This is a genomic window from Ruminococcus flavefaciens 007c, assembly GCF_000571935.1.
Classification (GTDB): Bacteria; Bacillota; Clostridia; order Oscillospirales; family Ruminococcaceae; genus Ruminococcus; species Ruminococcus flavefaciens_F.
In genome coordinates this window covers 1-57,671 of sequence record NZ_ATAX01000015.1, presented here as the reverse complement: position 1 = coordinate 57,671, position 57,671 = coordinate 1, and the positions used below count along the sequence as shown (strand labels likewise).

Genomic DNA, 57,671 nt, shown 5'->3' with positions numbered 1-57,671 from the left:
CGATTTCAAGCTTTACGATGTCGATGATGATACAGACATGGACTTCGGTTTTTCATGGAAAGAGGGAGAGAGCAGCCTTACCAAGAGCCTTTTATCTGCCCCTGTAAAAGCAGATGCTAATTCAATTCTGATCTTTAAAAAGGATTATGAATATGCTTTTTGCGGTGACAAGGACGATATTGCAAATGCTTTTGATAATATCCTCGAGCTTGACATAGAAAATGAACAGACAGTATATTTTGCTTCTGTAAAGAATAACTCGGGTTCTTATGTTCGGTATTTGACAGATAAGTACCTTGAAAAGGGCATTGATGCAAGGATAATCGCAGGAGATGTCAACAATGAGATAGCCCTTGACAATGACAAGGAGCGTATCAGGATGTATGTGTATCCCGTGGAATATACTGTCACGAGTAATGAAAATGAAGAAAAAAAGCATACCGATTACTGGCTTATGAAAGACGAAAACTATTACATAACGGATAATTCCGTTCACCATACAGGAGCGCTGGCAGACCTGTCAAAGGCTTTGAAGGAGCTTAAAGCATACGGACTGGACGCGGAAACTGTATACTCGGCTTCATATACCTTCGGTACTGAAAAGCTTGCGGGCAGTCTGAATGTGAAGGAGCTGTCTATCGAAAGTACAGATTTTCCGAACGGACCGTTTTACTATGATTATCATTACTTCAATAAGCATGATTTTTCGCTTGAATCTTCAGATCAGGCTTTCTTCGGCTTGAAATGGAGAGACGATATACAGGGATACTGTTCAGCCGAAGCAGGCATGAGCTTTGAAGAGGACGGCCTTGATCTGTCAGATGTTGAAAGGATTGCCGTTGATTACAGCGGAAGTCTGGAATACAGTAAGAACGACGACAATGCCGATGCTCTCACAGGTATTTGCATATACGGAAGTTTACCTGTATCAGAGAATGAGGCGGACGAGATGTGTATAGTGCTTGAAGGAATGTATGATTACGGTGAAAGTACGGATAGTCCCAGGACGGTGCTTTCTATTAATGATAACGGAAAATGGTATGATATTTCCCGAGATACTGCCTACAGCGGCGATGGTGGAGATGAATCTGCTGATATCGACTCTGCTGAAATCGTTTATCAGTTCAGCAGCAGGGAGCACGACCACAGAACTGAGAGTGGTGAGCCTTTGAAGTTCAGCGGGACCATAGATCTCACAAAGCATATCGAAGCTTATAGGGAGACAAATCCGAAATTGAATACTGCTGTACATCTCTGCAAGCTTGACAATATTGCAATTCGTGCAGATGCTTCAGGCTCTGAGGGACGTGCCGTTATCGATAAATTTGAAGTAACAATAGAGTACAGAGACGGAACTGTCGAGAACTACAATCCTTACAGAGTAAAAATGTTTATGCCCTGGGAGGTTACCGGAGATCTTAACGGTGATAAGATAATAGATTCCCTTGATGTTGCGCTATGCCGCAGAGAACTGCTAAGATCGGAGAACGGTGAGGAGTTCAATAAATTTGCGGATATGGATAAAAACGGAAAGCTACAGGTGAATGATCTGGTACTGCTGACACGTTTTGTGCTGGGCCTGAAAACATAATGTATAAAGTATAAATACCAAAAGTCAGTCCATATGGGCTGACTTTTTTGTATACAAAATGTGCTGAGTCCGAATGTGTATATGAAATATCGGACAGATTATAAAAAGGGCTTATCACTTACGGCTATTTGAGCTTTACAGCGCTTAATACTGCCTTTTCAGAGGACGAACTATATAAACGATATATAATTTCTATATATCTAATTGTGCAATATTATATAAAGCAATTTTTGGGTATAAATACACGGCGTTAATTGCGACCAATTTACAGCAGGCGGTCGTTTTCCTCTATTTTTAGGGGGAAATACGAACATACAAATCCGCAACATATGGTCAGAATGAAAAACGAGCGCAATATTTGGCTTGTATTACGTTTTGTTGATATAATATAATAATATACAGATTGATAAAGCCCGAATAATCAGAGTGGTATAGTCAAGAGCAATAGAGGTATGAATTGCAAGCTTGATGGGTTTTATCATCTTGACTTTTTATCATTTTCAAAAGGAGTGATTTTATTGAAGCTTTCTAAAATCAAGAAGATTCTCAGTGGAACAGTGTCTGCACTGATGATCGCATCAGCTGCACCTGTTGTTGCTTCGGCTGCTGATCAGCAGACCAGAGGTAACGTCGGCGGTTACGATTACGAGATGTGGAACCAGAACGGTCAGGGCCAGGCATCAATGAATCCCGGTGCAGGTTCTTTCACTTGTTCATGGAGTAACATCGAGAACTTCCTCGCTCGTATGGGTAAGAACTACGACAGCCAGAAGAAGAATTACAAGGCTTTCGGAAACATCGTTCTTACTTATGATGTAGAGTACTCACCAAGAGGAAATTCATATATGTGCGTATATGGATGGACAAGAAATCCTCTCATGGAGTATTACATCGTTGAAGGTTGGGGCGACTGGAGACCACCCGGAAACGATGGCGAGGTAAAGGGTACTGTTACAGCTAACGGAAATACTTACGACATTCGCAAGACAATGCGTTACAACCAGCCTTCACTGGATGGTACAGCAACATTCCCTCAGTACTGGAGCGTTCGTCAGACCAGCGGTTCTGCAAACAACCAGACAAACTACATGAAGGGAACGATCGATGTAACTAAGCACTTTGACGCATGGAGTGCAGCAGGTCTCGATATGTCCGGTACACTTTATGAGGTATCACTCAACATCGAGGGTTACCGTTCAAACGGTTCTGCTAACGTTAAGAGCGTAAGCGTTACACAGGGAGGCTCTTCCGATAACGGTGCTCAGCAGCAGAACAACGACTGGAACCAGCAGAACAACAACCAGCAGCAGAACAATGACTGGAATAACTGGGGACAGCAGAATAACGACTGGAACCAGTGGAACAATCAGGGTCAGCAGAACAATGACTGGAACAACTGGGGTCAGCAGAATAATGACTGGAACCAGTGGAACAATCAGGGCCAGCAGCAGAACAACGACTGGAACAACTGGGGTCAGCAGAATAATGACTGGAACCAGTGGAACAATCAGGGCCAGCAGAACAACGACTGGAACAACTGGGGTCAGCAGAATAATGACTGGAACCAGTGGAACAATCAGAGTCAGCAGCAGAACAACGACTGGAACAACTGGGGTCAGCAGAATAATGACTGGAATCAGTGGAATAACCAGAACAACAACCAGCAGAACGCTTGGAATGGCTGGGATAATAATAACAACTGGAACCAGAACAACAATCAGCAGAACAACTGGGACTGGAACAACCAGAATAACTGGAACAATAACCAGCAGCAGAACAATGACTGGAACCAGTGGAACAACCAGGGGCAGCAGAATAACGACTGGAACCAGTGGAACAACCAGGGGCAGCAGAATAACGACTGGAACCAGTGGAATAACCAGAATAACTGGAATCAGAACAACAATCAGCAGAATGCTTGGAACGGCTGGGATAACAACAATAACTGGAACCAGTGGGATCAGAACAATCAGTGGAACAACCAGCAGCAGAACAACACCTGGGACTGGAATAATCAGAACAACTGGAACAACAACCAGCAGAACAATGACTGGAACCAGTGGAACAACCAGCAGCAGAATAACGGCTGGAACCAGTGGAACAACCAGCAGCAGAATAACGGCTGGAACCAGTGGAATAACCAGAATAACAACCAGAACAACGGCTGGGACTGGAATAACCAGAATAACTGGAATCAGAACAACAACCAGCAGAATGCCTGGAACGGCTGGGATAACAACAATAACTGGAACCAGTGGGGCGGTCAGAACAACGACTGGAACAACCAGCAGCAGAATAACGACTGGAATCAGTGGAATAACCAGGGACAGCAGCAGAACAATGACTGGAATAACCAGAATAACTGGAATCAGGGTCAACAGAATAACAATAATTCAGCAGGATCAAGCGACAGCCTGAAGGGGGCTTTCTCCAAGTACTTCAAGATCGGTACTTCTGTAAGTCCTCACGAGCTTAACAGCGGTGCAGACTTCCTTAAGAAGCACTACAACTCCATAACTCCCGAGAACGAGCTCAAGCCTGAAAGCATTCTCGATCAGGGGGCTTGCCAGCAGAAGGGCAACAATGTAAATACTCAGATCAGCCTTTCAAGAGCAGCTCAGACTCTGAAGTTCTGTGAGCAGAACGGCATTGCTCTCCGTGGTCATACATTCGTTTGGTACAGCCAGACTCCTGACTGGTTCTTCCGTGAGAACTTCTCTCAGAACGGCGCTTATGTATCAAAGGATATAATGAACCAGCGTCTCGAGAGCATGATAAAGAATACATTTGCTGCTCTCAAGTCACAGTATCCGAACCTCGATGTATATTCCTACGACGTATGTAACGAGCTTTTCCTCAACAACGGCGGCGGAATGAGAGGTGCTGACAATTCCAACTGGGTAAAGATCTACGGTGATGACAGCTTTGTTATCAACGCATTCAAGTACGCAAGACAGTACGCTCCTGCAGGATGCAAGCTCTATCTCAATGATTACAACGAGTACATCCCTGCTAAGACAAACGACATCTATAATATGGCTATGAAGCTCAAGCAGCTCGGTTATATTGACGGTATCGGTATGCAGTCACATCTGGCTACAAACTATCCCGATGCTAATACTTATGAGACAGCTCTCAAGAAGTTCCTCAGCACAGGTCTTGAGGTTCAGATCACAGAGCTCGACATCACTTGCACCAATTCTGCTGAGCAGGCTGATCTTTATGAGAAGATCTTCAAGCTCGCTATGCAGAACTCAGCTCAGATCCCTGCTGTAACCATCTGGGGTACACAGGACAGCGTAAGCTGGAGATCATCACAGAATCCTCTTCTGTTCTCGGCTGGTTATCAGCCCAAGCCGGCTTATGACAGAGTAATGGCTCTTGCAAAGTGAGACTAATGTACTGATACAACTCCACAGTTATATATTTGTAATGATGTATAACATGATCTGATATTTAATATGATTTTATTTAAAAGCTCCCTGTGTTGTTATAGGGAGCATTTTTTTATCGTTTTATATGTATTCATGTATTTTGTGACAAAAAAGGACGGATGCTCATCCGTCCTTTGCTTTTATTCACTTTATTACCAGTTTTCGGAACATCTCTTTAGTATCATGCTCAGCTCCGTTGAAATGCGGCCATGCGTCAATATTGTCGCCTTTTTTTCGGGGGACAATATGTATATGGAAATGACCGACGGACTGTCCTGCGCTTTCTCCGCTGGCATTGAGCAGATTGACGCCCTCGTAGCCGCAGCTGTTCACAAGATGCCGTGATATCTTTTTTACGGTACTCATAAGATGAGAAAGGGTCTCTTCATCACAGTCAAGGATGTTTTTGGCGTGAACTCTGGGGATGACCAGAATATGTCCGTCAACGTCCATGGCAGTGTCCATGAAGACAAGAGTATTTTTGTCCTCGTAAACAGTCATTGAGGGGATTGTCTTATCTGCGATCTTACAGAATATACAGTCGTTCATAGATTTTCCTTTCATTAAGGGGAGTGCTCATACTCCGTATTTGATCTTTATACGTGAAAGCTTCTCTCCGAAGGGCTTTGCAAGCAGGAACAGGAACAGCACATTTGATACTGCGTAGGATACAGTATAGGGGACAGCGGAAACAAGGGCCGCCAGATAGAGCTTTATGTCAAAGCCCTGATTATACCACAGAACTGTCCATATATCCATGATGAATGAGTAGGCTATGCCTGTGAGTGCCCCGTACAACAGCAGCAGGGGACGGCTTCCGAGAAGCTTTTCCGAGAGTATCCCGGCGAAAAGACCGATCAGTCCCCATGCCAGCATCTGGAAGGCAGTCCACGGTCCCTGTCCGAAGTAGAAATTTGAAAGTACAGCGGAAAGAGCTCCCACAAGGAAGCCTGCCTCACCGCCGAGATAAAGGGCAGTTATAATGGTCAGTGCAGCAATGGGCTTTAAGAATGGAATGAATCTTCCTGCAAAGCTGAGAGCCACCATTACAGCGACTATCACCATGCGTCTTGTGCCTGTGGACTTCTTCTCAAAGCCTGCCGCAAAGAGCAGAAGAGCCGATACAGCCACTGCAAGGGCGATGATTATATGCTTTTTCTCGTCAAAGGCGAGAGCTCCCGCAACGGTTATCACGGGTATAAGTATAAAAGGAACGAATATCCTTATGAAGCTTCTCAGGCATTTATTCTTTATAAGGAGCATAGTCTCACTCCCTTCTGCCATTGATACGGCAAAGCTCCGCAGCGTCTTCAAGGGTGACTGCACCGTCGTAGAAGCCTCTTGTCATGCGGCTGACAGCTGTGGTGTAGAAGCTGTTCTGCGGAAAGAACTCATGCGGTGTACCAACGGAGGCTATTCTTCCGCCGAAGAACATAGCGCATCTGTCAGCACAGGCAGCCGCAAATTCCACATCGTGGGTGACAATAACAACAGTCACGCCTTTTTCCTTCAGACCGCGCAGTACTGTCATCATAGTCTGTTTCGCCGCAGCGTCAAGTCCTTTTGTTGGTTCGTCCAGAAGAAGAAGCTTAGGCTTTGCAGCGAGTACCTTTGCAAGAGCTGCAAGCTGCTGTTCTCCTCCCGAAAGATCGTATGGATGCTTGTCAAGAAGATGTGATATATCGTAGGGGAGCACGGATAAATCTGCCCCGCATTCCTTCAGATCCTCACGGACAGTACTCTTCAGGAATACAGTCTGAACATCCTGTGGGAGCATTGCAAGACACTCCTTATAGAGGGAGCGGTTCCTGTAGTCCTTCAGCTTTTTCCCGAACACCTTTATTCTGCCGCTGTAAGCTCTGAGAAGTCCTGCTGCCGCGGAAAGAGCGGTGGTCTTGCCCGAGCCGTTTCCGCCGAGTATACAGAAAAGCTCGTTTTCATATATCCTGAGACTCAGACCGCAGAGTATATCCCTGCCGCTGCGCTCGTATCGGAAGTATACGTCGCCGAACTCCAGTGCAGCATTGCTTTTATGCGTGTATTCGTCCTGCTGAAGCTGAGGAGATCTGTTGCTGTAATTATTTTCAATGAAGGCTCTTCCTTCACGGACAGTCAGCGGACAGGCCCCGCCTATGCCAAGCCTTGCATATAAGCGTGAGGCTGCAGGCATTCCGCAGAGGATATCCTCCCTGCTTTTGAGAGCTGCAATGACCTCCGCTGGAGGAGCCGAAGCTATAAGCTGTCCCTGCTCCATTACAAGAAGCCTGTCGCATATGGGGACAACTTCTTCCAGGCGGTGTTCTGCCATTATGACTGTGATGGAGAAATCGTCTGCCAGCCGTCTGACAGTTGATATGAAGTCCGCAGCTGCTATGGGATCAAGCTGAGCTGTAGGCTCGTCGAGAATAAGAAGCTTTGGCTGCATTACCAGTACGGAAGCAAGATTGAGAAGCTGCTTCTGACCGCCCGAGAGCTGTGCCGTATCCTTGTCGTACCAGTCTCCGATGCCGAAATAGCTTGCCATTTCCGCAATACGTCTGCTGATCTCGTCAGGGGGTGTTCCCATATTCTCAAGACCGAAAGCAAGCTCATGCCACACCTTATCGGTGACTATCTGCTGTTCCGGATTCTGCATGACGAAGCCAACTTCCGAGGCAGCCTTCCTGTCACTGAGCTGAGACAGTTCCGTGCCGCAGAATATAATACTGCCTTTTTTTTCTCCAAGGGGTGTCAACTCACGTTTGAGCATACGCAGAAAGGTAGATTTGCCGCTTCCCGTAGCACCGCAGAGCACGGCGAAGTCGCCGCGCTCAAGAGTGAATGATACATTTTTCACGGCAGCTGAGCTGCACTGAGGATAAGTGAAGCTCAGATCCCTGACCGCAAGTATTTCCATCTGAGGTTCACCTCCGTTTCTATTATCATGGGAAGGATTATGAGCAGACCATAGGAAATTATACCGAGTATTCCGAGAGTATCGGGAGCGCCTGCGTTTAACGCGGGATAAAACTCAAAGCTGAGCGAATCCGTTCCCACTGCGGCAGCAGTAATGCCGAAAAGTAACAGTGAAGCGATCAGGAGAGCAATATCCGCTCCTCTGAAACCGAATCTTCTCATCTGACTGCGTCTGCCTGTGCCGTAGCCTCTTGCTTCCATGCTGTCAGCGGTGATTATCCCGTTTTCCAGAGCCCAGGTGACCATTATGGAAAATATCCTTGATTTTCCTTTTAAATCATCGATTATATTGTCATCGGAGAAGAGCCCCATGGCTTTCTGCGCGGAGCTTATCTTTGCGGACTGTCTGCTGAAAAGCGGCACATACCTCAGTGCCATCGAAAGAATCAGAGACAGCTTTGGAGAAAGTGCTCCCGTGATGTACAGTAGCTTCTCGCTTGTCATTATCTGCGTGAAGGAGCGGAACCAGTAGAGCACGCCGATTATCATAACTGCCGAATTGAGGCCGTAGAGCGTAGCTTCAAGAGTAACGGGATTGTGGTTCATCACAAACAGTACGGTCTTGCCGTTATGTGATACAAGTGGATTTGCCAGAGCAAGTACGGCAAAGAGTATCCAGAAAAAAAGGTGGGTCTTGCCGTGGGACAGACCATTGCGCATTATAAAGAAAACAATGGCTCCTGCAAGGGATATGAGCATGAGCACGGGATAATTGCAGAACATGGCTATACCTGTTACACAGAAAAACCATATCGCAGTGACTATGGGATTGTATTCGGAAAAGCTTCTCATTCTTCATATACCTCGTTAAGATCGTGACCTATTTCACAGGTGTAGAGCCATTCTATCCTGTCACCGTCCGAAAGCTCATACTCGCCGCAGCTCTTTGAGGGAGTAATGCCGTTCACATGGTATACCCAGCCCGAAAGGTCGCCGAAATCGAATTCGTAGATGTAGTTTATTCCAGAAATGTAGACCATTCCGTGAGCACTGCCTGCACTGCCTTTGTTTTCAATCTGTATGCCGTAGGTCTGGGCAGCTTCCGTAAGTATGTCAAATACAGTATCTCCGACCTCGATATCAAAAGCAACAGGCGGAAGAATAACGCCGTCGGCAGGGATATGCTCCGAGTCGGACTTGCCTGCGATAGTATCGCAGCGTATTTCCATAGTGACGGAGCCTATGGCATTCTCCTTGCGCTTTTTTTCACCGCTGTAATACTCTTCGGTGGACTTTATATCCGTCAGAAGTACAACAGCTATTACAGCTCCCGCAGCAATTCCAAGGAATATGAAATTCTTATAGCTGCGCTTGCCAAGTATAAACAGTATTAGAGCTAAAACGGCCGCAGAACCGATTATTATGAGTACAGCAGCGGGCTTGTAGCCGCCGCGGGAGGTTTCCGACGTATCATTTTCGCCGTCTGTTTTATAAAGAACTGTGGCCGTTGCCGATGTAGCTATAGTCAATGAAGTGACCGTGGCGGCAGATGTACCTTGAGAGCGCTTTGAAACAGTGGTCAGAGCGGTTGTCCTTGAGGTGGTGCTCTTTCCCGTGACAGCAGAAGAAGCGGCAGTTGTCACCAGGCTTGCAGCAGAAGTGACAGTGTTCCCGCTGTTATTGGAGCCGCCCTGATTAACGGCTTCATGGCCCTGCTGAGGTGTTTCCAGAGGCTGCCTGTTATCGAGGATAAGCAGGGGAGACCTGCCCTCGGTCATGCGCCTGAATGCTACAAGTGAGTAATAAGCCTGTATCGTGGCAGTTGGGTTTGAACTTCCTCCGCGGATATGTGAGAAGCTTCCGTCATCAAGTCTGTATAATGTGATACCGTCTATAAGGTTATTGCCGTCCTTTATGAACCTGTCATCGTAACGGCAGTCTATACCTAGTGCAGAGACTGCGACAAGTACCTGAGATGCACTTTCGGGATTGGGATTGCCGAAGCTTTCATAGCCGCCGTCCTCCTTTTGTCTCTCGGAAAGAAAGTTGAGAGCTCTGTCCACGGAGTTTTCCACATCGCCTCTCTGGCTGTAATACGGAGCCAGAGCCTGAACTGTCATTGCCGTTACGTCTATGTCGCCGTAGTCACCGAAAAGAGCCCATCCACCGTCGTCGTACTGCATTGAAAGCAAGGTATCAACTACACCGTCCGCGGTATACTTCGAGCAGGTATATCCGTTGTTGAGGATATGCAGGCCGTATATCCAGCTCATCATGCCCTGCTGACCTATTGAGCCGTCCAGTATATCTGAGATATAGCTGTTTCTGCTGCCTGCGGCACAGAGAGCAAGAGCATATTTTTCTCTTGTGGATGCATTGAGTACATTGTTGCTGCCGAGATAGTTCAGCAGGGAGTGCTCATAGGCAGACATATCAGTATATCCGCACTGACTGAGAGTGATAGCGTACCAGTCGGTTGTGGAACCTGCACCTGCAGCAATTTCGCCGCTGAGCCATTCTTCTACGCTTCCTGCACCTGCCTGACTTAGCTTATAATCAACTATACCGCCGATAAGGTCATTGACCTCATCGACGGTATAGTCTCGGCACGCCGCCTTAAAAGGGACAAGGCACGGCGTAAGTAAAAATGTCAGCAGTACGCACAGAAGTCCTGAGAGTACCTTATTCCTCATTTCTGCGTCTGAGAGCGAAGGAAACTGCAACAGCAGCACCCAGTGCGAATACGGCTACAGTTGCGCCTGAATCGCCTGTCTTGGGAGAATTGCCCTTAGAAGCTGTTGTGGTAGCCTTTACATTGCTCTTTGCCGAAGCAGTGGTTGAAGCTGCGGCAGTAGTGGAAGTAGTTGATACAGCAGATGTGGTGGTAGTTGTTGTGGTTGTTGTCTCAATCTCGCCGTTTACGTTGATAACGTATGTAGGAGGAACTATATTTACATTGTCTGATACAGCGCTGATAACGTTCTTTCCGGGCTCGGTGAGAGTAAGTGTTGCCTTGCCCTCAGCGTCGGTAACAGCGTCGGTCTCCTTGCCGTTTACTGTGAGCTTTGCGCCTTCAAGGAGATTTGTTTTCAGTGAGTAATCGGGATTGAAGGTGTAATAGGAGAGCGTAAGAGTAACTTCCTTATTTGGTTCGGTGTCCTCGCCTTTCTTTGCATCGAAGAAGCTGTAGAAATAGTTGTAATCCTTTGGATCGGGGTATACAAAAGCTTCAAGAACGTCTCCGTCCTTGATCTCATCTAAGAGACCGCCAGAGTACTTGTCGTTTACGTAATAGCCGTAGCTGCCGCCGTTTTCGATGCCCCAGAGCTTATCGATCATAGGACCGAATTCTTTCTCGATGGTCTTATAGCCTGCTGCGGCGCCGCCCTCGAATTTATTCTCATGGGTAGTATAAAGAGCGTCATTGATGGTGAGCTTGCCGTCGTTGTCAATATCGGTAACACTTATGGGTTCCTGAGCAAGCACAAGCTTCTTTGCATCATCGGATATTGTAACATAGACCTGAGTATCCTCTGCGGATGCGTTCATACAGACTGCTGAGAAGGAAATGAGCATAGCAGCTGCCATAGCGATTGATTTTTTCATATAACCTACTCCTTTTTGTTAGATTGCAGGCAACAAAAAAGCTTTTCCGCAGTGCAGAAAAGCGCAGCAAAACGGCTTCGGAAAATACGAAGCTATCGTCGGCATACGTTCTCCACTGCCCGAAAACGTTTATCACCTGCATTGTCTGACGAGCGATCCGACTTTACGGTAGTGACTGCTGTGACGGATTTTCACCGTGCTTCCCTCAGTTTCAGACTGCAATTTTACAAGTACATTATAGCACAGGGCATATACAGTGTCAAGTTAAAAAAAGGTTACAGAAAAGAAGATATGAAGAAGTATCCCTCACTTCCGAGCAGGGCTGCGGGATGTTAAAATCTATGAAAAAATATGCGTATGAACCTTACGGTATTATGTAAAATAATAAAATTATATTTCAAGTCTTGCAATGAGGAGAAATATGTGGTAAAATATATTTTGTAATGTGTCCCAATAGCTCAGTAGGATAGAGCGACTGCCTCCTAAGCAGTAGGCCGGAGGTTCGACTCCTCTTTGGGACGCCAGGCGGGAAGTACCCGCTGTATTTTTGCGCCTCACTTAAAGTGGGGCGTTAGTTTTTATCAGCATATTTATATTTATGCCGGGGAGTGATTGATAGTTGATCCTGCTTACAGCTCAGAATATATCCAAGACTTACATGGAAAGAAAGGTTCTCGACAATGTGTCCTTCTATCTCAATGAAGGGGACAAGGTCGGTATAATCGGAATAAACGGAACGGGCAAGTCAACTCTGCTGAGGATACTTGCAGGTGCGGAGCGTCCCGACAGCGGCGAGATCATCAGAACAGGAGGCATAAGAATATCCTATCTTCCGCAGATACCCGAATTTGACGAAAGAGGCAGTATACTTTCACAGGTGCTCGCACATCTTCCGGACGATCTGAAGGAAGCAAAGGAATACGAGGCAAAGTCCATTCTTGCAAAGCTCGGAGTAACAGACTATGAAAGAGATATAAGCACTCTTTCGGGAGGCGAGAAGCGCCGTGCGGGAATTGCCGCAGCACTGGTTCAGCCCAGTGATGTACTTCTTCTTGACGAGCCTACGAACCATATCGACAATGAGACAGCACAGCTTCTTGAAGATCTGCTTATGAAGTACCGCGGCGCCATTGTAATGGTAACTCATGACAGATACTTCCTCAATAAGATATGCGGAAGGATAGCAGAGGTGGACATGGGCAGCCTGTATGTCAATGAGGGCAATTACAGCGATTATCTTGCCGTTAAGGCTCAGCGTGAGATAGACGAGGCTGCCGCCGAGCGCAGAAACAGGTCTGTTTATCGCCGTGAACTTGAGTGGATCAGCAGGGGAGCCCGTGCAAGAGGTACCAAGTCAAAGGACAGAATAGAGCGATTTGAAGCTCTCAGGGACAGAGAGATACCCGTTGAAGCAGAAAAGCTTAAATTACAGTCTGTGTCTTCGCGTCTCGGCAAAAAGACTATAGAGATAGAGGATATCAGCAAATCCATAGACGGAAAGCAGCTCATCAGCGGCTTTTCGTATGTCGTGTCCCGTGATGCAAGGATAGGCATAGTCGGACATAACGGCGCAGGAAAGAGCACCTTCCTTGAAATGATAATGGGAGAAACGTCTCCCGATTCGGGCAGGATAGTGCTTGGAGATACGGTAAATATAAGCTATTTCTCGCAGGAATGTGAGTCGATGGATCCTGGACAGAGAGTTATCGACTACATAAAGGAGACTGCCGAAAGGGTGCAGACTCCCGACGGTACGGTTTCAGCGGCACAGATGCTGGAGAGGTTCCTTTTTACTCCCGAGCTTCAGTGGAACAGGATAGAGAAGCTCTCGGGCGGTGAGAGAAAGAGGCTGTATCTGCTGAAAATACTTATGACGGCACCGAATATACTGCTTCTGGACGAGCCTACCAACGACCTGGACATTGCTACTCTTACCATACTTGAGGATTACCTTGAGGACTTCCGCGGTGCAGTTATTGCAGTTTCCCATGACAGGTACTTCCTTGACAAGATGGCAGATGAGATATTCGAGTTCAGGGACGGACAGTGCATAAGATATATGGGAAATTATTCCGATTATGCGGAAAAGTCCGCGCAGAACAGGACAGAGCCCGAAAAGGCAGCGAAGAAGGCTGTCAAGAAGGAGAGAGTATATACAGGCAAGACGAAGCTGCGTTTTTCATTCAAGGAGCAGCGAGAGTATGAAACTATAGACGATGATATTGCTCAGCTCGAGCAGTCCATTGCTGATATCGAGAAGGAGATAGCCGCCAATTCATCAGATTATGTTAAGTTACAAGAACTTTCGGATAAAAAGGATAGCCTTGAACAGCAGCTGTCCGAAAAAATGGAGCGTTGGGTCTACCTTAACGATCTTGCAGAACGCATAGAAAAAGGCGAAACAGTATAAAATATGCCCGCAGATGGTTTATCCTCTGCGGGCTTTCGTTATATGCAATTGATCCTTTATTTTATCTTTTCACCGTTTTTATCTGATAATGTATATTCGGGATCGGGGAGTACATTTATAACATCAGATATTTTTTCACCTTTAGGGAAATCATTTCCGGGAGTCGGTTCGGGAAGGACACGGATAAGACCAATGAGGTATTTCTGGATAGCCAGAGCGTCCTCGGGAGTCATGCCGTCGTTGCCTGTAACATCTGAGTTCTTTGCGCCAACCTTGGTTATATGGCCGGGATCGGTTCCGTTTATGCCATACTTGTTGGGATTTGCAAGAGCCTGCATGATGAGTATAGCATCTGAAAGATCCTTCACGTTATCGCAGTTTGCATCGCCGTAGTTGGTAGTATAGCCGTTACGTACCATTTCAATGGTTATATGCTTGGTCTTCTCCGAGCCGCTGAAGCTGAATATCTCAGGAGCGGGACAATTATAAGCTATACTGTAACTGTCCACAACGGCAGCATACCTTGCATAGGGCTCAAGATCAAGGAATACTCCTACGGTATCTTCCGAAGGTCTGAACGACTTGACGAGCGTACCTTTTTCAAATATCTCTGCTCTGTCAGGGGAAAGTCCCATATCCTCTGACAACCTGTAAAGGCGTATCTCCAGATTTGTAACACGTTCCTTCTTGAATATATCAACTGCGTCTATACTTGCAGAGCAATCATTGTAATTGAATGGATAGAGCTTGATAGTAACGTCCTTTGTCTGTTCTGCCTCATCAAAGCTGACGATAACAGGCTTTACACCGTTGAACATCCTGGAAAAGTTAGTCAGGAATACCGCATATTTTGCATCGGCTTCAAGATTTTTTATCTCAACGCTGCTGTTCTCATCGGATATTTCTCCGAGACCGCAGATAACGCCCATGGAGGCCAGTGTTATAATATCCAGTTCATCAGCCTTGGCTGCAAGCTCATCGGGTATGCGAATAACTTTGAATTCCGCAAATGCAGGCTTCTCAGTTACAGCGTCCATGATCTGAACGTTCAGTGAACAGGGCTTATCTGAAGCAGCGGGATAGAGCTTCAGTACAACGTTCTCGGTATCTCCGTTGTCGCCAAAGACAACGAGAACTGCTCTCGGCATGCCGTAGCGGTTGCTGCCCGATTCTGCGATAACAGCGTACCACGAATTGCATTTGAGGCCTGAAACCGTAACTGAATCAGCGTCCTTGGGCATCTTGCCCTTCTCGATGACTGTCCCCTTTTCCAGTATATCCTTTGCGGTGACAGTTCCGAGCATATCCCTGGGAAATGACGACAGATAAACCACCTTGTATTCCGCACCATCTGCTGTTTTTCCTGTTTCCGCATCGGGTATGGATATCGTCATGGAGCATCCTTCGGTATAGTCATAGGGATATAGCTTTACTGTTATCTCATCTTTTTCGCCGTCTTCAGCGAAGGTCTTGAAGACAGGCTTTCCGCCACTGTATTTCTTATTACCGGAAGCTCCGAGTATTGCATACTTTACGCCGGGTTCAAGTCCTGTGAAGGTGAATGTTCCGTCTTTTTCTTCGGGAATATAGAACAGGCCGTCTTTGATAAGTTCATCGTATGAGAGATTCTCAGCGTTGTCTTCAAGTGCTTCGGCAACGCGCAGCAATTCACATTCAGGTGCGCTTACGGGTTTTCCTGTCTGACCATCCACTATATTTACAGTGAGTTCGCAGTTGATCTTCTTCTTTGAATCCCTTTCAAAGAACAGGCAGGGCTGTCCGACTGTGTAGCCGTCCTTGATCTCTATTTCCATAGCGATACCGTCGGGAATAACGAAATCCTGACCGAAAAGCTTATGTATAGCTCGTGCTTTGCCGCCTTCATTGTCAACGGGAGAATAATCACCTGTTTTGTCAATGGCCTGAACATAGTATTTTCCGTCGGGGAGATAGATATCCTGTCGGGTTATGTTTATAGGTCCGAATTTACCTGCATAAATTATAAGGTCGTAGTCATCGGGCTCCATGATCTTATAGCCTTCATAGAGATGAGTTGCGGGATCTACTTCAAGGTCAGTCCAGTCATAAACAGCGATATTGACATTGGGCTTTTTGTCCTTGGGGACAGCTCTTATATAAAGCTCCATTTGATCGCCATTCTTATTGAAGTTGAAGTAGTTGTTCCTGTCGATGGTATAATCGTCAGGGATATTATTGAGCTGAACATTGTAATAAATCTTCGGATAAAGGTTATCAAAGGCCTTTACTGGCTCATCGGCAGTATCCCACTCTGCAACTTTTTTGCCTGTTGCATTGGGGTTCTGTATAAGTTTAGCCTTTATACCCTTGACAGGCTCGCCTGTATCTACATCCACAACAGAGACCTTAAGCTTGCAGTTGTTATCGGGTATAGAAGATACAGCCTCATCAAGACGGAAGAAAAGCTCTACTTTTGTTTCGGTATTGATGTTCTTGACATCAAGCTCCAACCTCTTATCCTTATCGGGGAAGACGATATCACTGAATATCTCCGAGGCAGTCCCTGCGATATCAAAGTCAGTGGTTATGATCTCATAATCCTTCTTTTCAGATTTCACTTCTAAAGTGTATTTTCCTTCTGGAAGATGCATACTGCTGTTGCCGCAAAAAGAATCTCTTGTAAAATATTTTCCGTTCTCGTCGTATACAAATACGGAATACATACCATCGTAAGGTGTGATGCCCTCAAGGAAGCTATTATTCTCTGAAGGAACGGCTTTTGACCAGTCCTCTGTAACAAATTGAACGTTCAGAGCGGCATCTTTTTTTACTGCTCTCAGGACAACATCCTCTGTTTCTCCGTCATTACCAACAGAGAAAAAGTTCCACTCGGGAATGTAATAATCTGAGGGAATATTCTTTAGAGTAATACCATAGTCAGATTTTGCATAAAGACCTGTGAATTCCTTTACGGGTTCATCGTCTGTGTTCCATTCACCGAGAATTTTACCCGAACCGTTAGGATTGTACTCAAGAGTGACATTGATACCTTCAATGCTTTTGCCTGTATCCATGTCCACAACGGAGATTTTTGCCGTGCAGTTTCCTTTTGCTTCTTCAGCAGCTGCTGCGGTGCTTTCGCCTGCTGCTGTAGCAGATAGGAATGGTTGAAAAGTTGCTGTGTTTGCTGCGGCGAGCACGACAGAAGTCAGTGCTGCCATGAATTTACTTGTTTTCATAGTAAACCCCTCCTTATCATGTTTTTATACTTATAATATAGCACTTTATTTTCACAAAGTCAATCATTAATTTGTTAATAAAGAACAAATCTCTTTATTTAGAAAAAATGACTTGACTTTTCGCGGCGGTAGGTATATAATGTAAGGCGCTGAATTCTGAAGATGAAGGCGGATAAGGGAAAAACGAGATCTATGGAGAGTGCTATGGAAGATATTGAAATTTACCTGAGCAGGCTTTCTTCTGAAAAGCTGCTTTACGAAGAGGTTTCGAAGAAAATGGGAGTTCCTGGGATAAGCGACAGATTCACCCTTGCAGGTGCTATTGCGGATAAAGGAGGATCAGCTTCCTACAGGATATATATTTCCGATGAGGATACAGAGAACTGCACTATTGATGATATAAAGGCTGTATTTACTGAGGCAGCGGAGGAAAACAGCGATATGACCGTTGAGTTCATAGTGGATGAGTTCCTCAATCTTATTGATGACAAGACGAGGATAACAGCTGAAAGCAAGCCGCGTACCCTCGTGCACAGGGACGGCGAGCTTCACCCAACGGTACATATATGGATGATCAAGCGCCGCGATATGGGAGTTTTTGTGCTCCTTCAGAAGCGTGCTCATGAAAAGGACATAAATCCCGACTGCTATGATGTATCGGCAGCCGGTCATGTGACACAGGGAGAGGAGTTCAGGCATACCGCTCTTAAGGAGGTACGCGAAGAGCTCGGCCTGAAGATAGACCGCAGCCAGCTAGAGTTTATAGGACTGAAAAAGGCCTGCTATACCAAGGATGATATTGAAGATAACGAGCTTGTGGCGGTGTATATATGTCGTGAAAACATAAATATAGAAGATCTTACCCTTCAGTCCTCGGAGGTTTCCGAGGTGTGCTGGGCAGAGATAGACGAGCTTCTTTCGGTGATGAAGTACGAGGATATACCGAACTGTATATCTCTTGATGAGCTCGACATGATAAAAAAAGCGGTCTTCTGATAAAAAAGGCTTCCGGATCTCTCCGGAAGCCTTGATCTTTATTATTCTGCCGGTGCAGCAGCTGCGCCGCCGCCTTCAACAGGAGCAGAAGCGTCTCCGCCTGAACCTGCGCCGCCTTCAACAGGAGCAGGAGTATCACTGCCTGTACCTGCGCCGCCCTCAGGAGGAACAACAGGAGTTTCAGTGCCTGTGCCTGTACCGCCCTCGGGAGGAACAACACCGCCGCCGGGATTGGTAACTGCTTCGCCGGTTCCGGTGTAGCCGCCCTCAGCTACAGTTGTAGTAGTGGGGGAGTAGTAAAACTCGTTGGGATAGTCGCCTGAAGGTATCTTCTGGCCTGTATAGAAGCCCGCACCTGATGTGAGCTTGTGGGTTGTGTATTTCTTGCTTGTCGTTCTGACAGCAGTTGTGGTTGTATGCTTACCCTTTGCGACAACAATATCATCATTGACAGTTGTGGTGACCTGAACAGTAGTGGTAACGCTGTCGGACTGCTTGTATATGCTTTCGCGTCCGATACTTGAGATCACCTTTTCAGAGGGAGTTATCGGGAAGAATACGAAGAATAACAGAATAAGTGCCGTAAGTGCAATGAAACAGCCGCAAGACACGAGGGTAATCTTTGTGGATTTTTTCAGATTACTGAAAAAGCCGTTTCCTTTACTCATGTAATAACACGCTCCTAAAAAATAGATATAAAACATTATACTACGAAAGTCGTAAAAAGTCAAGTCATAGACTGCCTGTCAATGTGATAATATAATGAAAATTGATGCATGAAAGGCGGGTATAACAGCATAAGAATATTGACTTTAGGAAAAAAAGGTGATATAATTCCTGCAAAAGCAATTGTTTATGAAAGGAAAAATTATGATAACAGAGATATTTGATAAAAATGAGAAAAAAGTCATCTCACGTAAAATACTTGAAGCTCTGACAGAATGGTTCGAGGTGGAGGAGTCAAGGGAGCAATATATTGACGGCAGTGCTGATATGCCGCTTTTTGCTGCTGAGGAAAACGGAGAATATATCGGATTTCTATGCCTTAAAGAGACAGGCAGGGATACGGTGGAGCTTGCTGTCATGGGCGTATTGAAGGAATATCACCGCGAGGGCATAGGACGTCAGCTTGTGGAAAAAGCTGTGGAAGCCGCGAAGTCGGCAGGCTATTCCTTTATGCAGGTCAAAACTGTTCAGATGGGAAAATACGAAGAATACGACAGGACAAATCTGTTCTATATCAGCTGCGGTTTCAAGGAGTTTGAGGTCTTTCCGACCTTCTGGGACGAGGCTAATCCGTGTCAGATATATGTTATGGTACTCTGAGATATTAAAAAAGGACGCATTGAAGCGTCCTTTTTATTTTATTTGTTATTCTTTCTCAGCTTTGCCATTTTGTATATAAAGAGTTCAAGTGAGATAAGACCTATAACTGCTGCACCGCATATGACCGCAAGCCTGCCCAGTCCGTCGGAGCGTTTCTCCTCTGTTTCCTTGTCATTCTTCGGCTTCTCTGCCTTTGATGTTGTTTTGTCGCTCTTGTCCTTTTGGGGCTTTGAAGCGGATGTCTTTTCAGTGTCGTCGGACTTTTTGCTGCTGCTGTGGTGAGTTATGCTTATACCCTCGTCACTTGCTTCCTGAGCAACAAAGCCCGAGAGCCATGCCAGCGAGCCGTTCCAGTTGATGGTACACTCGTTTACTGACCAGGCCTCGATATTGTCAAGGTAGCATTTCTGAGGCGGTATCTCTCCCTTTTTCCAGCCCGAACCTTGTACCCATGGATCCTGCATACCCGAGTTAGGACCTCCGCACATAACTCCGCTGGGAGCCATAGGGAAGCTCTCATCTATCTGGAAAGCCCAGAAGCGGTGATGGGGATACTGTATGGGATGTGTTCCGTAGCCTGTGACATAGGAGTAATCCATGGCGTTTCTTCCGAGTATGTAGTCCATACCGCCGATAGCGCCGTCAAGATACTGATCTTCGCCTGTGAGGAGGTAAGCATAGGCAAGTATTATGGAATTGTCTGTAACAAAGGAGTTGGAGCCCCAGAGGTAGCCCTTGTCGCTGTCATTATAGCTGAGAGTGCTCTGACCGTATGGGAGACCGTAGCCCTGGTTCTTTTCCATGGAGATGTAGTGATCCGAAGCTGATACTACAGACTCTTTTATTATCTCGACGTCATCCTTGTCGAACCTGTCAGGATTGAGGGCAGCGCTGAGCGTAGCCAGTGCGCCTGTATTTCCCCAGTCGAAGCTTCCTGCGCTGTCAACGCTTTCACCGCCGCCGAGAGACTTGGGTATGTCGAGGAAAAACTTGCTTTCGGCAGCCTCATCGAAATAATTCCCGTTGTCTGTGGTTATGTAAAGCTCGAGAGCTGCCCAGCAGAACTCGTCCTCAACGTTATTGTCGCCGTAGGCTCCGCCGCCGATTGACTCATCGAGAGGAGCGAACATATCGGGGTGCGCCTTTGCGGCTGCATAGGCATTTTCAGCAGCTTCAAGGCACTGATCTGCGAAGGCCTTGTCATAGTCCTTCCAGAGTCTTGCTGCCTGAGCGCCGCAGGCTGCCAGATTGAGCGTAGCCGCAGTAGTAGGCGGTTTAACAATACGCTTCATAACGTCGTCGGCAGGAGCAATGCCGAGAGCTGTCCATTTTTCGTCGTGAGCCTTGTGATAAGCCATGCCCTTGTATTCGCCCTTATCGACGATCATTTTCAGCATCCATTCCATTTCCCAGCGGGCTTCGTCGAGAAGATCGGGGCAGCCGTTGGAATTTTCGGGAATGAGCATTGTACCGTCGGCATAGGCTTTTTCAAAGCCGTATTTCACAGCGGTCTCGTACTGGTTCTGCATCAGCCAGAGGGAAAGACCTCCGTTTACTACGTATTTTCCATGATCGCCTGCGTCATACCAGCCGCCTGTGACGTCTATGGAGCCGCTGCTGCCGCTGTACCCCCAGGTCTGTTCGATCTCGGCTGTGTCCTTGGTATGGCCTGACGCACGGGCAAGGGACTTGGCGTCTCCTGAGGATATGAGGCCTTCCTCTATCTCAATACCGCTTCTGTTCTGGTAGAAGTAGTTCAGTGAGTCATAAAGCAGGGAAGAGTATACAGACGAACCGCCGATAGTGAATTCACGGCTCTCTGCTCCGCCGTCGGCTTCGAGAGTATATGAGCCCTCTTTGTCAAAGTCCGAGAAGTCGATTATATGTACATCGTCGTCAGAGTCGGAATCATGTCCGAAGGGGACTGTCTTGCCGTCAAAAACGGTCTTGCCTGACTGATCCCTGAGTCTGAATTCAACTGGTTTTGATGAGTCGGAGAGGAGAGTGGCTCTTTTCGCTCTGTTTGTGAAATAGCCTACCTGATTGGTGAGAATCTCGGCTCTCTGCCATTTTTCCTGCTCGGGATAATCGTTCTCGTCGCTGGTAAGATCGATGAGAGACATATTATCGAAGGTTATGACCGTACCGGCGGGGAAGCACTTGTCGGGAGTGTACTGACCGTCGCCTCCGAGGTGGAAAGCCCATTCCGCAACGTCTACTGTCTTGTCGGCAGTGAAGGTGTGCTCCTCCTTCTTGGTCTCGTTCTTGTTTATCTGAAGGCGCTCCCATGTGGAATCGAGGTTGGAACCGTTGTCCTCCATATTATTATGCCATACCTCGACCTTTCCGTCCAGATTTCCTATCTTTGTGTAGTATTTTCCGCTTTCGGAAGCAGTTATCTCGTAGGATACCTTGTATTTGTGACCTGCAACTATTTTCAGACCTCTGTGTCTGAACTGACAGTCCCAGCGATCCTGACCGCCCTCGGAAGCACCGCCAGTATTGACGATAGTTACCGAATAAACTCCGCCGCTGATGTCGAAATCCATCTCGCCCGGAGCGGATTCAACGATATGCCACGGCAGTCCGACACCTTCATTGAAGTCTGTCTGTCCCAGCTGCTGTCCCGCATAAGCCGTTACAGAAGGCGATACACTGACCAATGGCAGAAAAGCACCGGCAGCGACTGCGGCTGCGGCAACTGCAGACAGGAGCCTGTGTGAGAGTATGTCTTTCTTCCTCATACAAAAGACCTCCGTATTCATGTAATTTTTTCACTTAATACTTTAATACTTTTTTCATGCAGTGTAAAGTGATGAGAAAGAAAGTTTACAAATTCGACGTTTAAAACAGCATTTTTGCCCATAAAAGCAAGATGCTGACGTGATATTTCGTTTAATTAGACTATTTCGCAATAAATGGGCGAAATAGCTTCAAAATGTCATATTGTGTACTTGATTTATTCTTTTTGATGTGATATAATTGTATTAAAGTGGAGTAATCTGCTTTAATCTACTTTTTTAGCAGGAGCTTCTCAATGAATCATATTTTTTACCTCATGGGAAAAAGCTCTTCGGGAAAGGATACCATATACAAGCGAATTCTTTCTGAAATGGAACTTTCACCCATAGTTTTGTATACTACCCGTCCTGCCAGAGAAGACGAGGAAGACGGAAGAGAGTATTTTTTTGTCAGCAGAGAACGATTCAAAGGTATGCAGTCAGAGGGGAAGATAATAGAATACCGTATTTACAATACGGTTTTCGGCGAATGGATCTACTTTACCTCTGAGGACAGTATTCCTTCAGACAGCAGGGATTGCGTCGGCATCGGTACTCTTGAATCATATATCAAAATTAGAGATCATTTCGGCAGCGGAGTCGTTGTGCCCGTCTACATCGAGGTGGATGACGACATCCGTTTTTTGCGCGCCGTCGAGCGTGAGAAAAAACAGAAAAAGCCGAAATATCTTGAACTGTGCCGCCGCTTTGTGGCTGACAGCGCGGATTTTTCCGAGGAAAAGCTGTCAGAAGCAGGCATCGTCCTGAGATTTGATAACAGCGGCAGTGCCGATGAATGTCTTCTGAGTATAAAAAAATACATTAATGACATAAAATCAGGCTTGGATTAATTCGCTTGAGGAAGCGGAGTTTGGGAGGTTTATTGTGGAATCGGAAGTTAAATACTGCATAAGTGCAAAGAGGACAATGGTAATAGGCGGAGGTGCTGCCTGCAAGATGCTTCTCAGGGAGATCTTCAATGCTCAGAAATCGCCTTATACCGATGACAAGTACTCTGCACAGTTCAATCCTGTCTGCATCATTGACAACGATCCCGAAAAGCTCGGGACAGAGATATTGGGTGTAAAGATAATAGGCAGATCTGCCGAGATACCCAAGTATGCAAAGGAACTGGAGATAGAGCAGCTCATACTTGCTATACCGTCGCTTACGTCGGATGAGCGTAAGTCGATAATAGATATATGCAACGAGACAAAGCTCCCTTTGAAGATAGTTCCCTTTATCGGAACGCTGATACTTGATGATTCGGCGACCCTGCTCGGACAGGTACGTGACATCAAGGTCGAAGAGCTTCTCGGCCGCGATCCGATAAAATTCGACAATAAGGATATACGTCAGTTCATAACCGGCAAGGTATGTATGGTAACAGGCGGCGGCGGAAGCATAGGCTCCGAGCTGGTCCGTCAGATAGCAAGATACAATCCCGAGAGGGTTATCATAGTTGATATATACGAGAATAACGCATATGAGATCCAGCAGGAGCTGGTAATGGAGTACGGCAACAGTCTTGATCTTGTTACGCTTATTGCGTCAGTGCGCGATTATTACCGCATGAATCAGATATTTGAAAAGTACAAGCCCCAGATAGTGTTCCATGCGGCTGCACATAAGCACGTTCCTCTTATGGAGGGCTCTCCCATGGAGGCTATCAAGAACAATGTGGTAGGTACATTCAATGTGGCTACTCTTTCTCAGTTCCATGACTGTGAGAAGTTTATAATGATCTCTACGGATAAGGCTGTAAACCCCACAAATGCTATGGGAGCTTCCAAGAGATGCTGCGAGATGATAGTTCAGTATCTTTCACAGCAGAATGAGGGCAGGACCGAATTCGTTACCACACGTTTCGGCAATGTTCTCGGCTCCAACGGCTCTGTTATACCTCTTTTCAAGAAGCAGATAGAGCAGGGAAAGCCCGTTACCGTAACTCATGAGGATATTATCAGATACTTTATGACTATACCCGAGGCTGTAAGCCTTGTTATGGAGGCAGCTGCCATCGCACACGGCGGCGAGATATTCGTTCTTGATATGGGTCAGCCTGTAAAGATCGTTACTCTTGCCGAGAACCTCATCAGAATGTACGGCAAGGTGCCCTATAAAGACGTACCTATCGTATTTACGGGACTCCGCCCGGGCGAGAAGATCAAGGAAGAACTTCTTATGAATGAGGAAGGCCTGAAAAAGACCTCAAACAAGCTCATATTCATCGGCAGACAGATAGAGATAAACGAGGAGCATTTTGCGCAGAAGCTCAAGGATCTCCGCGATGCAGCTCTTCTGAACAATGAAGCTGTTGCTATCCAGGCTCTCCATGATATGGTGCCTACCTTCATAACTCCCAAGGAGTTCAACACCAAGGAGCTCCAGGCTATCGGCGGACATAAAGAATAAAACATCAACTGCACTGCGGCTATTGCTGCGGTGCAGATTTTTTTACGATAATTGATTTATATATTGACCTTTTTCAGAAAATCTGCTATAATTAATTATGATTATGCATTGATGCCGGTTGTCTGCTCAACCGCAAGAATTTACCAATATACGGAGATGATTTTTTGACATTCCTTCATTATATCGCCGAAGGTACTGCTAATGCAGGGAACGCTGAAATGCTGGACAGCATACAGGATTCCGCACAGAAGGCTTCGGGCGTTTTAGAGGGCGGACTGCACTACATGAAAAAGGCGCTGCCGCTCATTGCCGTAGCTCTTGTAATACTTGTCGTGGGAATACTTATTTCAAGACTCATTGCAAAAGTAGTCGGAAAAGCAGTATCCAGATCCAACGTTAACGGAGCTGCAAAGAGCTTTCTTGTGTCTCTCATAAAGATAATACTTTATGTAGTTGTGGTAATAATGGCGCTGTCGGTGCTGAATGTGCCGATGTCCTCAATAATAACCATACTCGGTGCGGCGGGACTTGCCATAAGCCTTGCCCTTCAGAACTGTCTTTCAAACCTCAGCGGCGGATTTATAATACTCTTTACCAAACCCTTTACCACAGGCGACATCATAGAGCTTGACGGTTCAGTGGGAACTGTGCGTGATATAGGCATATTTTACACGAAGATAATGACCTTTGACAATAAGACGGTCTTTATGCCAAACGGAAAGGTAACGGAGGCAAAGATCATAAACTATACCGAGACTCCTACACGAAGGATAGATATGAGTTTTTGTATAAGCTACAGTTCCGATTTCAATAAGGCAAAAGAGGTCATACTCGGCATAATTGCCGAAGAAAAGCTCATACTGAAAGATCCTGCCCCTATAGTACGCATGAGCTCTCATAACAGCAGCTCGGTATCCGTAGATGTGCTGGTATGGGTGAACAACGGTGATTTCCTTACAGAGAAATATAATATGACAGAGGCAGTAAAGGCAGCCTTTGATGCCAACGGAATAGAGATACCGTTCACCCAGCTTGATATACACGTAAAGGATAAGATCTGATGGCACAAAAGAAACAGAGAAAAAAGAAGGCACAGAAGAATACAGCTCCTGAGAAAGAAAACGGAAAAAAGAAAAGCCGTTTCTGGCTGTGGGCGATACTTATATTTCTGTTGTGGTGGTTCAATAACTATACTCTCAGGACAAATGACATTGCCATAACCAGCAGAAAGGTCGGCTCGGAGGTAAAGCTTGCCATAATCAGTGACCTTCATGCAACAAGGCACGGTATAAAGAACAGCAGAATATTTGAATCGGTAAATGCCGAGCATCCGGATGTTGTGTTCTTCCTTGGTGATATGTTCACCAACAGCAGCAACTGGGAGCTGATACAGAAGCCCATAGATCTTGCAGAGATGTTCACAGATGCCGGGTATCCTCTTTACTGCGTCACAGGAGAGCATGACAACGATGACAGATATATATCGGAGCTCGGTAAAAAGGGCGCAAAGGTGCTGAATTACGGTGAGGACACCATAGAGATAAGAGGCAGCAGGCTTCATATAATGGGCATAGACAATGTCTATTACAGTCCCACCTTTGACCTTAGAAACGAGTTCAGCCTCGATGAGAGCAGCTTCAATATTCTTCTTGCGCATATCCCTAATTATGAGAAGTTTTCGGATTTCGGCGCAGATCTCACTCTCTGCGGAGATACTCACGGAGAAATGGCACGGCTCCCGTTCGGTATGGGACCTGTTTACAGCTCCGAAACACAGCAATGGTTTCCGAAGCTTCGCAATAAGGAGCTTGATATATACGACAAAGGCTTTTTCAGCTACGATGGCGGAAGTATGTTCATAACCTCGGGTATAGGTGTATATCCTGCGCCTGTACGCATGAACAACCGCCCAGAAGTAGTAATAATGGAAGTAAAACCAAAGGGGTGAAAATATGAATAAGGACAATATCACGGATATTGCCGTTATAGGCGGCGGCGCTTCCGGATTTGCTGCGGCTATCGAGGCAAAGACGATCCTTCCCACGGCAAAGGTGGTCATTCTTGAAAAGCTTGACCGTGTGGGAAGGAAGATACTTGCCACAGGCAACGGCAGATGCAATCTCAGCAACATCAATCTCAGCGGAGATCACTATCATGGCAGCGTAAGGAATATCATGCGTGTGATCGGCGCAACACCATCGGCTACCGAATTCTTCGGAAGCCTCGGCGTAATATGTACAGCGGATTCAAAGGGAAGGATCTATCCAAAGAGCAACAGTGCATCAACGGTCCTTTCAGCACTCAGGCTTCGGGCCGAGGATCTGGGAGTTATCGAGCGCTGCGGCTTCGAGGCCAATTTCATCGAGAGCACTCCGCAGTATTTCAGGATCTCATCGGCATCTGGAGAAAAGTACCCGTGCAGACGTATAATCGTTGCAGCGGGAGGATATGCGGCTCCGCAGTTTGGCACTGACGGAAGCGTTATAAGGCTGCTTCGCAGCAAGGGCTGCCATACTACAAAGATATGTCCCGCCGTTGCAGCACTGAGAGTTCGTCCGGAGCTTCTCAAGGGACTCAAGGGCGTAAGAGCCAAGGGTAGAGTAATGGCATATTCCGCAGGCAAGCTCCTGAAGGAGGAGGTAGGTGAGATACAGTTCACGGATACGGCTCTCTCGGGTATATGTGTATTCAATATGGCTCATCTCTTTTCACAGTATGAAGGAAAGCTTACGCTCAGACTGGATCTTGCCGCTGATATGGAGCTTGAGCAGCTTGTGGGCTATCTTCGTGTGATACAGTATCAGCGCGGAAAACATACCACGGAGGAGTTGCTTACAGGAATATTCCCGAGAAGTCTTTCATCGTATATTACAAAGCGCGCTCTCGGAAGGCCGCTTACACTGCTTATTTCCGAACTGCGCGAAAATGACCTCAGACAGATAGCTCAGCTTATAAAATGCCTTGATTTCGACGTTACCGGAACAGCCGCATGGAAGGATGCTCAGGTAACATCAGGCGGCGTAAGCGGAGACTGTATCGACGAGCGCCTTCAGCTAAGAAGCGAGAAGGGCATATTCCTCTGCGGCGAGATCCTTGACGTTGACGGCGACTGCGGCGGCTACAACCTTCAGTGGGCATGGTCATCGGGTATATTCGCAGGCAGGAGCTGCGCGGATTCGCTGAGAGGAGGACGTACATGATAAGAGTCGGAGGGATAAGAGTGTCCCTTGATACTGATTTTTCCGACCTTGTGACTCTATGCGTGAAAAAAATCAGGATAAGCCGTGAGAGGATAAAAACTGTTAGACTTGCAAAAAAATCCGTGGACGCGCGTAAAAAAAACGACGTCCATTTCATAATATCACTGGATATAGAGGCAAAAGGTGAGGAAAGCCTGCTGAAAAGCCTTAAAAATGCCGAAAAGTACGAGCCGGTCAGATATAAGGTGCCCGTTATTGAAAATGCGCCGTACAGGCCTGTTATCGCAGGCTTCGGACCTGCGGGAATGTTTGCGGCTCTTGTTCTTGCAATGGCAGGAGCAAAGCCGATAGTGCTTGAAAGAGGCGGCGATGTTGACTCCAGATGCAGGGCTGTTGAGGAGTTTCAGAATGGCGGAAGGCTCGATACCGAGTGTAATATACAGTTCGGCGAGGGCGGCGCAGGTACATTTTCCGACGGCAAGCTCACCACAGGAATAAAGGACAGGCGCATAGGCTGGGTATTTGAAAGACTTGTAGAGTTTGGAGCTCCCGATGAGATACTTTATCTTGCAAAGCCCCATATTGGTACGGATAAGCTCCGCGGAGCTGTAAAAGCCCTGAGAGAGAGAGTCAAAGCCCTCGGCGGCGAGGTGTGCTTCAATTCCAGATTCTGTGGATTTGAAACAGAAAACGGCAGACTTTCCGCAGTAAGCTATATCCGGAACGGTGAGAAACACACCATAAATACAGGCAGTCTTATACTTGCATCGGGTCACAGTGCCAGAGACGTATTTGAACTTCTGTACGATGAGAATATAGATCTTTCACAGAAGAGCTTCTCCGTCGGAGTGAGGGCAGAGCATCTCAGGAAGGATATAGACAGGGCAATGTACGGAGATTTTGCGGGACATCCCGCTCTGAAAGCAGCGGATTACAAGCTCGCTGTGCATCTGCCCAACGGACGTACTCTTTATACCTTCTGTATGTGTCCGGGAGGCTATGTGGTGGCAGCCTCTTCGGAGGAGGGCAGGCTCGCTGTCAACGGTATGAGCTGTTTTGCCCGTGACGCCGAAAACTCCAACAGTGCCCTGTTGGTGAATGTTGATCCTGCGGACTACGGCAGTGATCATCCTCTTGCAGGTATGTATTTCCAGCGCGAGCTTGAGGAAAAGGCATTTATTGCAGGGGGACGGGATTATCACGCTCCTGCGGCAGTTCTCGGTGATTTTCTTGAAGGACGCATAAGCAGGAAGCTTGGCAGAGTAAAGCCCTCCTATCGTCCTGCGGTAAGATTTGCGCCTCCCGAGGAATATCTCCCCGATTTCGTCTGCGAATCCCTTAGGCTCGGCATAAAGGAAATGGGAAAGAAGATCAGGGGCTTTGATGACAAAGATACTCTGCTTACGGGTATAGAGAGCAGAAGCAGCTCCCCTGTACGCATAAACAGGGGAGAGGATCTGCAGTCCCTGTCGCTGAAGGGACTGTATCCCTGCGGCGAGGGAGCAGGCTATGCAGGCGGCATAGTTTCTGCGGCAGTTGACGGCATGAAATGTGCCGAGGCTGTATGTGAAAGAATGGAAGGGCAGCTGAATAGTATATGAAGATTGCATATATTTCTGAAAACAGGATGTACCTGTGCAGTGACGGAAAGGTCACGGAGCTTCCCTGTGAAAGGGCAGCGAAGTACAGCGATACTGTCAATGAGATAAACAGGAACAAGGAATGGAAGCACAGCGGACGGGGTGCTGAGTTCATGGGAGCCGTGGAGCACTATGAGGACGCCTCCAAGCAGGTGCATATCTACGGACTTACTTCAGAGGGTGATGAGGTCATATATTCTGCCCGTTTCGGTGAAATGGGTGCGATATACAGGAAAAGCACAGAGACGCCGAAGGCTCCCGAGGGGCATATTTATACAGGCATGGACAGGCACATCGGAGCTGTTTCCTTCAGAGACGGAAAGATAGCAGCCGCAGTCAACGGACATATATCCGTGTTTGACGAAAGAGGTGACTATGACGAGCTTACGGATGGTCCCTCTGAGGAGGACAGCCCGTTCTGGTCGGTGACTGACGGCAGGCTGCTCTGTTCTACGGTAGGTCATGCCATCAGCGGAGGTACAGGAGTGTCCCCAAGCTCTATACTTGCTCTGGATACAGGAGCAGGCACTATTGAGGAGCTCTTTTCAGATGAAAAGAATGATCTCCTGAAACCTCAGAACGACAGTGACGGAAATTATTATTATATAAGCCGTCCCTATTCGCCCCCAAAGGAAAAGAAAGAACCCATATGGAAGTCGGTGCTGCTTTTCCCTGTGAGACTGATAAAGGCTGTAATCGGCTTTATCAATGCCTTCAGCATTATTTTCGGAGGAGAACCTCTGAGAAAAAATCAGCAGAAGGGCGATGTCAAGACAAAGAGCAAGTCTGCACGGGAGCTCTACTTCGAGGGAAGGCTCCTTGAGGCTGAGAAGAACGAAAAGGAAAATGCAGAGGCAGGCGAGAAGAACCCGGGAATATTCCCCAAAAGCAGAGTGCTTGTAAGGGTATCTCCGGGCGGAGAGCATAAGGTTATAAAGAAGGGCGTACTGGATTATGCGGTCTGCGATGAGGGCATAGTATGTTCCAACGGAAAGGAACTGCTGCTCATCGGTAAGGACGGCGAGGAAAGCGTTATTGCCAAGGCGGGCTTTGCGCAGGCGCTCAGCATTATAAAATAAATACTGAACGGAGGCTTGGATATGAAGATCAATGTTATCGGCGGAGAAATGGACAGACGGGAAATAGACGAATATATTAAATATGCGGGACAGAAGTATGTCGGCAGACAGATAGGCGGCATAGATATAATTATTGACGGAGAGTATGTAGACCTGAAGGTCCACTTCAAGGATATGGATTTTCAGAGAGCCTACCGCTCGGCGGATTATCTGGTAAACAGCATGGAAAAGCTCAATGATGCAAAGCAGAAGGAGTTTTCCGAAAAAGAAAGGCATAAGGTTTAAGGAGTACTTAATGATATTAACTAACATCGGCACCGTCAAGGAGATACTTTCACGTCACGGCTTCAGCTTTTCAAAGGGACTAGGACAGAACTTTATTGTCAATCCCGATATATGCCCGAGGATAGCCGAGAACGGCAATGCCTGCAAGGGATTCGGTGTAATTGAGATCGGAACGGGCATAGGAGTGCTCACCTCGGAGCTTGCAAAGCGTGCGGAAAAGGTTGTAGCAGTTGAGATAGACTCAAGACTGCTTCCGATACTCGATGAGACTCTTGCGGATTTTGACAATGTGAAGATAATCAACGAGGATGTAATGAAATGCGACCTCAGAAGGGTAATTACCGATGAGTTTGACGGGCTCAGGGTGGCTGTATGCGCAAATCTGCCTTATTACATCACATCTCCGATAATAATGATGCTGCTTGAAAGCAGGCTTCCCATAGAGTCCATAACGGTTATGGTGCAGAAGGAGGCGGCGCAGAGGCTCTGCGCAAAAGTCGGTACAAGAGACTCGGGTGCAATAACTGTTGGAGTGAACTACTATGGCACCGTAAAGAAGCTCTTTGATGTATCCAGAGGAAGCTTCATGCCTGCGCCCAACGTGGATTCTGCTGTCATCAGGATCGACCTTGGCAGCGGTTGCAGACTGGACGAAAAGAGTGAGAAGTTCTTCTTCAGCGTGGTAAAGGCAGGCTTTTCACAGCGCAGAAAGACTCTGGCAAATTCCCTTGCTTCCGTAATGGGGATACCGAAGGAAAAGGTGTATTCCGCCCTTTCTTCACTGGGACTTCCCGAGGCTGCAAGGATAGAACAGCTGGATATGGAGCAGCTCATAGCTTTTTCGGCTGCTCTTTCGGATAAGTAATGGGAAAGCTCTATGGTGTCAGTGTTGGAGCAGGTGATCCGCAGCTCCTTACGCTGAAAGCTGTCCGTATACTTGAAGAATGCGGAGTGATAGCAGTCCCTCGTACAAAGGGTGAAAGAACGCTTGCACTTTCCATTGCGGAGCAGGCAGCAGACCTTTCGGGAAAGAGGATAGTATATCTTGATATACCCATGAGCCGTGACAGGGAGCTGCTTGACAGGTGCTACGGCGAGATCGCAGAGCTTCTATGCGGGATCCTTGTGAGCAGTGATGCGGCTGTACCTGTACTCGGTGATGTTTCGGTATATTCCACCTTCAGCCATATAGCTGAGAGAGTGAAAAAAAGAGGTTTTGCTGTGGAGATATGTCCCGGAGTCACAAGCTTCAGTGCAGCGGCAGCAGTTTTGAAAGAGCCCCTTTGTATCGGCGGTGAGCCGCTGCATATAATCCCCTTCGGCTGTGACGGCTTTGAGGAGCTTCTTGATTTAAGGGGCACAAAGGTGATAATGAAAGTAGGCAGTCACAGCGGCAGATTAACTGAGATGCTGCGGGAAAAACATTCTTCGGAGCATATTGCCGCAGTCGAGAACTGCGGACTTCCTGATGAGAGGATATATGCCGACTGCAATGAGATATGCGGAGAGACAGGCTATTTTACAGTATTTATCATGAGGGAGAGTTCTGATGAAACTTGAGGAATATGTATACAGAGGCGCAAAAAAGCTGCGCTGCGGATATACAACGGGCTCCTGTGCAGCGGCAGCGGCAAAGGCGGCTGCGGAGATGATATTCACAGGCCATATAGCAGAGACTGTCAGACTGATGACTCCCAAGGGCATAATGCTTGATCTTGATACCGTTGACGTCGGGATCGGCGATGAGGTTGCTTCATGTGCCATAGTCAAGGACAGCGGTGATGATCCCGATGTGACCAACGGTGTCAAGGTTTACACGTCGGTAAGGCTCATATCCTCGGGAGTAAGGATTCTTGGCGGCACAGGCATAGGTGTAGTCACAAAAGCAGGCCTTGACCAGCCTGTGGGAGAAGCTGCCATAAATTCGGTGCCCCGCAGAATGATAGCCGGTGCTGTCATGGAGATCGCCGAAAAGTACGGCTATTCCGGCGGCTTTGAAGTCACGGTATCTATACCTGCCGGGACAGAGCTGGCACAAAAGACCTTCAATCCGAGAATGGGCATAGAAGGCGGTATCTCCGTAATTGGCACCAGCGGCATCGTTGAGCCCATGAGCAATACAGCTGTTGTGGAGACTATCCGTGCTGAGGCAAATATACGCCGTGCCGCAGGTCAGAGGAATATGCTGCTGACCATCGGCAATTACAGCGAGGACTACGTACAGAAGCAGCTGCCTTTCTCACTGGAGCACAGTGTCACTTGCAGCAACTTCATAGGCGAGGCCATAGATATAGGCATGGAGCTCGGTTTTGAGTCCATACTCATAGTCGGACATATAGGCAAGCTGGTAAAGCTTGGAGCTGGTATCATGAATACTCATTCCTCATGGGCGGACGGAAGAATGGAGGTCCTTATCATCTGCGGACTTCTGGCGGGAGCGGATACAGGAACGCTGAAAAAGCTCCCCGACTGCGCAACTGCCGACGCAGCTATGGACATACTTGACGGTGCAGGCTACCTTGAAAGGACTGCGGAGATACTCAGCCGCCGTATGGACAGCTATCTTCGCGGAAGAGTACATGATGAGATACCCGTGGGAGCGCTTGCTTTTTCATATAAAAGGGAGCTTCTTGTGAAAACATCACTGGCAGATGAACTTATCAGGGCGATAACGGAGGAAGAAAATGGTTGATTTTGTGGGAGCAGGCTGCGGAGCTGCCGATCTTATCACATTGAGAGGGAAACGTCTTATCGAAAATGCGGACGTTATAATATATGCGGGGTCACTGGTAAATCCCGAGCTGCTCAGCTATGCGGGGCAGGAATGTGAGATATACAACAGTGCTCACATGGATCTTGACAGTGTGATAGAGGTAATGAAGCAGGCTGAGTCTGAGGGAAAGAAAACAGTAAGGCTTCATACAGGCGATCCTTCCATATACGGAGCTGTTCGTGAGCAGATGGACAGGCTGGAGGAGCTGGGGATACAGTATAGCGTAACTCCCGGAGTAAGCTCCTTCTGCGGTGCGGCAGCTGCTCTGAAAGCCGAGTATACTCTTCCCCGGGTCTCACAGACGGTGATACTCACAAGAATGGCAGGAAGGACTCCTGTTCCCGAAATGGAGAGCATAGAGAGTCTTGCTGCCCATCATGCAACTATGATCATATTCCTCAGTGCTTCCATGACGGAGGAGCTGGCGGCAAAACTCACGGAGGGCGGATACAGCGCGGAAACTCCTGCGGCTATCGTATATAAGGCTACATGGCAGGATCAGAAGATTGTGCGCTGTACGGTGGGAACTCTTGCTGAGTCAGCCCGTGAAAACGGTATAAGCAAAACAGCTCTCATAACTGTGGGAGATTTTCTCGGCAATGATTACGAGCTTTCAAAGCTCTACGACAAAAATTTTGAGACAGGCTTCAGAAAGGCGGCAGCCACATGAATATAGCAGTTTTTTCGTTGACAGAAAATGGAAGGCAGCTTTCTGCAAGAACAGCTGATGTGCTCTGCAGCGAGCATAAGGTCAGCCGCTACTGTTTTCACAAGCATACCGATGACAACTCGGCGGTGTTCTGGAATATGGGAAGCATGGTAGGCAGGCTTTTTGAGCGCTCGGACGCATTTATATTTGTATGCGCCTGCGGTATAGCAGTTCGTGCGGTAGCTCCGCTGCTCGGTACAAAGGCGGACGATCCCGCGGTTATAGTAATGGATGACAGCGGTAACTTCGTGATCCCTGTGCTTTCGGGACATATCGGAGGTGCTAATCGCCTTGCGGAGATAATTGCCGAAGCCCTCGGCTCCACTGCGGTCATAACTACTGCCACGGATACGGGAGGACGTTTTTCGCCCGACAGCTTTGCAGTTGCCAACGGACTTATAATAACCGATCTCACCGCTGCGAAGGAGATAGCCTCTGATGTGCTGGACGATAAGAAAATAGGCTTCTTTTCGGAATACGATCACGGAGGGCTTCCCGATGAGCTTACGGAATTCGGTGTGTGCAGATCGGGCATATATGTAGGTGATTCAAAGGACATAAAGCCATTTGATGTGACTCTTCAGCTGATCCCGAAGAATATAGTTCTCGGTATAGGCTGCAAAAGAGGTTCTTCCTCTGAAGTCATAGGCAGTACAGTAAGAGAGATACTTGCAGAGGCCGGCATAGATATTGCAAGGATACGGGAGGCAGCTACAATAGAGCTCAAGGCAGATGAAGCGGGACTTCTCGAATTCTGCGGAAGCATTGACGTTCCGCTGAGGTTCTGTACCGCTGAGGAGCTTATGAGTATAAAAGGTGATTTTGAGGCATCGGATTTCGTGCTGGAGACTACGGGAGCTGATAACGTATGTGAGCGCAGTGCTGTATTTTGCAGCGGCGGCAAGCTCGTTTTGCACAAGCGGGCTCGTGAAGGCGTTACCGTAGCAGCTGCGGAGATTCCTGTCTATCTTGATTTTGAAAGGAAGGTATTATGAAGCTCTATATAGTCGGAATAGGCTGCGGAAGCCGAAAAGGTATTACTATCGAAGCCGAAGAGGCAATAATCAGAAGCGATGTCATTGTGGGATATACTGTCTATATCGATCAGATAAAGAGTTTTTACCCTGAAAAGGAGTGCCTTTCCACAGGTATGAGACAGGAGAAGGAAAGAGTTGAGCTTGCACTGAGACTTGCTGACGAGGGTAGCATAGTTGCTCTGGTTTGCAGCGGTGACAGTCAGGTGTACGGCATGGCAGGACTTGCCTTTGAGCTTTCTGTTAGTTATCCTGACGCGGATATTGAGGTTATCCCGGGAGTTACCGCTGCACTCAGCGGAGGAGCAGTTCTGGGTTCGCCTATGACACATGATCTTGCGCTGATAAGCCTTTCAGACCTGCTCACCCCCATGGAGAAGATCGAAAAGCGTCTGCAATGCGCTGCTGAGGGAGATTTTGTGATCGCACTCTATAATCCGTCATCAAAAAAACGTGAGGATTATCTCTCCAGAGCCTGCGATATACTGCTTAAGTACCGTACTTCATCTACTGTCTGCGGGTATGTCAGGAATATTGGCAGAGAAGGTCAGGAGTGCCGTATACTTACCCTCGGAGAGCTGAGAGACACAGCTGTTGATATGTTTACAACTGTATTTATCGGCAATTCCGAGACAAAGGTCATTAACGGAAAAATGGTAACGCCAAGAGGTTACAGGAATGTGTGAGCTTCTTATTTTCGGCGGTACCACCGAGGGTCGTGAGCTTGCTCAGTTCTGCTGTGAAAGCGGCATCAGTACGGCTGTTTCCGTGGCGACGGAATACGGTGGCGGATTGCTTCCGCAGCATAAAGACATACACGTTTTTACGGGACGGCTTGACAATGCGGAGATGAGCGGGCTTATAAAGCGGATTGATTGCAGAGCCGTAATTGACGCTACTCATCCTTATGCCACAGAGGTAACGGAGAATATCAAGCTTGCCTGTGCAGAAACGGGAACTCCTTATCACAGGCTGTTCAGGAGCAACATGAGCCTTGAGGACTGTATCGGAGCGGCCGATATGAACGAGGTAACAGAGCTTCTCAGCAGATGCGGCGGAAATATACTCAGCACACTGGGCAGCAAGGAACTGCCAAAGCTTACAGCGGTAAAGGATTTTCGGGAAAGGGTATGGGCGAGAGTCCTGCCTGCCGAGAATATTGTCAGCTTCTGTACGTCGCTGGGCTTTGCAGCTGAACATATCATAGCTGAAAAAGGACCTTTCACCGTTGAGCAGAACATTGAACACATTAAGCTCAGCGGAGCAGAGGTGATGCTGACAAAGGAAAGCGGAGCAGCGGGAGGCTTCCCCGAAAAGCTGAAAGCTGCCGGAATATGCGGTATCAGAGCAATAGTTCTTATGCGTCCGCAGGAAGAAGGAAGCACGATGGAGGAGATAAAAGCGCTGGTATGCGGTATGAGGAGGTGAAGAGGTGAAGATATACATTATAGGAACGGGCGTGGACGGCGCAAAAACGCTGACGAGAGAAGCGGCGAAGGCGATAGAGTCTGCTGATGTGCTTATCGGTGCAAGGCGTATGCTTGAGCCCTTTTCAGCACTTGAAAAGCCTGTTTTCGAGGAGTACCGCAGCACAGAGATCTGTCGGTATTTAATGGAAAACAGCTATGAGACGGCTGCTGTGCTTATGTCCGGAGACTGCGGCTTTTTCAGCGGGGCACGGAAGCTCTCGGAGTCACTTGCAGATCATGAAACAGAAATGATCTGCGGTATTTCTTCACCTGTTTACTTCTTTTCAAAGCTCGGAAAGGACTGGTCTGACTGCTTTTTCGTAAGCCTGCACGGAAAAAGCGCAAATGCGGCAAGGGCAGTCAGCTCCCATAAAAAGACCTTCTTCCTTCTGGGGGGAGATTTGACTGCAGGGGAGTTATGCAGACGGCTCTGCGATTACGGCATGGGAGAGGTAACGGTCCACATAGGCGCCGACCTTGGTTATTCTTCTGAGAAAATTATCAGCGGAAGGGCAGAGGAGTTCACAGAGACAGATATATCGCAGCTCAGTGTGCTGCTTGCTGAAAACCCTGAGTATGAAAGAGCTCTTCTCAGCGGGATACCCGATGAAAAGTTCATACGGGGAAATGTACCCATGACAAAATCCGAGGTCAGGGCGGTTGCTGTGGCGGGACTGGATATAGGAGAAACTGACGTGTGCTGGGATATAGGCGGAGGAACAGGCTCTGTATCCGTTGAGATGGCAATTCGCTGCGGCAGCGGACGAGTTTATTCCGTGGAGAAGAATACGGAGGCTGTCAGCCTGATAGCCGAAAACAGGCGCAGATTCAGATGTGATAATATAGAAATAGTGGAAGGCGAGGCCTCGGAGGCTGTCAGGAAGCTTCCGTCTCCCGATTGTGTATTCATAGGTGGTTCAGGCGGAAAGCTAAAGGATATTGTTAAGGCAGCGGCAGAAAAAAACAGCAATATACGACTGACTGTAACTGCTGTTTCGATCGAAACGCTCGCAGGGGCAACAGCAGTTTTTGATGAGATCGGATTTGAGGCGGAGATCTCACAAATAGCCGTTACACGGACAAGAAAAATAGGGAATCATACAATGATGTCAGCAGAAAACCCGGTATTTATTATAAAAAGGAAGTTAAAATGAAAAGAATAGTGATCGGCGGAACTCACAGCGGCTGCGGAAAGACTACTGTGACCTGTGCGGTTCTTGCTGCGCTGAAGGCAAGAGGTCTTGCTCTCAGCAGCTTTAAATGCGGTCCCGATTACATAGATCCTATGTTTCACCGAAGGATAACAGGAGTCGCGGCACATAATCTCGACAGCCGCTTCTGCGGAGACGATATGCTCAGGCAGCTTCTTTGTGAAAACAGCCGTAATTCCGATATATCCGTTATAGAGGGTGTTATGGGCTATTTTGATGGAGCGGACGGAAGAGGATCTGCTTATTCGGTCTCCCTTATCACCGACAGCCTTGCGGTTGTAGTTATTGACTGCAAAGGAGCTTCGGAGTCCATAGGAGCTGTTGTTCACGGCTTCATGAATTACAGGGCTCCGAATAATATAAAGGGCTTTATATTCAACAGGCTGCCTGATAGACTTGTACCCATGGCGGAGCGTATATGCGCTGAGCTTGGTGCAGAGTATTTCGGCCTTTTTCCGTCGGGGGCTCCTCATGTGGACAGCAGAAGGCTCGGACTTGTTACAGCTGATGAGATAGCGGATATACAGGAAAAGCTTGCCGAGCTGGGCAGACTTGCGGAGAAGCATATCCTCCTTGACAAGCTGCTGATGACTGCCGAAGCTCCGGAACCTGAATATACACCGCATGAAATGCATAGATTATTCGCAAAAAGCCTGCCAAAAATAGCGGTAGCTTCTGACAATGCTTTTTGCTTCATATATTCGGATAATATAAGCATTCTTGAAAAACTGGGATGCAGAATAGAGTATTTTTCGCCGATCCATGATGATAAAATTCCCGCGGATGCCTGCGGACTTATCCTCAGCGGCGGTTATCCCGAGCTCTATGCGGGCAAGCTTTCAGCGAATCCATCCATGAGAGACTCTGTGAGGGATGCCGTACTCGGCGGTATGCCCACAATTGCGGAATGCGGAGGCTTCATGTACCTCCATGACAGGCTGAGAACAGCTGATGGTACCGAATATCCCATGGCGGGAGTTATAAATGCGGAGGCTTTTGAGACAGACAAGCTGCGGCGGTTCGGTTATGCCAATCTCACGGCAGAGGAAGACAGTCTCTTGTTCCGCAGAGGCGACAGGATACCTGCCCATGAGTTCCACTACTGGGACAGTACCGACTGCGGCAGTGGGCTCAGGGCTTTAAAGACAGATGGCAGGAGCTGGGAATGTGTACACACCTCTCCGACGCTTTATGCAGGCTTCCCACATCTGTATTTCGGAGCCGATGTCAGGCTGGCAGAGCGTTTTGCAGCAGCCTGCGGATATTTCGGAGGTTTGAATGGAAAGGATCTGTAAAATAAAGGCTGCCGACAGTGCTTTTGCGGAAATGGCAAGGCAGAAATGGGACGGCGTTGCAAAGCCTTTGGGAAGCTTCGGTATCCTTGAGGATATGCTTTGCAGGATCGCAGCTGTACAGCGCACGGACAGCCCTGATATATCGAAGCGTGCTGTTGTCGTTATGTGTGCGGACAACGGCGTTGTTGACGAGGGAGTTACTCAGACCGACAGCTCTGTTACGGCTGTGTGCGCAAAGGCTATTGCGGAGGGCAGCTCCAACATAAACGCTCTGGCGGATATATACGGAGCAGAGGTAACGGCTGTTGACATAGGCATCGCTTCAGATATTGAATGCGTTAAGCTTCTGAACAGGAAGATAGCCTATGGTTCGGATAATATCGCATCAGGCCATGCCATGACGGTGGAACAGGCAGAGGCTTCCTTGAAGGTAGGCATGGATATAGTAAGAGATATGGCGGAAAAGGGCATAGATATCATAGTTACCGGCGAGATGGGAATAGGCAATACCACTCCCACAGCGGCACTGTCCTCGGTTATTCTCGGGCTGCCTGCGGAAAAGGTCACCGGCAGAGGAGCGGGGCTTTCCGCTGAAGGACTTGCTTTAAAGATCAGTGCCGTAAAACGTGCTGTGGAAATAAACTCTCCCGACAAGGATGCGCCTATGGAGCTCCTTGCAAAGCTTGGCAGCTATGAGATAGGCGGAATGATGGGCCTGTTCCTCGGCGGTGCGGTTTACGGAGTAACGGTCATAATAGACGGTGTTATCTCGGCAGTTTCGGCGGTGCTTGCTGCAATGATAGCTCCCGATTGCAGGGATTATATGCTTGCAGGCCATGTATCTGCTGAGCCTGCCGGACGTATGCTCCTTGAAAGACTGGAGCTCAGGGCTGTTATAGACGGAAATCTAAGGCTTGGAGAGGGAACGGGAGGCATACTTCTTCTTCCTCTGCTGGACGGAGCAGCTGCACTGTATTACAGATCTCATCGCTTTGACGATGTTGGTATAGAAAGGTATGTGAATTTACAATGATCACACTTGTAACTGGCGGAACTAAATGCGGTAAATCAAGCTATGCGGAACGTGTGCTGGAAAGCTTCGGCGGTACGAAATATTACGTGGCTACAATGAATCCGGTGGGCGATGACGCTCAGGAAATAATTGCCCGTCATACGGAAATGCGCCGTGGCAAGAATTATATCACCATAGAGTGCCTTCGTGATATAGGTGATCTGGACATTCCCGAGGGCTGCGGAGTACTCATAGAGTGCATAGGCAATCTATGTGCCAATGAGATGTTCGGCAGCGGCGAGGTAAACGAAGCAGTTCTCAAGATAACAGAGGGTATCAGAGCACTTTCCGAAAGGACTGCCGAGCTTGTGATAGTGACCAATGAAGTGGGCAGCGACGGCAATGACTATTCTCCCGATACGATGCAGTATATAAACGAAATGGCGAGCATAAACCGTTGTATCGCCGAATTTGCGGATAATGTAGTGGAATGTGTCTATGGGTTAGCGGTTGCCTATAAGGGGAAGGCGATATGCTGAGATCGTTTTTTTCGGCTATGCGTATGTACTCCCGTATTCCTGTTCCTGATGTGGAATGGAAGGAGGAAAACCGAAGGTACTCCCTTTGCTTTTTCCCCGCTGTGGGAGCAGTCATCGGAGCCATGATAATGATATGGCAGCGGCTGTGTGCGGGACTGCATACAGGTCAGTTCATGTATGCGGCCGGAGCAGTGGCAATAATGGTCGCCGTGACAGGAGGCATACACCTTGACGGCTTCTGCGACACCTGTGACGCAAGGGCTTCATGGGGTGACAGGGAGAAGAAACTGAGGATACTCAGCGATCCGCACATAGGTGCTTTTGCGGCTATTAAGCTGGGAATATACCTTGTTTTGTACACGGCTCTCTTCACAGAACTGACAGAGCCTCATGCTGCTGCAGTGGTATGTCTGGGATTTGTACTTTCCCGGGCACTGAGCGGTCTGGCAGCCGTTACCTTCAGGTCTGCCAAAAGGGAGGGGACTCTTCATGTTTTTTCTGCGGCGGCCGACAAAAAGACTGCACTTTTTTGCCTGTCCTTTACAGCCGTTCTCAGCATGGGAGCAATGACTCTTACCGATATGCCCACCGGAGCAGCTGCGGCTGCGGCGGCATTGCTCGTATTTGCATGGTACCGCTTTGTGTCATACAGGGAATTCGGAGGTATTACGGGAGATCTGGCAGGCTGGTTCCTGCAGGTCTGCGAATTATCGGTGGCAGCAGCAGCTGCGTTCACATACAGAATAATGGAGGTCAGATAATATGAAAATGATAATCGGCGGAGCATATCAGGGAAAGGTAGGCTGTGCAACAAAGCTCTTCGGCATTGATGAGGAAGCTATGACAAACGGTTCTACCTGTGACTTTGATGAGATATTCACGGCAGTCTGCATCAAGAGCTATCACAAGGCTATAGCGAGATTTGTTGCACAGGGAGTTGATCCTATCGCTTTCACAAAGAGGCTTTGCGAGGAAAATGAGGATGTTGTCGTGATAATGGACGAGATAGGCTGCGGCATTGTTCCGATAGTAAAGGCAGAAAGAGTAAAAAGGGAAGCGACGGGACGCTGCGGCTGTATGATAGCCGAGAACAGCGATACCGTGGTAAGAGTCATATGCGGTATACCCGTTTATCTTAAGGGCACTCCCGATGCGGATTGACCTGATACGCCACGGCAGGACATCAGGCAATCTGGAAAAACGCTATATCGGCTGTACCGATGAGCCTTTGTGCAGAGAGGGCATCGCAGAGCTGAGAGACATAAGCTATCCTCCCTGCGGAATTCTTTTTGTCAGTCCAATGAGGCGCTGTATACAGACTGCGGAGCTGCTTTATCCTCGGGTCACGCCTGTGGTCTGCATTGAACTCAGAGAATGTGATTTCGGTGACTTCGAGGGCAGAAACTATAAGGAGCTTTCAAACGATATACGCTATCAGAAGTGGATAGACAGCGGAGGAAAGGACGCTTTCCCCGGCGGTGAAAGCCCTGGGGAGTTCAGAAGGCGCTGCGTCGAAGGCTTTCTGAAATGCGTAAGCGGCGTCCCGGAGGAGTCCGCAGCTACCTTTGTGGTACACGGAGGTACCATAATGGCTGTGTTGGAACGTTTTGCGCTTCCTCGCAGGAGCTATTTCGACTGGCAGACTGATAACGGTCACGGTTATATCACTGAATTTGACGGAAAAAATATTATAGTCACGGAGAAAATATGAATTATATCATTGCGGCTCTTCCGCTGCTTCTGGGAGCTTTTCTTGACTGCCTGCTGGGTGATCCCTACGGACTTCCCCATCCCATAAGGCTCATAGGCAGGCTCATATCCCGCCTTGAAGGCTTTGTAAGGCGGAGAATGAGCAGAGACTTTAGGAGGGGAGGAGTTTTTCTTGCGGTAACGGTGCTGCTGGTATCTTCAGCTGTGCCTATTGCGGTGCTTCTTGTATGTTACATGATAAATCTCTGGCTGGGAGCAGTCATAGAGGGCGTTATGTGTTATTATCTGATGGCGGCAAGATGCCTGAGAGACGAGAGCATGAAGGTATACAGGGCTATCGCTGCAAAGGATACCGAGGGAGCACGAAGGGCTGTGTCCATGATAGTTGGCAGGGATACGGCTGTTCTTGACGATGCAGGCATAATCAGGGCGGCGGTGGAGACGGTTGCGGAAAACACCTCCGACGGAGTTACGGCTCCCCTTATGTATATGTCTGTGGGAGGAGCAGTTCTCGGCTTTTTTTATAAGGCGGCAAATACCATGGATTCCATGATAGGCTACAAGAATGAAAAATACGCTGATATAGGTTGGTTTGCGGCAAAGCTGGACGATGTCCTCAATTACATCCCATCGCGGCTTACCGCTCTTGCTATGACAGCTGCTGCTCCGTTCACAGGTCTGGACGGAAGAGGCGCTTTCCGTATATGGAGGCGTGACAGAAGAAAACATGCGAGCCCGAATTCCGCTCAGACAGAGTCGGTCTGCGCGGGAGCTCTTGGAATCAGGCTGGCAGGTGACGCATACTATTTCGGAGAGCTGCATAAAAAAGAGTTTATCGGCGATCCGCTGAGAGAGATCGAAAACGAGGACATACGCCGTGCAAACAGGCTCATGTATGCAGGTTCTGCCATAGTTTTTGCAGCTGCTGTGGCTGTACGTATTTTCATATTCGGAGGTATCATATGCTGAACGGATCTCATGGAGGCAACGATCTTGCTCTGGATGTAGAGCTTGACCTTTCTGCCAATCTCAATCCTCTGGGAATGCCGGAGAGTGTCCGGGAGGCGGTTATTGCTTCGGCGGGAGAATGTGAAAACTACCCCGATCCTTTTTGCAGGGAGCTGCGCAGAAGGCTGGCTGAGCATACGGGCGTATCTGCGGAGAATATAGTCTGCGGGAACGGCGCTGACGACCTTATATATCGTATTGCCGGCGGGCTAAAGCTCAGAAGGGTACTTATATGCGCTCCTGCTTTCGGTGAGTACCGTAAGGCCTTTGAGGAGAATGGCTGCCATGTCTCGGAATACATACTTGATGAGAAGAAGGATTTTGCTCTTGGCGAGGAGATCCTTCCCGAGATAAGCACGGCGGATATGATCATTGCTGCTGCTCCGAATAATCCTTCGGGACAGGTAATAGATACTTCTATGGTGAGGAAAATTGCCGAAAGCTGCATGAAAAACGGCACTTTTTTTCTATGCGATGAGAGCTTTATGGGCTTTGTTAGGGAAGGGAATGAGCTTACGGCGCTGAATGTCCTGAACGATAAGGTCATAGTTCTGCGTTCATTTACCAAGCTTTTTGCTATGGCAGGGCTTCGGCTGGGCTATGCTGTCTTCGGCAGCAGAGAGGCTGCAGAAAAAACTGCCTGCGCAGGACAGTACTGGAGCGTTTCCGCACCTGCTCAGGCGGCAGGCATTGCAGCTCTCGGCGAAAATGGATACATCGAAAGAAGTATCGTCAGTATCTGTAAGGAGAGGAGTTTTCTGTCGGACGAACTGACAACTCTGGGATTAAAGGTGTATCCCTCATATGCGAATTTTATTCTTTTTAGAGCTCCCGAGACACTGGGAGAACTGCTGCTGAAGGAAAAGATACTTATACGCTGCTGCGGCGATTACAGCGGACTGGACGGAAGCTTTTTCCGTGTGGCTGTAAGGAGCCGTGAGGAAAATCAGAGGTTCGCAGCGGAGGTCAGGAGAGTGCTCAATGGCTAAGGCGATAATGATACAGGGAACAATGTCCAATGCGGGAAAGAGTTTTTTTGCGGCTGCGCTTTGCCGTATATTCAGTCAGGACGGCTATTCATGCGCACCGTTCAAGTCGCAGAATATGGCGCTTAATTCCTTTATAACAGCAGACGGCGGTGAGATAGGAAGAGCCCAGGCGATGCAGGCAGAGGCCGCAGGCACCGAGCCTTCGGCGCTTATGAACCCTGTACTGCTCAAGCCCACTACCGATGTAGGCTCTCAGGTAATTGTCAATGGCAGTCCTGTAGGGAATATGCGTGCTGCGGAGTACTTCCGCAGGAAGCATGAGCTTGTACCGCAGATAATGGAGTCGTACCGCAGACTTTCGGAAATGCACGATATCATTGTTATCGAGGGTGCGGGAAGTCCTGTGGAGCTCAATCTCAAAAAGGGCGATATTGTGAATATGGGTATGGCAGAGCTGGCAAAGGCTCCAGTTATCCTTGTGGGAGATATAGACAGAGGTGGCATTTTTGCCCAGCTGCTTGGAACCCTCAGCCTTTTTGAGCAGCATGAGCTGGATATGGTGAAGGGACTTGTGGTTAATAAGTTCCGCGGTGATATAGCTCTGTTTGACAGCGGAAGGGACATACTCGAGGAGAGGGGGGGGAAGCCCGTACTCGGCGTGGTACCTTACATACGGTGCGATATAGAGGACGAGGACAGCTTGTCCTGCAAGCTGGATGCAAGGGAACGCGGTCTTATCGACATTGCCGTGATAAGGCTGCCAAAGATCTCAAATTTCACGGATCTGGACGTCTTTTCTCAGTACGAAGGTGTTTCCGTAAGGTATGTCAGCTCCTGCGAAGAGCTGGATGTTCCTGATATGGTAATCATCCCCGGCACCAAAAGCACCATCAGTGATATGAAATGGCTGCGTGAAAGCGGACTGGAGACTGCGGTTAAAAGACTGGTTTACAGAGGAGTGCCTGTTTTCGGCATATGCGGCGGCTATCAGATGATGGGGAAAGAGATCTCCGACCCCCTCGGTGCGGAATGCGGCGGAACCATAAGCGGAATGGAACTTCTGAAATGCAGTACAGTCTTCGGCAATGAAAAGCATATGGCTCGGACCGGCGGACATTTCATCTGCGGTGAGGGCTTTTTTGCCTGTCTGAACGGTGCGGAGTTCAGCGGCTATGAAATACATATGGGCATCACCGAGAGCAGCAGCCCTGCCCTTCTGGACAGTGGAGGAGCATACGAGGGCAATGTCTGCGGCTGTTATATACACGGGATATTCGACAGTGCTCAGGTCTCTGAGAGAATAGTAAAAAGGCTCTTTGAGGAAAAAGGACTGACATTCCGCGGAGGAGTCACCGACCGCAGAGCCTATAAGGAAAAGCAGTACGACATTCTTGCGGAGGGAGTTCGCAGAAGCGTTGATATGGACAGGATATACAGCATTATCAGGGAGGGCATATAATGGAGCTTGAATACGTACTTCCGAAGGATATTGAGCGCAGGAGCTTTGAGATAATCGAGGCTGAGCTCGGCGACAGGAAGCTTCCCGAGGATATTCGTCCCATAGTTATGAGGGCGATACACACTACGGCGGATTTTGATTACTATGACAATATGTATTTCTCCGAGGGAGCAGTGAAAAAGGCACTTTCCGCAATAAAAAGTGGTGCGGTCTTTGTGACCGATACAAATATGGCAAAGTCAGGTATAAACAAGCCTGCTCTTGCCCGTCACGGATGCAGCGTGGAATGTTTTATGGCTGATAGGGACGTTGCGGAGGCAGCTGCATCCAACGGCACCACACGGGCGACTGCCTCGGTGGATAAGGCTGCGCAGCTTGGAAAGCCCGTGATATATGCAGTGGGAAATGCTCCGACAGCTCTTGTAAGACTATATGAGCATATCACGGCAGGGACCTTTGTGCCAGAGCTGGTCATCGGAGTTCCCGTGGGCTTTGTGAATGTGGTGCAGTCCAAGGAGCTCATAATAAGCAGCGGTATACCCTGTATAGCTGCCAGGGGACGAAAGGGCGGCAGCAACGTTGCGGCAGCGGTATGCAATGCGCTGCTGTATATCGCTGATAAGGAGTAAAAAGCCCTGTGATGAGCCGTTTGTAAACAGTATGTCATATGCTGCGGCAATACCCGGAATGTTCTGGAGTTGCTGCGGCATTTTTTGTTCTTACGTCAGAAAATGAAGCAATATTGCTTCGTTCGACGGCGCAAGGCGACAGTTGCCGCGCTTTGTCTGTGGTATAATGTATCGTATATTTTTGTGAGGTGATGTGCGATGCTTAATTTCAGACAAATAAAGGAGTGGAAATATACGGGAACAGCCGCAGGAGTTGCTGCCTGTACGGCTGTGGGGTATCTCCTGTCGGGGACAAAGGTGGCGGGACTGGCTTCTTTTGCGGATATTTCTGCTGCAGGCGCATCGGGACTGCCCTTTGCGGCAGCTGTTTTTCTGGGAAGTCTTGTCCGCAGTATCATAAGCGGCGGAGTGGGGCATAATATAGTGAAGCTGTCCTCTCTGGCGCTGATAATGATAATAAAAATGTTCCTTGAACCAAGGAATGATCCCAAGTTCAGCGGCATTAATACCGCTGTGAGCGTTTTCGTTTCCGGTGCAGCTGTTTCGGCAGTTATAGGCGAGCTTGTCCAAAAGTTGATTTTCTACGGATTTTACGGCGGTATAGCAGGTTTTACGGCATATTCGGCATCAGGGATCATAAACGGTTTCCGAAAGGATAAGGTCATAGATCTTTCTGGAAAAAACGGCTTTTCCGGCGCTGTTTTATACATCGTTCTGGTGGCTTCTTTGTGTTCGGTGAAGCTGCCTGTTCTCAATGCAGGCATAATCGCAGGCTCTGCGGTAACCCTTGCGGGAGCTTATTTCTTCAGTCGGGCAGGCGGCGTTATTTGCGGCTCTCTTACAGTATGCGGAGCATTTCTTGCGTCGGATTCGTCGGGTATGAGCATAGTTCTTCTGCCTGCGGCGGCACTGCTCACAGGCTGCCTTCACAAGCAGAAAGCAAGTACCGCAGCTGCCTTTTTCACTGCAACATCATTTATCATGACGGTGCTGACAGGCATGACATACACAGGCTTTGAAAGCATGATAGATATTATATGCGGAGCTCTCATCTTTATTCCTTTTGCAGCACATTTTTCGGATAAATGGATAAGTACGGGCAGCGGCAGCAGTGATATGCTGCCTGATGTAATAAACGCAAGGATGGTTTTTCTGTCGGATACTGTTATGGAGCTTCGCATGGAATCGGAGCGAATATCGGATATGCTTGCGAAAAGCTGTGACGCGGGCAGAGAGATAGAAGAAAACTCCGAAGCAGTCTGCTCATCATGTTACCGGCGTCCCTTCTGCTGGAAGTCCGACAGGGGCAATACCTATCGCGGTTTCAGGCGGCTGGCTGAAATGCCTGAGACAGTGCGGGACAGCTTTCCCGAGGAGCTTGCGGACTGTCTCAGGAAAAAGGAACTTTCGGAGGCGTTTGCAAGGAGCTCACAGGAGAAGGCGGCAGCAAAGCTTATGGATCTGCGATTTTCCGAGAGCCGCGGACTGCTCCATGAACAGATGAAGATAACGGAGGAACTCATACGCTTCGCAGGTGAGCGGGTGGATGTGAGATACTCGGAAACAGTCAGCAGAAGCATACGCAAGAAGCTGGAAAAGTTCGGAATAACGCCTGCCAATGTCATAGCAAGCTACAACAGAAGGGGAAGACTGGTGGCAGAGGTATACTTTTCTGCTGAAAACGCTCCGGAGGAGAGCACCAGGGTATGTGACCTTGCAGCGGACGAGCTGCATCTGAGACTTGAAAGCACTGAGCCTGTACGCACGGGAAGAGAGGTGCGCATCCGCGTCTATGAAAAGCCGAAATACAGCATGGAGGTCTGTGCGGCGTCCTCATGTGCCGGCGGGACGGGGGACAACGGCGATACTCATACAGTATTTACGGACGGCTGCGAGGCTGGCTATGTGGTGCTCTCGGACGGTATGGGCACAGGCAGCGAAGCCTCGCTGGAATCACGTATGGTCGTTGGAATGTTCAGAAGGCTCATAATGGGCGGAGTTGACCATACTTCGGCTATAAAGCTCATTAATTCTATAATGGTGACAAAGTCTGGAGATGAGAGCTTTGCTACCCTTGACGCTCTGAAAATAGACCTGGACGAATGTGAACTGACGCTGATAAAATCAGGTGCTGCGGCAACTCTCATACGTCACAGGGGCAATGTGCTGAAGGTAACTTCGCCCACCTTTCCCATCGGCATCTATGAGCAGTCCGAGGCTTATATCCACAGCTGCAGTTTTGATGAGGGTGATATAGTCATAATGTTCTCGGACGGCATTTACGAGAATGCTTACCCCTTTATCAAGGAGCTTCTGCTTGGAGGAGATGATCTGCGGCATATCGTGAGTGAGATATGTGCAAAGGCAGAGGTATTCAATCCGACTATCCATAACGACGATGTTACTGTAATAGGTGTTAGAGTTACGGGATAGCAGGGGATTTTGTTAACAAAATATTAACTCAAATGACATACAGCACAAGCTAAATACATTCAATTGCTGTGCATTTTAACAAAGGGAAAAATAGTACACCAGATTAAATATGTCAAAATGCACTAATAAGAAGCGGCAATATTAGCATAACATCTGAAATTTTGTAACTATTCGCAAAAAAGCTTGAATAATTCTGCTGATTCTGATAAAATGTATTATAGCAAAGGAGGCTGAATTATGTCTGTTAATAAAAATAACAATCCTAATGATTTTCCGCTGTACCTTTTTTACCAGGGAAAAAACTACGAAGCATACAAATTTTTTGGCGTTCACTCTAAGAAAAAGGGAAGAGGCAAAATTTTCACTTTCAGAGTTTGGGCTCCTAATGCTGTAAGCGTTTCTGTTGTGGGCGATTTCAACGGCTGGAACAGGGACAAGTCCCCTATGTCACTTATTGCCGACGGCATATGGGAAGCCGAGGTCCCGGGACTTAAACAGTTCGACGCTTACAAATTCAGCATTGAAACTCAGGACGGCAGGCTGCTTATGAAGGCCGATCCCTATGCTGCACACTTTGAGACTCGTCCGGGCACTGCCTCGAAGATATTTGAGAGCAGCTATCAGTGGAACGACAAGAAGTGGTTTGAAGAAAAAAACATCAAGAGCATATACAAAAGCCCCGTGAATATCTATGAGGTACATCTCAGTTCATGGAAAAATTACGGCGAAGAGATCTTCCTTGATTATGTTGCCTTTGCTAAGGAGATCATTCCCTATCTTAAGAAAATGTCCTATACACATATCGAGTTCATGCCCCTTACGGAGTATCCCTACGACGGCTCCTGGGGATATCAGGTAACAGGATATTTCTCGCCTACCTCACGTTACGGAACTCCCGATGACATGAGGAAGATGATAGATATGTTCCATGAAGCAGGCATAGGCGTCATACTCGACTGGGTGCCTGCACATTTCCCCAAGGACGAGGCAGGCCTTTTTGAATTCGACGGTACCTGCTGCTATGAGTACACCGACGACCGCAAAAAGGAACACAAGGCCTGGGGAACGAGAGTATTTGATTACGGCAGGGCTGAGGTATGCTCTTTCCTCATATCAAGCGCAAATTACTGGTTCGACGAGTTCCACATCGACGGACTGAGAGTTGACGCTGTTGCTTCCATGCTCTACCTGGACTATGACAGGCGTGAGGGCGAGTGGGTGGCAAATATCTACGGCGGCAACGAGAACCTTGAAGCGGTTGAATTCCTCAAGCATCTCAACGAGGCGGTGTTCCTCAAGCACCCCGACGCACTGATGATTGCCGAAGAATCAACGGCGTGGCCTCTGGTCACAAGACCAACGGATATCGGAGGTCTTGGCTTCAACTTCAAATGGAATATGGGATGGATGAATGATATGCTTAGCTATATGTCCCTTGATCCCATATACAGGGCTTTCAATCATGATAAGCTCACGTTCTCGTTCTTCTATGCTTTTTCGGAGAATTATATCCTGCCTATCTCACATGATGAGGTAGTTCACGGAAAATGCTCCATGATAAGCAAAATGCCGGGAGAGTACGAGCAGAAGTTCGCTTCATACCGTGCCTTCCTTGCATATATGATCGCTCACCCGGGAAAGAAGCTGCTCTTTATGGGACAGGAATTCGGTCAGATGAAGGAATGGGATTACAAATCCCAGCTGGACTGGAACCTGATGGATTACGACTCTCATAAAAATCTGCTGAAATTCTCCGAGAAGCTCAACAAGTTCTATCTTGACAATCCGCCTCTCTGGCAGAACGATGATTCGTGGAACGGCTTCAGCTGGATCTCCAATGACGATTACAAGCAGAGCATCATCTCCTTCAGACGTATTGACGACAACGGCGATGAGCTCATTGCTGTCTGCAATTTCGTTCCCGTTGAGCGCAGGGATTACAGGATAGGCGTTCCCAAGAAGGGAAGATACAAGCTGGTATTCAATACCGATGCGTCAGAGTTCGGAGGCTCCGGCATAACAGAGAGTAGCTTCAAGTCTGACAGTATCCCGATGCACGGTCTTGATAACAGCATCTCTATGACACTGGCTCCTTTGTCGGTGATCTATCTCGAATTTGTTCCCGTGAAGAAGAGGACAGCTGCACCAAAGTCTGACGACAAGGCTGAAAAGCCGAAGAAGACGGTGAAGAAGGCTGCTCCAGCAAAGGACGAAAAGTCAGCAGGGACATCAGCAGCAAAGAAAATCGCTGCAAAGAAGACAGCTTCTGCGGCTGCTGCAAAAAAAGCTCCCGCAGTAAAGGAAAAGAAAACAGCCGTAAAAAAGGCGGCCACCCCCGCAAAGACTGCGGCTGAAAAGACAAAGACCTCGGCAAAGAAAACACCCTCTGCCAAGGAAAAATAAATTCCATAACGCATAATGCTATCAGGAGGAAAAATATGTATACTAAAAAAAGAGTCGTTGCAATGCTCCTTGCAGGCGGTCAGGGCAGTAGGCTATATGCACTGACCAAAAACGTTGCAAAACCTGCGGTACCATATGGCGGTAAATACAGGCTGATAGATTTCCCTCTCTCAAACTGCACCAATTCGGGTATTGACACTGTCGGTGTTCTTACCCAGTACCAGCCCCTTGTGCTCAATGAGTACATCGGCAACGGACAGCCATGGGATCTTGATAAGATGAACGGAGGCGTTCATGTTCTACCGCCTTACGAGACTCAGGCAGGCGCTTCGTGGTATGAGGGCACGGCCAATGCCATATACCAGAATATGCGCTTTATCGAGCGCTATGATCCCGAGTACGTTGTAGTTCTCGGCGGCGATCATATCTACAAGATGGATTACTCAAAGATGGTCGATTTCCACGTTGCCAACGATGCGGACTGCACCATCTCCGTAATAGACGTTCCCAAGGCTGAGGCTTCGCGTTTCGGTATCATGATCTGCGACGAGAATCAGCAGGTGACTGACTTCGTTGAGAAGCCCAAGGAGCCCAGGTCTACTCTCGCTTCCATGGGTATCTATGTATTCACATGGGATAAGCTCCGCAAGTACCTCATCGAGAACGAGAATGAGGCCAACGCAAAGCGTGAAAAAGGTGAGCCCTGGTCAAAGGACTTCGGCAAGGACATCATTACTTCCATGCTCCGCGACAAGCAGAGGCTCTTTGCGTATGAGTTCGAGGGCTACTGGAAGGATGTCGGAACTCTTGATTCGCTCTGGGAGGCTAATATGGATCTTCTCAGCCCAAGTGTTCCGCTGGATCTTTATGATCCCGGCTGGAAGATATATTCACGCAACAGCAATATGCCTCCTCAGTATGTGGGCGACAATGCCAACATCGAGAACTCCATGATTTCAGAGGGAAGCACTATCGACGGTACCGTGGATTTCTCAATACTCTTCTCGGGTGTTACTATAGAGGCAGGTGCTACTGTAAATTACAGCATCATCATGCCCGGAACTGTTATCAAGTCGGGGGCTGTGGTCGAATATGCCATAGTCGGAAGCGACAGCGTGATCGAGTCCCGTGCCCGTGTTGGTACAAGCCCTGAGAATATTGAAAACAGAGACGACTGGGGCATTGCCGTTGTCGGACATAACGTTACTGTATCTGCCGGCAAGGTAGTCGAGCCCAAGCAGATCATCGGTGAAAATATCTGACGGAGGGATGCTGCCATGAGTGTAAATTATAATGTTTTAGGACTTGTTTTCGCAAGTATGCACGATTCATACGTTAGTGAGCTTACAAAGCAGAGAACTATGGGTTCCATACCCTTCGGCGGACGTTATCGCCTTATAGACTTTCCGCTTTCCAATTTTGTGCATTCGGGAGTTTCCGAGGTAGGCGTAATCACAAAGTCGAATTACGGCTCGCTGCTGGATCATCTTGGCTCAGGCCGTGACTGGGATCTTGCCCGCAAGAAGGGCGGACTTCATCTGCTTCCCCCTTACAGCCAGACAGGCGGTATATACCAGGGAAGACTTGATGCTCTTAATAATATCTGGGGCTTTGTTGAACATTCAAACGCAAAGTATGTCATTATGTCAAACTGTGATGTGGTCACCACCATAAACTTCAATCCCGTGCTTAAGCAGCATATGGAAAATGAAGCAGATATCACCCTGGTTTACAGCAGGGGACTGTATGACTACGAGAAGAATAAGTGCACAACTGTCCTTGAGTTCGACGACGAAAACAGACTGAAGGACGTACTGGTAGATCCACAGTTTTCGGGCGAGTGCAATATGTGGCTCGAGATGTGCATCATCACCAAGGACTTCCTGAAGAAGATCGTTTCCGACGCAGCAAGCAGAAATCAGTTTAGCTTTACCCGTGAGATACTCCAGGGTAAGCGTGATCAGTTCAAGATAATGGGCTACCGTCACGACGGCTTATTCACAAAGATAGACAGTATACAGGATTATTACCTTGCAAACAGGATGCTTCTGGATCCTGAAAAGAAGAGCGCCCTGTTCAGGAAGGATATGCCTGTTCTTACCAAGATAGGCGACAATGGTCCTGTAAAATACGGACTCGATTCCAAAATAAAGGATTCGCTTATTGCTGACGGCTGCATAATCGAAGGCACTGTTATCAATTCCATCCTTTTCAGAGGAGTCAAAGTCGGAAAGGATACGGTGGTCAAGGATTGTGTTCTCCTTCAGGGCACAAAGGTAGGCGAAAACTGCAGCATATCATCGGTAATTGCCGATAAGAATGTGGAGATAAGCAATGAAAAGGTGCTTACGGGCTCCGAGACATATCCGCTGTATATTGGAAAAGGCGGTAAGATCTGACGGCGGTGATCAAATATGAAAATACTATTTGCTGCCAGCGAGGCTGTGCCATATGCAGCCTCAGGCGGTCTTGCAGATGTGATAGGCTCTCTTCCCAAGGCTATAAAGGCCAAGAGACATGATTGCAGAGTAGTCATCCCTCTTTACAAATCTGTAAGTCCTGAATTGCGCGAGAAAATGGTCTTTCTGACCAATATAACCGTTGACGTCTCATGGCGCAAGCAGTACTGCGGTATTTTTATGACTGTCAGGGATGGCATCACATACTATTTCATAGATAATGAATATTATTTTTCAAGAGACGGTCTTTACGGATTTTACGACGACTGCGAGAGATTTGTTTTCTTTGACAGGGCTGTGCTTGAGATGCTTAAATATATCAAGTTCACTCCGGACATAATAAACTGCAACGACTGGCAGACAGCGCTGATACCTGTTTACTACAATGTTTACTATAAGTATCAGCAGGGGTATGACGGAATCAAGATAGTATACACTATCCATAACATCGAGTATCAGGGCAAGTACGGCAAGGAGGTTCTCGGTGAGCTGATGGGTATACCCATGTACAATGCGGGGCTTCTTGACTATGACGGCTATGTTAATATGATGAAGGGCGCAATCGAGACCTGTGATATGATAACTACGGTCAGTCCAAGTTATGCCTGGGAGATACTGGATCCGTGGTATGCCCACGGACTTGACAGGATACTTGTCACCAAGCAGTATAAGCTCCGCGGTATTATGAACGGTATAGATACGAAGCTCTACGATCCAGAAAAGGATAAGGCTATTGCGGCGAACTATTCTTCTAAAAAGCTTGAAGGAAAGGCCAAGTGCAAGGAAGCTCTCTTAAGGGAGCTTGGTCTGGCAGAGGGCGATGAGCCCATAATCGGTATAGTTACTCGCTTTGTACGTCATAAGGGCATAGATCTTATACGCTGTGTCTTTGACGAAATGGTTCATGACGGCATAAAGTTTGCAGTGCTTGGCAGCGGAGAGAAGATCTATGAGGACTTCTTCCTGGAAATGGCTGCAAGGTATCCCGAAAGGGTGTCTGTTAACGTTGGCTTTATACCTGAGCTTTCACACAGGATATACGCAGGAGCTGATATGTTCCTTATGCCTTCACAGAGCGAGCCTTGCGGACTTGCACAGATGATAGCCATGAGGTACGGAACTGCACCTGTTGTCCGTGAGACCGGAGGTCTGCGTGATTCTGTCCGCGATAACGGCGGTGAGAACGGCAACGGCTTCACTTTTAAGACATATAACGCAAATGATATGCTCGACGCTGTAAAGAGAGCGTGGAACGATTATAATGACAAGCAGGAATGGAGCGAGCTTATGAAGCGCATGATGGAATGTGACAACAGCTGGGCCAGATCTGCCGATATTTATATCGAGACCTACAAAAAGCTTCTTGCAGCAGATTGAAATTGAGCATTCCTGAAGTATTATCGAAAAAACAGATCCCGAAGGCAGTGTATGCTGCTTTCGGGATTATTTTTTATTGCTTTCGTGCCAATTGAAGATCTATAGTATCATCAATGGTTATAGTACCGCCGTGACGTTTGATTGCCTCTTCGATCCTTGAGAAGAATTCATTCCTGACCTCTTTTTCTATGGCGATGTGGTCTGAGTATGTTCCGAGGAGGCAGATGTATTCATTTGCAGAAAAGACACGTTCACGTCGGAAGATGTGGTATCGTATATCGGAAAAACTGTATTTTTCGGCGATTAATGCAATCATTTCCGATTGCTCCTGTGTATATTCCGTAACTGTACTGCGTTGCTTTTTATAGTAGCTGTAATAGTATTTATCGTATATATCTTCTATTTCCTTTGCAAGTGCAGTGTTGTTCCTGCTTATAAATGGGTGATTTGCAAAGCGTGCGAAGGCACCTCCGTGTCTGAGCATGGAATAAACCTTCGTATAACCTTTTTGTTCGGGGATCCAGTGAAATGCAGTGGCAGAAAAAACGAAGTCGTATGAGTTCTCATGGAACACAATATCCTCGAATTTGCCGGTAATGACGTTAAAACCGGGATATTCGCCGAACTTCTCCTTAAGCAGTACGGACATATTCACGCCGTATTCTACAGCAGTCAGCTTACAGCCTGTATCGAGTATCGGCTTTGTAGCCTGACCGCTTCCGCTGCCAACTTCTGCGGCGCAGCTGTTCTCATCAATATTGATATAGCTGAATATCTTACGATACAGCTCATCAGGATAGCCGGGGCGCATTTTATCATATTCCTTTGAAGCACTGTCAAAGGTATGGCTGAGCTCCTCATTTTTTACCATGTCACATTTTATCCTCCTGTTTTTTATCGGAGTATAAATTATATAACATATAATGAATAAAGTCAATAGAAAAAAGCCATGATACTACCGAAAGAATCAGAAGAATCACGGCTTGTGAAATATGTCTTATGCGGAAGTTTCGCTGACAGGAGTTTCTTCAATATGGAACTCGATCTTTTCGGGCTGACAGGCGATTATCCTCTCCTTTGGGATGCTGCAGAAAATATTCACAAGCTCCTCATCCAGCTGAGAGCCTGCCACACTGCGCATTATACTGAGAGCCTCCTCATGTGAGCGGGGAGCTTTGTACGAACGCTTCATAGTAATGGCGGAATAGGTATCAGCCACAGCGATAATCCTTGAAGCATAAGGGATGCGCCAGCCTTTAATATTATGGTAGCCGGTGCCGTCGATATGCTCGTGATGGTAAAGTATCCAGGGAAAAACGTGCTCGAAGGAACGCAGCGGTTCGAGGAGCTTTATACCGATATCGGGATGCTGTCTCATAATAGTCCATTCCTCATCAGTGAGCTTTGAGGGCTTGTTGAGGATACTTTCAGGTATACCGAGCTTTCCGACGTCGTGCATAAGTGCAGCATATTCAAGACTTACACGGTTTATAAGCTTCTTTTTTGAAACGGGTATATATTCATAAAGGAGCATTGTCAGATTCTGTACATGACGGCTGTGACCGTTAAGGTTGGGATCGCGGGCATCAATGACGCCGATAAGAACCTCTGCAATGTCGATGCTTCGCTCTTTTGTGCGTTTCATTAGCATAAAGGTGATAGTAAGCATTATAGCTACGAAAATGCTTCCGCCGCACAGAATTCCTGCAATGATTATATCAGCCTTTCCTGAGAAGGTGACGGTCAGATAACCCAAAAGGAAAAAAATCAGCAATATAAGCGCCAAATATTTCCATAGCCTTACTTTTCCTCTGCCTGCGGATAGAACATCACGCAGGGAAATTAGAAACTGACAATATCTCCATATATTCAAAACCATCAGAACGATGCCTATAATCAGCATTGAATAAATTATGAACTTCAAATCAGAATACCTCCCGAGAAAACGAAAGATCAATATAATATAACTATAACATATAGACTTCTGGAAAACAATACATATAATTATAATTGATTAAGAAATATTATGAAATACATTTTCTATAGCGCTGACTGTATTGGTGAACGGGCAGGAGCACAAAAACGACGCAGGAAAGGGCAATGATGGCCGTAAAACACAACTATCGGTTATTTTGTACAGAAAAAGCATCAAAATTATGCCAATCTTTGGTTTGACAAATGACGCAACTGATGTTATAATATATTTACTGTCCGACAGGGGAGCAAGTACGAGATAAAAAATTCTGAAAAGAAATTTGAAAAAAGTACTTGACAAAGCTGAGAGATA

47 protein-coding genes, 1 tRNA gene and 1 riboswitch (1 of these 49 running past the window's edge) are annotated in these 57,671 nt (G+C 47.7%); of the genes, 37 read left to right on the top strand and 11 right to left on the bottom strand.

Going from position 1 to position 57,671, the window contains the following annotated elements:
* Window positions 1-1,591, top strand: the 3' portion of a protein-coding gene (locus RF007C_RS04295) for a dockerin type I repeat-containing protein (RefSeq protein WP_037297565.1). 836 nt of this gene lie to the left of the window's left edge; only the last 1,591 of its 2,427 coding nucleotides appear in the window; the start codon falls outside the window, past its left edge; the stop codon is at window positions 1,589-1,591.
* Window positions 1,592-2,109: 518 nt separating this feature from the next.
* Window positions 2,110-4,983, top strand: a complete 2,874-nt coding sequence (locus RF007C_RS16310; RefSeq protein WP_051456509.1) for an endo-1,4-beta-xylanase — start codon at window positions 2,110-2,112, stop codon at window positions 4,981-4,983.
* Between the two features lie 186 nt (window positions 4,984-5,169).
* On the opposite strand, the gene RF007C_RS04285 is transcribed toward RF007C_RS16310, so the two are convergent.
* The 6 genes from RF007C_RS04285 to RF007C_RS04260 are packed head-to-tail and all read right to left on the bottom strand — an operon-like array spanning window position 5,170 to window position 11,526.
* The gene (locus RF007C_RS04285) at window positions 5,170-5,574 is read right to left on the bottom strand and encodes an HIT family protein (protein ID WP_037297563.1); all 405 of its coding nucleotides are present in this window, start codon (window positions 5,572-5,574) and stop codon (window positions 5,170-5,172) included.
* A gap of 27 nt (window positions 5,575-5,601) precedes the next feature.
* Window positions 5,602-6,309, bottom strand: coding sequence for an ECF transporter S component (locus tag RF007C_RS04280; protein WP_242836269.1), 708 nt, complete (start codon window positions 6,307-6,309; stop codon window positions 5,602-5,604).
* Window positions 6,293-7,921 (bottom strand): ABC transporter ATP-binding protein, encoded by a 1,629-nt coding sequence (locus tag RF007C_RS04275; RefSeq protein ID WP_037297561.1) that lies wholly within the window; start codon window positions 7,919-7,921, stop codon window positions 6,293-6,295. Before RF007C_RS04275 ends, RF007C_RS04280 begins: the two co-directional genes overlap by 17 nt.
* The gene (locus RF007C_RS04270) at window positions 7,894-8,772 is read right to left on the bottom strand and encodes an energy-coupling factor transporter transmembrane component T (RefSeq protein ID WP_037297559.1); all 879 of its coding nucleotides are present in this window, start codon (window positions 8,770-8,772) and stop codon (window positions 7,894-7,896) included. The genes RF007C_RS04275 and RF007C_RS04270 overlap by 28 nt, the downstream gene beginning before the upstream one ends.
* A complete protein-coding gene (locus RF007C_RS04265) occupies window positions 8,769-10,613 on the bottom strand; it encodes a DUF4430 domain-containing protein (RefSeq protein ID WP_037297557.1) in 1,845 nt (614 codons plus the stop codon). The genes RF007C_RS04270 and RF007C_RS04265 overlap by 4 nt, the downstream gene beginning before the upstream one ends.
* Window positions 10,603-11,526, bottom strand: a complete 924-nt coding sequence (locus RF007C_RS04260; protein ID WP_037297555.1) for a hypothetical protein — start codon at window positions 11,524-11,526, stop codon at window positions 10,603-10,605. The genes RF007C_RS04265 and RF007C_RS04260 overlap by 11 nt, the downstream gene beginning before the upstream one ends.
* A gap of 142 nt (window positions 11,527-11,668) precedes the next feature.
* Window positions 11,669-11,744, bottom strand: a riboswitch (adenosylcobalamin-variant (AdoCbl-variant) riboswitch).
* A 229-nt stretch (window positions 11,745-11,973) separates the two neighbouring features.
* Between RF007C_RS04260 and RF007C_RS04255 the strand changes: the two genes are divergently transcribed.
* Window positions 11,974-12,050 (top strand) — tRNA-Arg (locus RF007C_RS04255).
* 95 nt (window positions 12,051-12,145) lie between these two features.
* Complete coding sequence (locus RF007C_RS04250) at window positions 12,146-13,936, top strand: ABC-F family ATP-binding cassette domain-containing protein (RefSeq protein ID WP_037297553.1); 1,791 nt, start codon at window positions 12,146-12,148, stop codon at window positions 13,934-13,936.
* Between the two features lie 56 nt (window positions 13,937-13,992).
* Here RF007C_RS04250 and RF007C_RS16305 read toward each other — a convergent pair whose 3' ends face one another.
* Window positions 13,993-17,154, bottom strand: a complete 3,162-nt coding sequence (locus RF007C_RS16305) for a hypothetical protein (protein ID WP_051456507.1) — start codon at window positions 17,152-17,154, stop codon at window positions 13,993-13,995.
* A gap of 204 nt (window positions 17,155-17,358) precedes the next feature.
* On the opposite strand from RF007C_RS16305, the gene RF007C_RS04240 reads away from it, so the two are divergent.
* Window positions 17,359-18,150: an NUDIX hydrolase gene (locus tag RF007C_RS04240; RefSeq protein ID WP_242836268.1), complete on the top strand. Its 792-nt coding sequence runs from the start codon at window positions 17,359-17,361 to the stop codon at window positions 18,148-18,150.
* Window positions 18,151-18,191: 41 nt separating this feature from the next.
* On the opposite strand, the gene RF007C_RS04235 is transcribed toward RF007C_RS04240, so the two are convergent.
* On the bottom strand, window positions 18,192-18,818 hold the full coding sequence (locus RF007C_RS04235) for a hypothetical protein (RefSeq protein WP_037297549.1): 627 nt from the start codon (window positions 18,816-18,818) through the stop codon (window positions 18,192-18,194).
* A 202-nt stretch (window positions 18,819-19,020) separates the two neighbouring features.
* Here RF007C_RS04235 and RF007C_RS04230 point away from each other — a divergent pair, with 202 nt between their 5' ends.
* On the top strand, window positions 19,021-19,476 hold the full coding sequence (locus tag RF007C_RS04230) for a GNAT family N-acetyltransferase (protein WP_082316688.1): 456 nt from the start codon (window positions 19,021-19,023) through the stop codon (window positions 19,474-19,476).
* A 38-nt stretch (window positions 19,477-19,514) separates the two neighbouring features.
* On the opposite strand, the gene RF007C_RS04225 is transcribed toward RF007C_RS04230, so the two are convergent.
* A complete protein-coding gene (locus tag RF007C_RS04225) occupies window positions 19,515-22,220 on the bottom strand; it encodes a glycoside hydrolase family 9 protein (protein ID WP_037297546.1) in 2,706 nt (901 codons plus the stop codon).
* A gap of 293 nt (window positions 22,221-22,513) precedes the next feature.
* Here RF007C_RS04225 and RF007C_RS04220 point away from each other — a divergent pair, with 293 nt between their 5' ends.
* The 31 genes from RF007C_RS04220 (at window position 22,514) to glgA (ending at window position 55,384) form a co-directional block, all read left to right on the top strand.
* Window positions 22,514-23,107, top strand: coding sequence for a hypothetical protein (locus tag RF007C_RS04220; RefSeq protein WP_019681013.1), 594 nt, complete (start codon window positions 22,514-22,516; stop codon window positions 23,105-23,107).
* Window positions 23,108-23,141: 34 nt separating this feature from the next.
* Complete coding sequence (locus RF007C_RS04215) at window positions 23,142-24,671, top strand: polysaccharide biosynthesis protein (protein ID WP_019681012.1); 1,530 nt, start codon at window positions 23,142-23,144, stop codon at window positions 24,669-24,671.
* A 164-nt stretch (window positions 24,672-24,835) separates the two neighbouring features.
* Complete coding sequence (locus tag RF007C_RS04210) at window positions 24,836-25,732, top strand: mechanosensitive ion channel family protein (RefSeq protein WP_019681011.1); 897 nt, start codon at window positions 24,836-24,838, stop codon at window positions 25,730-25,732.
* Window positions 25,732-26,619 (top strand): metallophosphoesterase, encoded by an 888-nt coding sequence (locus RF007C_RS16300; RefSeq protein WP_051456506.1) that lies wholly within the window; start codon window positions 25,732-25,734, stop codon window positions 26,617-26,619. The genes RF007C_RS04210 and RF007C_RS16300 overlap by 1 nt, the downstream gene beginning before the upstream one ends.
* Before the next feature lie 4 nt (window positions 26,620-26,623).
* Window positions 26,624-27,871, top strand: coding sequence for an aminoacetone oxidase family FAD-binding enzyme (locus RF007C_RS04200; RefSeq protein WP_037297543.1), 1,248 nt, complete (start codon window positions 26,624-26,626; stop codon window positions 27,869-27,871).
* The gene (locus RF007C_RS04195) at window positions 27,868-29,472 is read left to right on the top strand and encodes an NAD(P)/FAD-dependent oxidoreductase (protein ID WP_037297541.1); all 1,605 of its coding nucleotides are present in this window, start codon (window positions 27,868-27,870) and stop codon (window positions 29,470-29,472) included. Before RF007C_RS04200 ends, RF007C_RS04195 begins: the two co-directional genes overlap by 4 nt.
* Complete coding sequence (locus RF007C_RS04190) at window positions 29,469-30,590, top strand: hypothetical protein (protein ID WP_037297539.1); 1,122 nt, start codon at window positions 29,469-29,471, stop codon at window positions 30,588-30,590. Before RF007C_RS04195 ends, RF007C_RS04190 begins: the two co-directional genes overlap by 4 nt.
* 21 nt (window positions 30,591-30,611) lie before the next feature.
* Window positions 30,612-30,875 (top strand): hypothetical protein, encoded by a 264-nt coding sequence (locus tag RF007C_RS04185; RefSeq protein ID WP_019681007.1) that lies wholly within the window; start codon window positions 30,612-30,614, stop codon window positions 30,873-30,875.
* Between the two features lie 10 nt (window positions 30,876-30,885).
* Window positions 30,886-31,740, top strand: a complete 855-nt coding sequence (rsmA, locus tag RF007C_RS04180) for a 16S rRNA (adenine(1518)-N(6)/adenine(1519)-N(6))-dimethyltransferase RsmA (protein WP_037297537.1) — start codon at window positions 30,886-30,888, stop codon at window positions 31,738-31,740.
* On the top strand, window positions 31,740-32,435 hold the full coding sequence (gene cobI, locus RF007C_RS04175; protein ID WP_037297534.1) for a precorrin-2 C(20)-methyltransferase: 696 nt from the start codon (window positions 31,740-31,742) through the stop codon (window positions 32,433-32,435). The genes rsmA and cobI overlap by 1 nt, the downstream gene beginning before the upstream one ends.
* On the top strand, window positions 32,425-33,567 hold the full coding sequence (gene cbiD, locus RF007C_RS04170) for a cobalt-precorrin-5B (C(1))-methyltransferase CbiD (protein WP_037297532.1): 1,143 nt from the start codon (window positions 32,425-32,427) through the stop codon (window positions 33,565-33,567). Before cobI ends, cbiD begins: the two co-directional genes overlap by 11 nt.
* Window positions 33,560-34,318, top strand: coding sequence for a precorrin-4 C(11)-methyltransferase (gene cobM, locus RF007C_RS04165; RefSeq protein ID WP_037297530.1), 759 nt, complete (start codon window positions 33,560-33,562; stop codon window positions 34,316-34,318). The genes cbiD and cobM overlap by 8 nt, the downstream gene beginning before the upstream one ends.
* The gene (locus tag RF007C_RS04160; protein ID WP_037297529.1) at window positions 34,315-35,352 is read left to right on the top strand and encodes a cobalt-precorrin 5A hydrolase; all 1,038 of its coding nucleotides are present in this window, start codon (window positions 34,315-34,317) and stop codon (window positions 35,350-35,352) included. Before cobM ends, RF007C_RS04160 begins: the two co-directional genes overlap by 4 nt.
* Window positions 35,349-36,077: a precorrin-3B C(17)-methyltransferase gene (cobJ, locus tag RF007C_RS04155; RefSeq protein ID WP_082316687.1), complete on the top strand. Its 729-nt coding sequence runs from the start codon at window positions 35,349-35,351 to the stop codon at window positions 36,075-36,077. The genes RF007C_RS04160 and cobJ overlap by 4 nt, the downstream gene beginning before the upstream one ends.
* The gene (gene cobK, locus RF007C_RS04150) at window positions 36,070-36,819 is read left to right on the top strand and encodes a precorrin-6A reductase (protein ID WP_037297523.1); all 750 of its coding nucleotides are present in this window, start codon (window positions 36,070-36,072) and stop codon (window positions 36,817-36,819) included. Before cobJ ends, cobK begins: the two co-directional genes overlap by 8 nt.
* Before the next feature lie 4 nt (window positions 36,820-36,823).
* Window positions 36,824-38,014, top strand: coding sequence for a precorrin-6y C5,15-methyltransferase (decarboxylating) subunit CbiE (cbiE, locus tag RF007C_RS04145; RefSeq protein ID WP_037297521.1), 1,191 nt, complete (start codon window positions 36,824-36,826; stop codon window positions 38,012-38,014).
* Window positions 38,011-39,366: a cobyrinate a,c-diamide synthase gene (locus RF007C_RS04140; RefSeq protein WP_037297519.1), complete on the top strand. Its 1,356-nt coding sequence runs from the start codon at window positions 38,011-38,013 to the stop codon at window positions 39,364-39,366. The genes cbiE and RF007C_RS04140 overlap by 4 nt, the downstream gene beginning before the upstream one ends.
* On the top strand, window positions 39,350-40,399 hold the full coding sequence (cobT, locus tag RF007C_RS04135; protein WP_037297517.1) for a nicotinate-nucleotide--dimethylbenzimidazole phosphoribosyltransferase: 1,050 nt from the start codon (window positions 39,350-39,352) through the stop codon (window positions 40,397-40,399). Before RF007C_RS04140 ends, cobT begins: the two co-directional genes overlap by 17 nt.
* A complete protein-coding gene (locus RF007C_RS04130) occupies window positions 40,396-40,917 on the top strand; it encodes a bifunctional adenosylcobinamide kinase/adenosylcobinamide-phosphate guanylyltransferase (RefSeq protein WP_037297515.1) in 522 nt (173 codons plus the stop codon). The genes cobT and RF007C_RS04130 overlap by 4 nt, the downstream gene beginning before the upstream one ends.
* Window positions 40,911-41,678 (top strand): adenosylcobinamide-GDP ribazoletransferase, encoded by a 768-nt coding sequence (locus tag RF007C_RS04125; RefSeq protein ID WP_019680995.1) that lies wholly within the window; start codon window positions 40,911-40,913, stop codon window positions 41,676-41,678. The genes RF007C_RS04130 and RF007C_RS04125 overlap by 7 nt, the downstream gene beginning before the upstream one ends.
* A 1-nt stretch (window position 41,679) precedes the next feature.
* On the top strand, window positions 41,680-42,078 hold the full coding sequence (locus RF007C_RS04120) for a bifunctional adenosylcobinamide kinase/adenosylcobinamide-phosphate guanylyltransferase (RefSeq protein ID WP_019680994.1): 399 nt from the start codon (window positions 41,680-41,682) through the stop codon (window positions 42,076-42,078).
* Window positions 42,068-42,628, top strand: coding sequence for a histidine phosphatase family protein (locus tag RF007C_RS04115; protein WP_037297513.1), 561 nt, complete (start codon window positions 42,068-42,070; stop codon window positions 42,626-42,628). The genes RF007C_RS04120 and RF007C_RS04115 overlap by 11 nt, the downstream gene beginning before the upstream one ends.
* Window positions 42,625-43,596 (top strand): adenosylcobinamide-phosphate synthase CbiB, encoded by a 972-nt coding sequence (cbiB, locus tag RF007C_RS04110; protein WP_037297509.1) that lies wholly within the window; start codon window positions 42,625-42,627, stop codon window positions 43,594-43,596. The genes RF007C_RS04115 and cbiB overlap by 4 nt, the downstream gene beginning before the upstream one ends.
* On the top strand, window positions 43,590-44,624 hold the full coding sequence (locus tag RF007C_RS04105; RefSeq protein ID WP_037297507.1) for a pyridoxal phosphate-dependent aminotransferase: 1,035 nt from the start codon (window positions 43,590-43,592) through the stop codon (window positions 44,622-44,624). The genes cbiB and RF007C_RS04105 overlap by 7 nt, the downstream gene beginning before the upstream one ends.
* A complete protein-coding gene (locus RF007C_RS04100) occupies window positions 44,617-46,083 on the top strand; it encodes a cobyric acid synthase (protein WP_037297505.1) in 1,467 nt (488 codons plus the stop codon). The genes RF007C_RS04105 and RF007C_RS04100 overlap by 8 nt, the downstream gene beginning before the upstream one ends.
* Complete coding sequence (locus RF007C_RS04095) at window positions 46,083-46,712, top strand: precorrin-8X methylmutase (protein ID WP_037297502.1); 630 nt, start codon at window positions 46,083-46,085, stop codon at window positions 46,710-46,712. Before RF007C_RS04100 ends, RF007C_RS04095 begins: the two co-directional genes overlap by 1 nt.
* A gap of 198 nt (window positions 46,713-46,910) precedes the next feature.
* Entirely contained in the window at window positions 46,911-49,145 is a 2,235-nt protein-coding gene (locus RF007C_RS04090) for a SpoIIE family protein phosphatase (RefSeq protein WP_037297499.1), read from the top strand.
* 237 nt (window positions 49,146-49,382) lie between these two features.
* A complete protein-coding gene (gene glgB, locus RF007C_RS04085) occupies window positions 49,383-51,548 on the top strand; it encodes a 1,4-alpha-glucan branching protein GlgB (RefSeq protein ID WP_037297497.1) in 2,166 nt (721 codons plus the stop codon).
* 35 nt (window positions 51,549-51,583) lie between these two features.
* Window positions 51,584-52,810 (top strand): glucose-1-phosphate adenylyltransferase, encoded by a 1,227-nt coding sequence (locus RF007C_RS04080; protein WP_037297494.1) that lies wholly within the window; start codon window positions 51,584-51,586, stop codon window positions 52,808-52,810.
* A 15-nt stretch (window positions 52,811-52,825) separates the two neighbouring features.
* Window positions 52,826-53,947, top strand: coding sequence for a glucose-1-phosphate adenylyltransferase subunit GlgD (gene glgD, locus RF007C_RS04075; protein WP_037297492.1), 1,122 nt, complete (start codon window positions 52,826-52,828; stop codon window positions 53,945-53,947).
* Window positions 53,948-53,962: 15 nt separating this feature from the next.
* Window positions 53,963-55,384, top strand: a complete 1,422-nt coding sequence (gene glgA, locus RF007C_RS04070) for a glycogen synthase GlgA (protein WP_019680984.1) — start codon at window positions 53,963-53,965, stop codon at window positions 55,382-55,384.
* A 73-nt stretch (window positions 55,385-55,457) separates the two neighbouring features.
* Here the strand turns inward: glgA and RF007C_RS04065 are convergent, their stop codons facing one another.
* Both RF007C_RS04065 and RF007C_RS04060 read right to left on the bottom strand, forming a co-directional pair.
* Window positions 55,458-56,255 carry a class I SAM-dependent methyltransferase gene (locus tag RF007C_RS04065; RefSeq protein ID WP_037297491.1) on the bottom strand — a complete coding sequence of 266 codons (798 nt, stop codon included), beginning with the start codon at window positions 56,253-56,255 and terminating at the stop codon, window positions 55,458-55,460.
* Window positions 56,256-56,381: 126 nt separating this feature from the next.
* A complete protein-coding gene (locus tag RF007C_RS04060; RefSeq protein ID WP_037297488.1) occupies window positions 56,382-57,158 on the bottom strand; it encodes an HD-GYP domain-containing protein in 777 nt (258 codons plus the stop codon).
* Between the last annotated feature and the right edge of the window lie 513 nt (window positions 57,159-57,671).

What these genes read in the sequence shown, in the direction of transcription:
- RF007C_RS04285 (WP_037297563.1), bottom strand. Translation starts at nt 5,574, where the DNA reads ATGAACGACTGTATATTCTGTAAGATCGCAGATAAGACAATCCCCTCA.
- RF007C_RS04280 (WP_242836269.1), bottom strand. Translation starts at nt 6,309, where the DNA reads ATGGCAGAAGGGAGTGAGACTATGCTCCTTATAAAGAATAAATGCCTG.
- RF007C_RS04275 (WP_037297561.1), bottom strand. Translation starts at nt 7,921, where the DNA reads ATGGAAATACTTGCGGTCAGGGATCTGAGCTTCACTTATCCTCAGTGC.
- RF007C_RS04270 (WP_037297559.1), bottom strand. Translation starts at nt 8,772, where the DNA reads ATGAGAAGCTTTTCCGAATACAATCCCATAGTCACTGCGATATGGTTT.
- RF007C_RS04265 (WP_037297557.1), bottom strand. Translation starts at nt 10,613, where the DNA reads ATGAGGAATAAGGTACTCTCAGGACTTCTGTGCGTACTGCTGACATTT.
- RF007C_RS04260 (WP_037297555.1), bottom strand. Translation starts at nt 11,526, where the DNA reads ATGAAAAAATCAATCGCTATGGCAGCTGCTATGCTCATTTCCTTCTCA.
- RF007C_RS16305 (WP_051456507.1), bottom strand. Translation starts at nt 17,154, where the DNA reads ATGAAAACAAGTAAATTCATGGCAGCACTGACTTCTGTCGTGCTCGCC.
- RF007C_RS04240 (WP_242836268.1), top strand. Translation starts at nt 17,359, where the DNA reads ATGGAAGATATTGAAATTTACCTGAGCAGGCTTTCTTCTGAAAAGCTG.
- RF007C_RS04235 (WP_037297549.1), bottom strand. Translation starts at nt 18,818, where the DNA reads ATGAGTAAAGGAAACGGCTTTTTCAGTAATCTGAAAAAATCCACAAAG.
- RF007C_RS04230 (WP_082316688.1), top strand. Translation starts at nt 19,021, where the DNA reads ATGATAACAGAGATATTTGATAAAAATGAGAAAAAAGTCATCTCACGT.
- RF007C_RS04225 (WP_037297546.1), bottom strand. Translation starts at nt 22,220, where the DNA reads ATGAGGAAGAAAGACATACTCTCACACAGGCTCCTGTCTGCAGTTGCC.
- RF007C_RS04220 (WP_019681013.1), top strand. Translation starts at nt 22,514, where the DNA reads ATGAATCATATTTTTTACCTCATGGGAAAAAGCTCTTCGGGAAAGGAT.
- RF007C_RS16300 (WP_051456506.1), top strand. Translation starts at nt 25,732, where the DNA reads ATGGCACAAAAGAAACAGAGAAAAAAGAAGGCACAGAAGAATACAGCT.
- RF007C_RS04200 (WP_037297543.1), top strand. Translation starts at nt 26,624, where the DNA reads ATGAATAAGGACAATATCACGGATATTGCCGTTATAGGCGGCGGCGCT.
- RF007C_RS04195 (WP_037297541.1), top strand. Translation starts at nt 27,868, where the DNA reads ATGATAAGAGTCGGAGGGATAAGAGTGTCCCTTGATACTGATTTTTCC.
- RF007C_RS04190 (WP_037297539.1), top strand. Translation starts at nt 29,469, where the DNA reads ATGAAGATTGCATATATTTCTGAAAACAGGATGTACCTGTGCAGTGAC.
- RF007C_RS04185 (WP_019681007.1), top strand. Translation starts at nt 30,612, where the DNA reads ATGAAGATCAATGTTATCGGCGGAGAAATGGACAGACGGGAAATAGAC.
- rsmA (WP_037297537.1), top strand. Translation starts at nt 30,886, where the DNA reads ATGATATTAACTAACATCGGCACCGTCAAGGAGATACTTTCACGTCAC.
- cobI (WP_037297534.1), top strand. Translation starts at nt 31,740, where the DNA reads ATGGGAAAGCTCTATGGTGTCAGTGTTGGAGCAGGTGATCCGCAGCTC.
- cbiD (WP_037297532.1), top strand. Translation starts at nt 32,425, where the DNA reads ATGAAACTTGAGGAATATGTATACAGAGGCGCAAAAAAGCTGCGCTGC.
- cobM (WP_037297530.1), top strand. Translation starts at nt 33,560, where the DNA reads ATGGTTGATTTTGTGGGAGCAGGCTGCGGAGCTGCCGATCTTATCACA.
- RF007C_RS04160 (WP_037297529.1), top strand. Translation starts at nt 34,315, where the DNA reads ATGAATATAGCAGTTTTTTCGTTGACAGAAAATGGAAGGCAGCTTTCT.
- cobJ (WP_082316687.1), top strand. Translation starts at nt 35,349, where the DNA reads ATGAAGCTCTATATAGTCGGAATAGGCTGCGGAAGCCGAAAAGGTATT.
- cobK (WP_037297523.1), top strand. Translation starts at nt 36,070, where the DNA reads ATGTGTGAGCTTCTTATTTTCGGCGGTACCACCGAGGGTCGTGAGCTT.
- RF007C_RS04140 (WP_037297519.1), top strand. Translation starts at nt 38,011, where the DNA reads ATGAAAAGAATAGTGATCGGCGGAACTCACAGCGGCTGCGGAAAGACT.
- cobT (WP_037297517.1), top strand. Translation starts at nt 39,350, where the DNA reads ATGGAAAGGATCTGTAAAATAAAGGCTGCCGACAGTGCTTTTGCGGAA.
- RF007C_RS04130 (WP_037297515.1), top strand. Translation starts at nt 40,396, where the DNA reads ATGATCACACTTGTAACTGGCGGAACTAAATGCGGTAAATCAAGCTAT.
- RF007C_RS04125 (WP_019680995.1), top strand. Translation starts at nt 40,911, where the DNA reads ATGCTGAGATCGTTTTTTTCGGCTATGCGTATGTACTCCCGTATTCCT.
- RF007C_RS04120 (WP_019680994.1), top strand. Translation starts at nt 41,680, where the DNA reads ATGAAAATGATAATCGGCGGAGCATATCAGGGAAAGGTAGGCTGTGCA.
- RF007C_RS04115 (WP_037297513.1), top strand. Translation starts at nt 42,068, where the DNA reads ATGCGGATTGACCTGATACGCCACGGCAGGACATCAGGCAATCTGGAA.
- cbiB (WP_037297509.1), top strand. Translation starts at nt 42,625, where the DNA reads ATGAATTATATCATTGCGGCTCTTCCGCTGCTTCTGGGAGCTTTTCTT.
- RF007C_RS04105 (WP_037297507.1), top strand. Translation starts at nt 43,590, where the DNA reads ATGCTGAACGGATCTCATGGAGGCAACGATCTTGCTCTGGATGTAGAG.
- RF007C_RS04100 (WP_037297505.1), top strand. Translation starts at nt 44,617, where the DNA reads ATGGCTAAGGCGATAATGATACAGGGAACAATGTCCAATGCGGGAAAG.
- RF007C_RS04095 (WP_037297502.1), top strand. Translation starts at nt 46,083, where the DNA reads ATGGAGCTTGAATACGTACTTCCGAAGGATATTGAGCGCAGGAGCTTT.
- RF007C_RS04090 (WP_037297499.1), top strand. Translation starts at nt 46,911, where the DNA reads ATGCTTAATTTCAGACAAATAAAGGAGTGGAAATATACGGGAACAGCC.
- glgB (WP_037297497.1), top strand. Translation starts at nt 49,383, where the DNA reads ATGTCTGTTAATAAAAATAACAATCCTAATGATTTTCCGCTGTACCTT.
- RF007C_RS04080 (WP_037297494.1), top strand. Translation starts at nt 51,584, where the DNA reads ATGTATACTAAAAAAAGAGTCGTTGCAATGCTCCTTGCAGGCGGTCAG.
- glgD (WP_037297492.1), top strand. Translation starts at nt 52,826, where the DNA reads ATGAGTGTAAATTATAATGTTTTAGGACTTGTTTTCGCAAGTATGCAC.
- glgA (WP_019680984.1), top strand. Translation starts at nt 53,963, where the DNA reads ATGAAAATACTATTTGCTGCCAGCGAGGCTGTGCCATATGCAGCCTCA.
- RF007C_RS04065 (WP_037297491.1), bottom strand. Translation starts at nt 56,255, where the DNA reads ATGGTAAAAAATGAGGAGCTCAGCCATACCTTTGACAGTGCTTCAAAG.